A 57,512-nucleotide genomic window follows, 5' to 3' on the forward strand; every position below is an offset into this window, starting at 1 on the left:
AGGGGCGTGAGCATCGCAGCGAGGAACGAGCGAGGAGCGGAGCGCCCCGCGGGAGCGAACCAGGGGGCGGCGTGAACGGGCTCGCCGAGCACCGCGACGAGGGGGCGCTGGCCACGCTGCGCCGGGGGCTGCGGATGATGCCCGAGTTCCGCCGCGGCCTGCCGGTCACCTTCACCCTCGCGCTGCTGGCGACCGCCGGCCGGGTGGTCGTGCCGATCGCCGTCCAGCAGGTGATCGACCGTGGCCTGTCCGGCCCCGGCGGCCCGGACCTCGGCCTGGTCCGCGACCTCGTGCTGCTGTGCGCGGTCGTCGTGCTGCTGACCGCCGTCGCGGTGTACGGGATGAACGTCCGGCTGTTCCGGACGACGGAGACCGCGCTGGCCGGGCTGCGGGCGCGGGCGTTCCGCCACGTGCACGACCTGTCGGTGCTGCACCAGCAGGGCCAGCGGCGCGGGTCGCTGGTCTCGCGGGTCACCAGCGACGTCGACCAGCTGTCCACCTTCATGCAGTGGGGCGGCGTCCTGGGCGTGGTGAGCCTGGGGCAGCTGCTCGTGGCCACCGTCGTGATGGCCGTCTACTCCTGGCAGCTGACCCTGCTCGTGCTGGTCTGCTTCGTGCCGCTCGCCCTCGCCCTGCGGTACCTCGCCCGGCGCCTGGCCGTCGTCCACGGCGTGGTCCGCGAGCGGGTGGGCGACGTGCTGGCCGCGGTCTCCGAGTCGGTGGTCGGCGCGCCGACCGTGCGCGCCTACGGCATCCGCGAGCGCACCGCCGCCCGCCTCGACCGCGCCATCGCGCGGCACTACCGCGCCCAGGTGCGGGCCCAGAGGACCACCGCCGCGGTGTTCGTCAGCGGGGAGATCGTCGCCGCGGTGGCCAACGCCGCCGTCGTGGTCGTCGGCGTCCTGCTCGGGCTGGACGGCGACCTGACCGCCGGCACCCTGGTCGCCTTCCTGTTCCTCGTCACCCTGTTCGTGGCGCCGGTGCAGACCGCCAGCGAGGTGCTCAACGAGGCGCAGAACGCCGTCGCGGGGTTCCGCCGCGTGCTCGACGTGCTCGCCACCGAGCCCGACGTCCGCGATCCCGCGGTGGACGACGCCGGGTCGGCCGCCGAGCTGCCGCCGGGCCCCCTCGGCGTGCGCTTCGAGCACGTCAGCTTCCGGTACTCCCCGGACGCCCGCCCGGCCCTCGACCGGGTCGACCTCACCATCGCGCCGCGGCGGCGGGTGGCGGTCGTCGGGGAGACGGGGTCGGGCAAGACGACGTTCGCCAAGCTGGTCACCCGGCTCATGGACCCCGGCACGGGTCGGGTGCTGCTCGGCGACGACGCCACCACGTGGGTGCCGCTGGACCGGGTGGCGTTCGGCTCGCTGCGCCGGCGGGTGGTCATGGTGCCGCAGGACGGCTTCCTCTTCGACGCCACCGTCGCCGACAACGTCCGCTACGGCCGGCCGGGGCTGACCGACGGCGAGGTGCTCGCCGCGTTCGACGACCTCGGCCTGACCGCCTGGGTGGCCGGGCTGACCGACGGCGTGGCCACCCGGGTGGGCCAGCGCGGCGAGTCGCTGTCGGCGGGGGAGCGGCAGCTGGTCGCCGTCGCCCGCGCCCACGTCGCCGACCCCGACCTGCTGGTGCTCGACGAGGCGACCAGCGCGGTCGACCCCGCCACCGAGCAGCGGCTGACCCGCGCGCTGGACACCCTCACCGACGGCCGGACGACGCTGACCATCGCGCACCGGCTGTCGACGGCGGAGCGGTCCGACGAGGTGCTGGTCGTCGACGCGGGCCGGGTGGTGCAGCGGGGCACGCACGCGGAGCTGGTCGGCGCCGAGGGCCCGTACGCGCGGCTGCACGCCTCCTGGCGGCGCTCGTCGCGCGGGGAGCCCCAGCCCGCCTGACCTCCCACGGCGGGCTGCCGCGCCCTAGCCTGCCGACGTGTCCACCTCCGCAGGCCGGGCCCGTCGCCGGGCCGAGACCGTCCCGCCGTCCGACCCGCGGATGCCCGGCGCCGCGCTGGCCGCGGGCATCGTGGGCATCGTCGGGGCGATGCCGGCCGCGTTCGTCGCCGTGCTCGCCGTGACGCTCGGCGGGCTGGACGCCGACACCGGACCCGATCCCTGGACCTACCTGCTCGTGGTGGCGCCGGTCCTGCAGCTGTTCGGGGCGCTGTGGCTGCTGGCCCGCCGCGGCTGGCTGCCGCTGGTCCTCGCCGTGCTCCCCGTGGCGGTGCTCACCGGGGCGGTCATCTGGGCCGCGGCCGACCAGGACACCGGTGGGGCGGGCTGGCCGCTGCTGCTCCTGGCCGGGCCGCTCGTCGCGGCCGGCCTGGCGCTCGCGCCGTCCGTGCGGCGGTGGATCGCCGGCCGCCCGGGCCGCACCCGGTGACCGCGCGCGTCCCCCCGCCGGGCTGAGGCCGGTCCCAGCCAGTCGCCCTACCCTGCGGCCATGCCGTCGTCCTCCTCGCGCAGCCGGGCGGTGGCGCGGCGCTCGCCCCGCGCCGCGCCGCGCCCGGCGCAGGCCCGGTACGCACCGGCTCCGCCGAGGCGCCCGCAGCTGGTCCCGTTCGCCGTCGCCTTCGGCGTCCTCACCGCCGCCGAGGACATCTACCTGGCCTACCTCCTCTGGGAGCCCGACCGCGGCTGGTACTGGTACGTCCTCCTGCCGCTGCTGCTGGCCGGCTGGGCGGTCGTCGGCGCCGGCATGGTATGGCAGGGCCGCCCGCGCGGCTGGCTGGTGCTGGCCGGCGCGAGCCTGCTGCCACTGCTGGCGCTGGTCGGGCTGGTCACCCTCTTCGGCGTCCTCGGCGGCGGTCAGGCGATGTCGTGGGCGCTGCTGCTGCTGGTCGGGCCGGTGGGCAGCCTGGTGCTGAGCGTGCGCCGCCCGATCCGGGAGTGGACGCGACCCGGCCGGGCGACGCCGGCGGCCGGGTCCGGTGGGCGGGGAGCCCGCGCCCGCTAGCGTGCGCTCCGTGACCGACACTGACGTCGTCGTGGTGGGTGCGGGGCTGGCCGGGCTGGTGGCCACCGCGGAGCTGGCCGACGCCGGCAAGCGGGTGGTCCTGGTCGAGCAGGAGCCCGAGGCGTCGTTCGGCGGCCAGGCCTGGTGGTCCTTCGGCGGGCTGTTCCTCGTCGACTCCCCGGAGCAGCGGCGGCTGCGCGTGCACGACTCGCTCGAGCTGGCCCGGCAGGACTGGTTCGGCACCGCCGGCTTCGACCGCGAGGAGGACCACTGGCCGCGCCGGTGGGCCGAGGCCTACCTGCAGTTCGCCGCGGGGGAGAAGCGGGCCTGGCTGCGCGAGCAGGGCGTCGGGTTCTTCCCCATCGTCGGCTGGGCCGAGCGCGGCGGGTACACCGCCACCGGCCACGGCAACTCCGTGCCGCGGTTCCACATCGTCTGGGGCACCGGACCGGGGCTGGTCGAGCCGTTCGCCCGCCGGGTGCGCGCCGCGGTGGACCGCGGGCTCGTGGAGCTGCGCTTCCGGCACCGCGTGGACGAGCTGGTGGTCGACGACGGCGTGGTGACCGGGGTGCGCGGCGGCGTCCTCGAACCCAGCGACGTGGCCCGCGGGGAGGCCAGCTCGCGCACGCAGGTCGCGGACTTCGAGATCGCCGCGCAGGCCGTCGTCGTCACCTCCGGCGGCATCGGCGGCAACCACGACCTGGTCCGGCAGAACTGGCCGGCCCGGCTGGGCCCGGCGCCGCAGCGGCTGCTGTCCGGCGTCCCGGCGCACGTCGACGGGCGGATGCTGCAGGCCACGGCGGCGGCCGGCGGGAACGTGATCAACGGGGACCGCATGTGGCACTACACCGAGGGGATCGCCAACCACTCCCCGGTGTGGGACCGGCACGGCATCCGCATCCTGCCCGGCCCGTCGTCCCTGTGGCTCGACGCGACCGGCAAGCGGCTGCCGGTGCCCCTGTTCCCCGGCTTCGACACCCTCGGCACGCTGGCCCACATCGGGCAGACCGGTCACGAGCACACCTGGTTCGTCGCGACGCACAAGATCGTGGAGAAGGAGTTCGCACTGTCGGGCTCCGAGCAGAACCCCGACCTCACCGGCAAGGACGTCAGGCTGCTGCTCAACCGGGTCAAGGCCGGCGTGGCCGGGCCGGTGCAGGCGTTCCTGGACCGCGGCGAGGACTTCGTCGTCGCCCGCACGCTCCCCGAGCTGGTGGCCGGCATGAACCGGATCACCGGCGGCGAGCCCGAGCTGGACCTGGCCACCGTCGAGGCCGAGGTGGTCTGCCGCGACCGCGCCATCGCCAACGAGTTCGGCAAGGACTCGCAGATCACCGCCATCCGCGGCGCCCGCCACTACCTCGGCGACAAGCTCATCCGGGTCGCCCCGCCGCACCGGCTCCTGGACCCGGCGGCCGGGCCGCTGATCGCCGTCCGGCTGAACCTGCTCACCCGCAAGACCCTCGGCGGGCTGGAGACCGACCTCTCCGGCCGGGTGCTGCAGCCCGGCGGCGCGGTGTTCCCGGGCCTCTACGCGGCCGGCGAGGTGGCCGGGTTCGGCGGTGGTGGCATGCACGGCTACCGCTCCCTGGAGGGCACCTTCCTGGGCGGCTGCCTGTTCTCCGGCCGGGTCGCGGGCCGGGCCCTGGCGGCGAGCCTGTGAGCCGGCCCGACCCCTGGTCGGACCCGGCCACCGAGACCGAGCACGGCGCGCCCTACGCCGGGCCGCCCGCCACGGGGCCGGTGCCCCCGTGGAGCGCGCCGTACGGCGCCCCGGCTCCCGGCTGGCCGGCGCCGTACGGCGCGTTCCCCTACGGCGGGGCCCCCTACGGCGCCCCCTGGCCGCGGCCGGCCGGACCGCGGCGGCCCGGCCAGGTGATCGCCGCGGCGGTGCTCGCCTTCGTGCAGGCCGCCGTCGTGGCACTGGCGTCGGCCTACGTCGTCCTGCTGGCGTCGCTGTTCACCCTCAGCGGGGGCGAGGCGGGCTTCCCGGCGGACGGCGGCGCGCTGGCCACCGAGGCGACCGTCGTGGCCTTCGTGCAGGTGGCGTCGGTGGTCGCCCTCGTCGTCGGCGGGATCATGGCGCTGAACCGCCGCAGCCGCGCCGCGCGCCAGACGCTGCTGGCCGCGCTCGCCCTGCAGATCGCGCTCGCCGTCTACTGGGCGGTGCGGCTGGTCGCCCTCGTCGAGGGCGCCGTCGGGCCCGATCCGTCGGCGGTGATGCTCTTCGGGGTGTTCTGCTTCGCCGCGGCCCCCGCGGTCGGGCTCGGGCTGCTGTGCAGCCGGGCCGCCCGCGCGTGGTTCGCCCCCGCCGCGGAGGCGGCTCCGCCCGGCCGGTGACCGGGGCGGTCGTCCGCGGGTGGGACGATCGGGTCCATGTCCGCCGCCCCCGCCCTGGACCCCGACGTCGCCGCGCTGCTGCGCCACGACCCCGCCGGCCTGGTCGCCGCCGTCGTGCAGCAGCACGACACCGGCGAGGTGCTCATGGTGGCCTGGATGGACGACGAGGCGCTGCGCCGCACCCTGACCACCGGCCGGGCCACCTACTGGTCGCGCAGCCGCGGGGAGTACTGGGTGAAGGGAGAGACCTCCGGCAACCGGCAGTGGGTGCGCGACGTGCGCCTGGACTGCGACGGTGACGCGCTGCTCGTGCTCATCGACCAGGAGGGCCCGGCCTGCCACACCGGCGAGCGCAGCTGCTTCCACCGCGAGCTGGAGGTGTCCCGTGCGGCTCGGTGAGACCTCGCCGTCCCGGGAGGAGTTCGCGGCGCTGGACCGGCCGGTGGTCCCGGTGACCCGCAAGCTGCTCGCCGACGGGGAGACCGCCGTCGGCATCTACCGCAAGCTGGCCGGCAACCGGCCCGGCACGGTGCTGCTCGAGTCGGCCGAGCAGGGCAAGCAGTGGTCGCGGTACAGCTTCGTCGGCGTGCGCAGCGCCGGGGTGCTGACCGAGCGGGACGGCCGGGCGGAGTGGCTCGGGCAGGCGCTGCCCGGGCTCACCGACGGCCTGCCGGCCGACCCGCTGGCCGCCGTCCGGACGCTGGCCCGCCGGCTGCGCTCCCCGCGGGACCCCGCGCTGCCGCCCCTGACCGGCGGGCTGGTCGGCTACCTCGGCTACGACGTCGTGCGGCGGCTGGAGCGGCTCCCGGTGCTGGCCACCGACGACCTCGGCATGCCCGAGCTGGCGTTGATGCTCGTCACCGACCTCGTCGTGCTCGACCACACCGACGGCACGGTGCTGCTGATCGCCAACGCGTTGCGCGGCGCGGGGGAGGCCGGCACCGGCTGGGACGACGCCGTCGCCCGGCTCGACGCGATGGCCGCCGACCTGGCCAAGGCGGCCGCGCCCGGGGTCGCCGTCTTCAGCACCGCCGAGGCGCCGCCGGTGGTCAGCAACATGGCCCCGGGTGTGTTCGAGGACGGCGTGGAGCGGGTGCGCGAGCACATCCGCGCCGGCGACGCCTTCCAGGTGGTGCTCTCCCAGCGGTTCGAGGTGCCGACCGAGGTCGACGCGCTGGACCTCTACCGGGTGCTGCGCGCCACCAACCCCAGCCCGTACATGTACCTGCTGCGCTTCGCCGGCCGGGAGACGCCCTTCGACGTCGTCGGCTCCTCGCCGGAGGCGCTGGTCACCGTGACCGGCAGCTCCGCCGTGGTCCACCCGCCGGCCGGCACCCGGCCCCGGGGGGCGACCCCCGACGACGACGTCCGGCTGGCCGAGGGGCTGCTGGCCGACCCCAAGGAGCGGGCCGAGCACGTGATGCTCGTCGACCTCGCCCGCAACGACCTCGGGCGGGTCTGCGTGCCGGGCACGGTCGAGGTGCCCGACTTCATGCGGATCGAGCACTACAGCCACGTGATGCACCTGGTCTCCACCGTGGCCGGCCAGGTCGCGCCGGAGTGGGACGCCCTCGACGTCTTCGATGCGACGTTCCCGGCCGGCACGGTCTCGGGCGCCCCCAAGCCGCGGGCCATGGAGATCATCGAGACGCTGGAGCCGACCCGCCGCGCCCTGTACGCCGGCACGGTCGGGTACGTCGACGCCAGCGGCGACCTCGACATGGCCATCGCCATCCGGACGGCGGTCCTCCACCAGGGGCGGGCTTACGTGCAGGCCGGCGCGGGCATCGTCGCCGACAGCGACGCGGCCACCGAGGAGGCCGAGACCCGGCACAAGGCCCGGGCCGTGCTGTCGGCCATCGCGACGGCGGAGGGGATGCGGGAACTCCCGTGAGCCGCTCTGCCGTCCTACCGGCTCCGCCGGGCGGAGGCGAACCGTGGGCACCGTGAGGCGTGACCGGCGTGAGCTGGCGGCCGCGGTCGCCGGGACGGCGCTGGCCGGGGGGCTGGCCCTGTCGGCGGGCGGCCAGACCTGGGTGACCGCCACCGTGCAGCGCCCCGAGCCGCTGCCGCCGACGACCGCGGAGCTGGCCGGCAGCTCGCTGGTGCCGCTGGTGTCCGCCGCGGGGCTGCTCCTGCTGGCCGCCGCGGTGGCGCTGCTCGCCGTCCGCGGGGCGGGCCGCTACGCCCTCGGGCTGCTGGTCGCCCTCGCCGGCGGGGTGCTCGCGTGGTCGGGCCTGCGCCCCCTGGTCACCGACGTCGGTGCGGCGGCCGCCGCCGTCATCGGCCCCGGCACCCGCGCGGACGCGCTGACCGCCGACGTGTCGGCCGGCTGGCCGGTGCTGGCGGTCGTCGCCGGGGCGGTCGCCGTGCTCTCGGGCCTGCTCACGGTGCTCCGCGGGCGGGCCTGGCCCGGCATGGGACGCCGCTACGAGCGCCGGCCCGCAGGCAGCACGGACACCCCCCGGCGGCAGCGGACCGACGAGGACCGCGCCCTGGACGCCTGGCGCGCGCTCGACCGCGGGGAGGACCCCACGGAGTCCGCGGCCGAACAACGCTGAGTACCCGGGGGTGGTGCGGGCCAACCGCCCGGGCGGGCGGACCCCCTGCCCCGCGGACGGTCGGCGGCCGCCCCGCCTCTAGAGTGGGTCCACGGATCGGGTCCCGGCCGGGGCCACGCCCCGCAGGGGCGGACCGTCGAACAGCAGCGGGGAGGCCGCGTGTCCGTGCTCGACGAGATCGTCGCCGGTGTTCGCGAGGACCTGGCGGCGCGCGAGGCGGTCACCCCGCTGGCCGAGGTCAAGGCAGCCGCGGAGGACGCCCGCCCGGCCCTCGACGCGCTGGCCGCGCTGCGCGCTCCCGGGGTCGGCGTCATCGCCGAGGTGAAGCGGCAGAGCCCGTCGAAGGGCGCCCTCGCCGACATCCCCGACCCCGCCGTCCTGGCCCGGCAGTACGCCGACGGGGGCGCGCGGGTGATCAGCGTGCTCACCGAGCGGCGCCGGTTCGGCGGGTCCCAGGCCGACCTCGCCGCCGTCCGCGCCGCGGTCGACGTGCCGATCCTGTGCAAGGACTTCGTGGTCAGCAGCTACCAGGTGCACGAGGCCCGCGCCCACGGTGCCGACGTCGTCCTGCTGATCGTCGCCGCGCTGGAGCAGAACGTGCTCGTGGGCCTGCTGGAGCGGGTCGAGTCCCTCGGGATGACCGCGCTGGTCGAGGTGCACACCGAGGCCGAGGCCGACCGCGCGCTGGCCGCCGGGGCGGCGGTGATCGGCGTCAACGCGCGCGACCTCACCACCCTCGAGGTCGACCGCTCCACGTTCGAGCGGATCGCCCCCGGCCTGCCCTCGGAGGTGGTCAAGGTCGCCGAGTCCGGCGTCCGCGGGCCGCACGACCTGATCGGCTACGCCGCCGCCGGGGCCGACGCCGTCCTGGTCGGCGAGGGCCTGGTCACCGCCGGCGACGCCCGCCAGGCGGTCGCGGACCTGGTGACGGCCGGATCGCACCCCGCGACCCCCCGCACCACCCGCTGATCCCGGCCTCCGTGCAGGGGCCCGCCGCGAGCCTGCGAGCGGTGGGGGGCAGGGAGGTCCTTAGTCTGGGCGCATGACGACGACCAGCCCACCGCAGCGGGGAGACCAGCTCCACCAGGCTCGCCCGGGCTGGCCCGACGCCACCGGTCACTTCGGCGTCTTCGGCGGGCGCTTCGTGCCCGAGGCCCTGATCGCCGCCCTCGACGAGCTGACCGAGGCCTACGAGGCCATGCGCGTCGACCCGGCGTTCCAGGCCGAGTTCGCCCGGCTGCAGCGGGACTACACCGGCCGGCCCAGCCCGATCACCGAGGTGCCCAAGTTCGCCGCCCACGCCGGTGGCGCCCGCGTGCTGCTCAAGCGGGAGGACCTCAACCACACCGGCTCCCACAAGATCAACAACGTGCTGGGCCAGGCGCTGCTCACCCAGCGGATCGGCAAGACCCGGGTGATCGCCGAGACCGGCGCCGGGCAGCACGGCGTGGCCACCGCGACCGCGGCGGCGCTCATGGGCCTGTCCTGCACCGTGTACATGGGCGAGGAGGACACCCGGCGGCAGGCGCTCAACGTGGCCCGGATGCGGCTGCTGGGCGCCGAGGTCATCCCGGTCACCACCGGCTCGCGCACGCTGAAGGACGCCATCAACGAGGCGTTCCGCGACTGGGTCACCAACGTCGAGACGACCAACTACGTGTTCGGCACGGTGGCCGGCCCGCACCCGTTCCCCGAGATGGTCCGCGACTTCCAGCGGGTCATCGGCGACGAGGCGCGCGCCCAGGTGCTCGAACGCGAGGGCCGGCTGCCCGACGCCGTCCTCGCCTGCGTGGGCGGCGGGTCCAACGCGATCGGCATCTTCACCGCCTTCGTCCCTGACGAGGGTGTGCGGCTGGTCGGCCTGGAGGCCGGCGGCGAGGGCCTGGAGACCGGCCGGCACGCGGCCACGATCACCGGCGGCTCGCCGGGCGTGCTGCACGGCGCCCGCTCGTACCTCCTGCAGGACGACAACGGGCAGACCATCGAGTCGCACTCGATCAGCGCCGGCCTCGACTACCCGGGCGTCGGCCCCGAGCACTCCTTCCTGCACAGCATCGGCCGGGCCGAGTACCGGCCGGTGACCGATGCCGAGGCCATGGAGGCCTTCGCCCTCCTGTGCCGCACCGAGGGGATCATCCCGGCCATCGAGTCGGCGCACGCCCTCGCCGGGGCGATGACCCTCGGCGAGGAGCTGGGACCGGACGCGCTGCTGCTGGTCAACCTCTCCGGCCGCGGCGACAAGGACGTCGAGACCGCCTCGCGCTGGTTCGGCCTCGGCGACCGCGACGAGGTCGACCCCGGCCCGGGCCTCGACACCGACCAGCAGCCGACCGAGGGTGCCGTGACGTCCGGCGACGCCGTGCCCGGCCAGGACGCGGGGGAGACGGCGTGAGCTCGCTGGCGACGAGGATCGGTGCGGCCCGCGCCGAGGGGCGGGCCGCGCTGATCGCCTACGTCCCGGTCGGGTACCCGAGCGTGGACGAGTCGATCGCGGCGATGGTCGCCGCGGTCGAGGGCGGTGCCGACGTCCTCGAGATCGGCGTCCCGTACAGCGACCCGGGCATGGACGGGCCGGTGATCCAGCAGGCCGTGGACGTCGCCGTCCGCGCCGGCGTGGGGATGCGCGACGTGCTGCGCGCCGTCGAGGCGGTCGCCGCCGCGGGCGCGGTGCCGGCGGTCATGAGCTACTGGAACCCGATCGAGCGCTACGGCGTCGAGCGGTTCGCCACCGACCTGGCCGCGGCCGGGGGGGCGGGCGCGATCACCCCCGACCTCATCCCCGACGAGGCCGCCGAGTGGCTGGCTGCGGCGGAGCGGGCCGACCTCGACCGGGTCTTCCTCGTGGCTCCGTCGTCCACCGACGCCCGGCTGGTCTCCACCACCGCGGCCTGCCGCGGGTTCGTCTACGCCGCCTCCACGATGGGCGTCACCGGCACCCGCGCCACGGTCAGCGACGCTGCCGAGAAGCTGGTGGCCCGCACGCGCGCCGCCGCCCCCGACCTCGCCGTCTGCGTGGGCCTGGGCGTCTCCAGCGCCGACCAGGCCGCCGAGGTCGCCGCCTTCGCCGACGGGGTCATCGTCGGTACGGCGTTCGTCCGCCCCCTGCTGGACGGCGCCGGCGCCGGGGGGGTGCGGGCGCTGGCCACCGAGCTCGCCGAGGGCGTGCGCCGCCGGGCCGGGGCGCACGCGTGACCGCGCTGGCGGCCATCCCGAGCCCCACCCAGGGCGTCTGGGAGCTCGGGCCCCTGCCGATCCGGGCCTACGCGCTGTGCATCATCGCCGGCATCGTCGCCGCGATCTGGCTGACCGACCGGCGCTGGCGGGCGCGGGGCGGAGCGGAGGGCGACGTCCTGGACATCGCGGTCTGGGCGGTGCCCTTCGGCATCGTCGGCGGCCGGATCTACCACGTGATCACCAGCCCCCGGCCCTACTTCGGCGAGGGCGGCGACCCGCTGCGCGCCTTCGCCATCTGGGAGGGCGGGCTCGGCATCTGGGGTGCGATCGCACTGGGCGGGGTCGGCGCGTGGATCGCCTGCCGGCGCCTCGGCATCCCGCTGCCGGCCTTCGCCGACGCGATCGCCCCCGGGCTGCTGGTGGCGCAGGCCATCGGCCGGCTCGGCAACTGGTTCAACAACGAGCTCTACGGCGGCCCCACCGACCTGCCGTGGGCGCTGACGATCTACGAGTGGACCGGCACCGGCGCCGTCGTCGGCCCCGGCGGGCAGCCGGTGGTGCTGGGCACCTTCCACCCCACCTTCCTCTACGAGCTGCTGTGGAACCTGGCCGCGGCCGCCCTGGTCATCTGGGCCGACCGCCGCTTCCAGCTCAGCCACGGCCGCGCGTTCGCCCTCTACGTGGCCAGCTACTGCGCGGGTCGGCTGTGGATCGAGCTGCTGCGCACCGACCCGGCGGAGACCTTCTTCGGCGTCCGCCTCAACGTGTTCACCTCCGTCGTCGTGGGCCTGCTGGCGGTGGCCTACCTGGTCTGGCAGCGCGGCCGCCCGCGCGAGGTGATCACCCGCGGGCGTGACCAGCGCGACAGCGCCGGGACCGGTGCCGGGACGGCCGACGCCGCTCCGACGGTGCCCGCCCGGGGCTCCGACGGGGCCGACGCCGAAACCCCTGGTGAGGCCGATCCGCGACGACAGGAGGAGGCCTGACGCGACGCGCCGGATGTGACGTTTGCCCGAGTGAGGCCTGTGTTACGGCTGTGTACCCTTCCCTCCAGACCTCCCAGTGATCCTGGCGGGTCGCACGCGTCGAAACCGGGCCAGTGCCGCCCCGCGGACGACAGCCCCGGGGGCACCACCCCCGAGGCTCGCGAGCCAGAGCTGACCCGGTGGTCGCACTGACCACCCAGCTCGCCGGCTCTCCCGCAGTGCCGCCCCACCGCCCTCTGACCCCCGGCCGGGCCCTCCGCCCTCCACCTGCCCCGTCGACCGACGGCCGCGGGTGGTGCGCCGACGACGGGAGTGACATGTCGCAGTTCCCCGCCCCCGCCGGCACCGCCGTCCCCTCCTCCGCAGCGCCCGGTGTGCCGTTCTCGGCGGTCCCCGCCGCGTCCGGCCTCTACGACCCGGCGAACGACAAGGACGCCTGTGGCGTGGCCTTCGTCGCCGACGTCCAGGGGCGCCGCTCGCGGAAGATCGTGGCCGCCGGGCTCACCGCGCTGCACAACCTCGACCACCGCGGTGCCGCCGGCTCCGAGCCGAACTCCGGCGACGGCGCGGGCATCCTCACCCAGGTGCCCGACGCGCTGCTGCGCGCGGAGGTCGACTTCGACCTGCCCCCGCTCGGGGAGTACGCGGTCGGCATCGCCTTCCTGCCGGTCGACGAGGCCGAGCGGGCCGCGCGGCTCGCCGACGTCGCCCGGCTCGCCGCCGAGGAGGGCCTCACCGTCCTCGGCTGGCGCGAGCTGCCCGTCGACCCCGACGGCGCCGACGTCGGTCCGACCGCGCGCGCCGTCATGCCGCACTTCGCCCAGCTCTTCGTCGCCGAGACGATCGGCGCCCGCGCCGACGTCCGCGCCTTCGGCGGCAACGCGGCCGTGAACGGGGTGACCCGGCTGGAGCGGCGCGCCTTCGTGCTCCGCAAGCGGGCCGAGCGGTCCGCCACCGAGGCCGGCAGCTCCCTGTACATCGTGTCGCTGTCGTCGCGGACCATCACCTACAAGGGCATGCTGACCACCGACCAGTTGCCCGCGTTCTTCCCCGACCTTCGCGACGAGCGCTACGAGTCGGCGATCGCGCTGGTGCACAGCCGGTTCTCGACCAACACCTTCCCCAGCTGGCCGCTGGCCCACCCGTTCCGGGTGATCGCGCACAACGGCGAGATCAACACCATCAAGGGCAACCGGAACCGGATGCGCGCCCGCGAGGCGAAGCTGGAGACGACGCTCTTCGACGGGCCCGCCGGCCCGGCCTCCGAGCTCGGTCTCGAGCGGATCTACCCGGTCACCGCCAGCGACTTCAGCGACTCGGCGACGTTCGACGAGGTGCTCGAGCTGCTGCACCTGTCCGGGCGGTCGCTGCCGCACGCGGTGCTCATGATGATCCCGGAGGCGTGGGAGAACCACGACGAGATGGACCCGGCCCGCCGGGCCTTCTACCGGTTCCACGCCTCGATCATGGAGCCCTGGGACGGGCCGGCCGCGGTCGCCTTCACCGACGGCACGCTGATCGGCGCCGTGCTCGACCGCAACGGGCTGCGCCCGGGCCGCTGGTGGCACACCAAGGACGACCTGGTCGTGCTGGCCAGCGAGGTCGGCGTCCTGGAGGTCCCCGACGCCGACGTCGTGGCCAAGGGCCGGCTGCAGCCCGGCCGCATGTTCCTGGTCGACACCGCCGCCGGGAAGATCGTCTCCGACGAGGAGGTCAAGGGCGCGCTGGCCGCGGAGCACCCCTACGAGGACTGGCTGCACGCCGGCCTGGTGCACCTGCCGCAGCTGCCCGAGCGCCGCCGCGCCCGGCCCAGCCACGAGTCCGTCGTCCGCCGGCAGCTGCTGTTCGGCTACACCGAGGAGGACCTGCGCGTCCTGCTCACCCCGATGGCCTCGACCGCGGCCGAGCCGATCGGCTCGATGGGCACCGACACCCCCGTGGCGGCGCTCTCGGACCGCTCGCGGCTGCTGTACGACTACTTCGGGCAGCTGTTCGCCCAGGTGACCAACCCGCCGCTGGACGCCATCCGCGAGGAGCTGGTGACCAGCCTCGGGCGCACCTTCGGCCCGGAGCAGAACCTGATGAACGCCACGCCGGCGTCCTGCCGCCAGGTGTTCCTGCCATACCCGGTCATCGACAACGACGAGCTGGCCAAGATCCTGCACATCGACGACGACGGCGACCTGCCCGGTTACGCCGCCGTCCGGATCACCGGCCACTTCGACGTCAAGGGCGGCGGGACGGCGCTGGCCCAGGCGGTCGAGCAGCTGCGGACGAAGGTCAGCAAGGCGATCGCCGCCGGCGCCCGCGTCATCGTGCTCTCCGACCGGGACTGCGACGAGAAGCGCGCCCCCATCCCGTCGCTGCTCATGACCGCCGCCGTCCACCACCACCTCGTGCGGCAGAAGACCCGCATGGAGGTCGGGCTGGTCGTCGAGTCCGGCGACTGCCGCGAGGTGCACCACGTCGCGCTGCTGCTCGGCTACGGCGCCGCCGCGGTCAACCCCTACCTGGCCTTCGAGTCCCTCGAGGACCTCATCCGGGCCGGCGACCTGACCGGCATCGAGCCGGCCCAGGCCGCGCGCAACCTGGTGAAGGCGCTCGGCAAGGGCGTCCTCAAGGTCATGAGCAAGATGGGCATCAGCACCGTCGGCTCGTACACGATGGCGCAGATCTTCGAGGCCGTCGGCCTGTCGCAGGAGATCGTCGACGAGTACTTCACCGGCACCTCCTGCCCGCTCGGCGGCGTCGGCATCGACGTCCTCGCCGAGGAGGTGGCCATGCGCCACCGCCGGGCCTACCCGGAGAACCCGACCGAGCGGGCGCACCGTCGTCTGGAGACCGGCGGGGAGTACCAGTGGCGCCGCGAGGGCGAGGTGCACCTGTTCAACCCCGAGACGGTGTTCCTGCTCCAGCACGCCACCCGGGCGCGGCAGTACGACGTCTTCGAGAAGTACACCCGGACCGTCGACCAGCTCTCCGAGGACGCCGCGACGCTGCGCGGGCTGTTCACGATCCGGACCGGGGTGCGCCCGCCGGTGCCGCTGGAGGAGGTCGAGCCGGTCAGCGAGATCGTCAAGCGGTTCTCCACCGGCGCGATGAGCTACGGCTCCATCTCGCAGGAGGCGCACGAGACCCTCGCGATCGCGATGAACCGGCTGGGCGGGAAGTCCAACACCGGTGAGGGCGGCGAGGACCCCGACCGCTTCGTGGCCGACCCCAACGGCGACCTGCGCCGCTCGGCGATCAAGCAGGTGGCCAGCGGGCGGTTCGGCGTCACCAGCGAGTACCTGGTCAACGCCGACGACATCCAGATCAAGATGGCGCAGGGGGCCAAGCCCGGCGAGGGCGGCCAGCTGCCCGGCGCCAAGGTCTACCCGTGGGTCGCCCGCACCCGGCACTCCACGCCGGGCGTCGGCCTGATCAGCCCGCCGCCGCACCACGACATCTACTCGATCGAGGACCTCAAGCAGCTGATCCACGACCTGAAGAACGCCAACAACGAGGCGCGGGTCCACGTCAAGCTGGTCTCCGAGGTCGGGGTCGGGACGGTCGCGGCCGGGGTGAGCAAGGCGCACGCCGACGTCGTCCTCATCTCCGGGCACGACGGCGGCACGGGTGCCGCGCCGCTCACCTCGCTGAAGCACGCCGGCTCGCCGTGGGAGCTCGGCCTGGCCGAGACCCAGCAGACGCTGCTGGCCAACGGGCTGCGCGACCGCATCGTCGTGCAGTGCGACGGGCAGATGAAGACCGGCCGCGACGTGCTCATCGCCGCGCTGCTGGGTGCGGAGGAGTACGGCTTCGCCACCGCTCCGCTGGTCGTCTCCGGCTGCGTGATGATGCGCGTCTGCCACCTCGACACCTGCCCGGTCGGCGTCGCCACCCAGAACCCGGAGCTGCGCAAGCGGTTCACCGGGCGGCCGGAGTTCGTCGTCACCTTCTTCGAGTTCCTCGCCGAGCAGGTCCGCCAGTACCTCGCCGAGCTGGGCTTCCGCTCGCTCCAGGAGGCCGTCGGCCACGCCGAGCTGCTGGACACCCGCAAGGCCGTCGACCACTGGAAGGCCGCCGGCCTGGACCTCACCCCGGTGCTGGCCGTGCCGGAGCTTCCCGAGGGCGCCCCCCGGCACCGCGTCCGCACCCAGGACCACGGCCTGGACGTCGCGCTGGACCAGACCCTCATCCAGCTGTGCGAGGGCGCGCTGCTCGACGCGCGGCCGGTCAGCCTCGAGCTGCCGGTGCGCAACGTCAACCGGACCGTCGGCACGATGCTCGGCTCGATGGTCACCCGCCGCTTCGGCGGCGAGGGGCTGCCCGACGGCACGATCGACCTGACCTTCACCGGGTCGGCCGGCCAGTCCTTCGGCGCGTTCGTGCCGCGCGGCATCACGATGCGGCTGCTCGGCGACGCCAACGACTACGTCGGCAAGGGCCTCTCGGGTGGGCGGATCGTCGTCCGCCCGGGCCGCGAGGCCGGCTTCGCCGCCGAGGACAACGTCATCGCCGGCAACGTCATCGGCTACGGCGCGACGGCGGGGGAGATCTTCCTGCGCGGCCGGGTCGGCGAGCGGTTCTGCGTGCGCAACTCCGGCGCGCTGGCCGTCGTCGAGGGCGTCGGCGACCACGCGCTGGAGTACATGACCGGCGGCCGCGCGGTGATCCTCGGCACGACCGGCCGCAACATCGCGGCCGGCATGTCCGGGGGCATCGGCTACGTCCTCGACCTGGCCCGGCACCGGGTCAACGGCGAGATGGTGGACGTCGAGCCGCTGGACGGCGAGTCCGCGCAGTGGCTGCGCGACGTCCTGGTGCGGTATGCGTCCGACACCGGGTCGCCGGTGGCCGCCGCGCTGCTGGCCGACTGGGGCCGCTGGTCGGAGCGGTTCACCGTGATCATGCCGCGTGACTACCGTCGCGCGCTCGAGGCCCGGCGTGCCGCCGAGGCCGCCGGAACGGATGTGGACAGGGCAGTGATGGAGGCCGCACGTGGCTGACTCGACCGGTTTCCTCAAGCACGACCGCGCGCTGCCGCCGCGGCGTCCGGTGGACGTCCGCATCCTGGACTGGAAGGACGTCTACCTCACCCGGGACACCGGTGAGGACCACGTCTTCCCGGTGACGGCGGTGCGTCAGCAGGCCGCCCGCTGCATGGACTGCGGCATCCCGTTCTGCCACCACGGCTGCCCGCTGGGCAACCTCATCCCGGAGTGGAACGACCTCGCCCGCCGCGACGACTGGACCGAGGCCATCGAGCGGCTGCACGCGACCAACAACTTCCCGGAGTTCACCGGGAAGCTGTGTCCCGCGCCGTGCGAGGGCTCCTGCGTGCTGAACCTGGAGGACTCGCCGGTCACGATCAAGCAGATCGAGTGGGAGATCATCGACCAGGCGTTCCAGCGCGACCTGGTCAAGCCGGTGCCCGCCCAGGAGCACACCGGCAAGAAGGTCGCCGTCGTCGGCTCCGGGCCGGCCGGGCTGGCCGCCGCGCAGCAGCTCACTCGCGCCGGGCACGACGTGACCGTCCTCGAGCGGGCCGACCGCGTCGGCGGGCTGCTCCGGTACGGCATCCCGGAGTTCAAGATGGAGAAGGCCGTGCTCGACCGGCGGCTGGACCAGATGCGGGCCGAGGGCACCCGGTTCGTCACCGGCGTGGAGGTCGGCGGCAGCGGTGCCGACGACCTGTCGACCGAGCAGCTGCGCGCCGAGTACGACGCGATCGTGCTGGCCGGTGGCGCCACCGTGGGCCGCGACCTGCCGGCTCCCGGCCGGGAGCTCACCGGCATCCACCTGGCGATGGAGTACCTGCCGCACGGCAACCGGCAGGCCCTCGGCGAGCTCGACGACCCGCCGATCAACGCCCGCGGCAAGCACGTGGTGATCATCGGCGGTGGCGACACCGGCGCCGACTGCCTGGGCACCGCGCACCGCCAGGGCGCGGCCTCGGTGACCCAGCTGGAGATCATGCCGGCCCCGCCGGACCGTCGTGACCCGTCGTCCAACCCGTGGCCGACCTACCCGATGATCATGCGGGTCTCCAGCGCCCACGAGGAGGGCGGCGAGCGGCTCTACAGCGTCAACACCGAGCGCTTCATCGGCACCGACGGCGGGGCCGTGCGCGCGCTGCTCCTCCACGAGGTCGAGCGGGTCGACGGCCGCTTCCAGAAGATCGAGGGCACCGAGCGGGAGCTCCCGGCGGACCTGGTCTTCCTCGCCATGGGCTTCACCGGGGCGCAGCGCGAGGGGCTCGTCGACGCCCTCGGCGTCGAGGTCGACGGGCGCGGCAACGTGGCCCGCGACGGCGAGTTCATGTCCACCGTCCCGGGCGTCTTCGTCGCCGGCGACATCGGCCGCGGCCAGTCGCTGATCGTCTGGGCCATCGCCGAGGGCCGCGCCGCCGCCGGCGCCGTCGACACCTGGCTGACCGGGGCGTCGATGCTGCCGCGGCCGGTCACGCCCACGATGGTCGCGCTGCGGTAACGGGGTTCCTCGTCACGGCCGGGGCCGGGTCCGCATCGCGCGGGCCCGGCCTCGCCTTCGTCTCCGGACGAGGGTCACAGGGTCCCCTCCCGACGCGGCCGGAGCCGTCCCACTAGCGTCTGGAGCATGTCGCGTCGCGCCAAGATCGTCTGCACGCTCGGGCCGGCGACCAGCTCCCTGGAGCAGGTCACCGCCCTCGTCGAGTCCGGGATGGACGTGGCCCGGCTGAACTTCAGCCACGGCGCGCACGCCGACCACGAGAAGGCCTACCACCTGGTCCGCGAGGCCTCGGACCGCACCGGCCACGCCGTCGCGATCCTGGCCGACCTGCAGGGCCCCAAGATCCGGCTGGGCACCTTCGCCGCCGGCCCGGTGACCTGGCAGACCGGCAGCCGGGTCTGCATCACCGTCGACGACGTCGAGGGCACCGTCGACCGGGTCTCCACCACCTACAAGGGGCTGGCCTCCGACGCCCGGGTCGGGGACCGGCTGCTGGTCGACGACGGGAAGCTCGCGCTCTCGGTGGTCGGCATCGACGGGCCGGACGTGTGGTGCCTGGTGGTCGAGGGCGGCGAGGTCTCGAACAACAAGGGGCTCTCGCTGCCCGGCGTCGCGGTCAGCGTGCCGGCGCTTTCGGACAAGGACGAGGAGGACCTGCGCTTCGCCCTCCACCTCTCGGTCGACTTCATCGCCCTGTCCTTCGTCCGCTCCCCGAACGACGTCGAGCTTGTGCGCGACATCATGCGGCAGGAGGACATCTCGGTCCCCGTCATCGCCAAGCTGGAGAAGCCCGAGGCGGTGGAGAACCTCGAGGCGATCGTGGAGGCCTTCGACGGCGTCATGGTCGCCCGCGGCGACCTCGGCGTGGAGCTGCCGCTGGAGCAGGTGCCGCTGGTGCAGAAGCGCGCCGTGCAGGCCGCCCGGGAGCGCAACAAGCCGGTGATCGTGGCCACGCAGATGCTCGAGTCGATGATCAGCTCCTCACGACCGACCCGCGCCGAGGCCTCGGACGTCGCCAACGCGGTCCTCGACGGCGCCGACGCGGTGATGCTGTCGGGGGAGACCTCGGTGGGGCGGTACCCGATCGCCGCCGTCCGCACGATGGAGCGGATCATCGACGCCGTCGAGAGCGCGCATGCCGGCGTGCCGCCCCTGCAGCGGGTGTCCCGCTCCCGGTCGGGTGCGATCGTGCGCGCGGCCAAGGACGTCGGCGAGACCATGGACGTCAAGGCGCTGGCGACCTTCACCCAGACCGGCGACACCGCCCGCCGGCTCGCCGCGCTGCACCCGCGCCAGCCGCTGCTGGCCTTCACCGTCGACGCGCGGGTGCGCAGCCAGCTGGCACTCTCCTGGGGCGTGGAGACCTTCCTCGTGCCCTCGGTGCAGCACACCGACGACATGGTGCGGCAGGTGGACTTCTCGCTGCTGTCCATCGGGCGGCTCAAGGAGGGCGACCGCGTGGTCGTGGTGGCCGGCAGCCCGCCCAACACCGTCGGGTCGACCAACCTGATCCGCGTCCACGAGGTCGGGACCGACTCGTGACCGCGGCGGGCGACGGCGCCGGCGAGGCCGCCGCTCTGCTGCACGTCCTCGACCTCGAGGAGCGGGAGCGGGACGTCTTCGTCGGGCAGACGCCCACCACGCGGCTGCAACGGATCTTCGGCGGGCAGGTCGCCGGCCAGGCGCTGATGGCCGCCGGGCGGACGGTGCCGGGGGAGCGGGGTGTGCACTCGCTGCACGCCTACTTCCTGCGCCCGGGCGACCCGCACGAGGAGATCCGCTACGCCGTCGACCGGATCCGTGACGGGCGGTCGTTCACCACCCGGCGGGTCATCGGGTGCCAGCGGCGCCGGGGCGAGGACGTGGCCATCTTCGCGCTGACCGCCGACTTCCACGCGGGGGAGACGGCCGTCGTCGAGCACTCGCTGCCGATGCCCGACGTCCCGGTGCCGGCGGCCCTCCCCTCGCTGGCCGACGTCGCCGCCCGGCACGGCCAGGAGGCGTCGGCCGCGCTGGAGATCAGCCGGGCCGTCGAGCAGCGGCTGCTCGACGACCCGTTCGAGGGCCGGGCCAAGCAGCCGCCGGACACCTCGACCCGCGTGTGGATGCGGGTCCCCGGCCGGCTCCCCGAGGACGCCGCCGTGCACGCGGCGGCGCTGACCTTCGCCAGCGACCTGACGCTGCTCGGCGCGGGGCTGGCCCGCGTCGGCGGCTGGCAGGACCGCTACGCCGGCGCCAGCCTGGACCACGCGGTGTGGTTCCACGCGCCGGTCCGCGCCGACGACTGGTTCCTCTACGAGACCGACAGCCCGGCGGCCGCGGGCGGCCGGGCGCTGTGCTTCGGCCGGGTGTGGTCCGCCGACGGCACGCACGTGGCCACCGTCGCCCAGGAGGGGCTGCTGCGCGCCGTCGTGCGCTGAGCTGCGGCTAGGACCCCGGCTGCCGGACGGCGTCGGTCTCGTCGAGGGCGGCCGCTGTCTCGGCGACGGCCGGCAGGTCGGGGGCGGCGTCCGCGGTGAGGTGCTCCTGGGCGTGCGCCTGGGTTGCGGACTCGTCCTGGGCGGCCGGGGTCTCCACCGGCGGGGCCTCCTCCGACGGCGTCTCCACCCGCGGGGCCTCCTCCGACGGCGTCTCCACCGGCGGCGTCTCCGCCGCGGCCCGGGCGTCCTCGACGGCCCGCCGCTCGTCTGCGGCCCGCCGCTCCTGCTCGGCCCGCGCCTCCTCGGCGGCCCGGCGCTCCGCCGCGGCGCGGGCCCGCTCGGCGGCGGACTCGGCGAAGTCGGCGGCCAGCCAGTCGTGGCCCTCGCACAGCAGCGCCCAGGCCCGCTCCACGTGCGCCCGCGTCGTCGCCGGCGCGCCCACGGCCAGCCGCAGCACCACCTGGCCGCGCACGGTGGTGTGGGTGAGGAAGACCTCGCCGCCGTCGTTGAGCCGCTCCAGCAGCGTCATGGTCGCGACGTCGGCGTCCACGTCGGCGGCCCAGCGCGGGCGCAGGCACACCAGCGACAGGGGGTGCGGGGTGGCGACGTCGAACCGGTCGTCGGCGTCGGCCCACGCGCCCAGCTCCTGGGCGAGCGCGACCCCCGAGCGCACGTGCGCCCGCAGTCCCTCCGCGCCGTACCAGCGCAGCACGAACCACAGCTTGAGCGCGCGGAACCGGCGGCCGAGCTCGATCTGCCAGTCGCGGTAGTCGACGACGGCGCCGGCGTCCGTGGCGGCGTTGCGCAAGTACTCGGGGAGGATCGCCAGGGCACCGGTGAGCGCCGCGCGGTCGGCGACCCAGAAGAGGGTGGCGTCGAAGCCGGTCAGCAGCCACTTGTGCGCGTCGGTCGTGTAGCTGTCGGCCCACTCGACGCCGGCCTGCAGCGTCCGCAGCTCCGGGGCCACGGCGCTGACGCCCGCGTAGGCGGCGTCCACGTGCAGCCAGACCCCGTGCTCGCGGCAGATCGGGCCGAGCTCGGCGAGCGGGTCGACGGCGGTGGTGGACGTCGTCCCGACGGTCGCGCAGACCAGCACCGGGCGGAACCCGCGCGCGGTGTCGCGCTCGAGGCGGGCCCGCAGCGCCTGCGGGCGCATGCCGAGGTCGCCGTCCACCTCGACGATGCGGACGGCGTCGCTGCCGAGGCCGGCCACGCGCACCGCCTTCTCCATCGACGAGTGCGTCTCCGAGGAGACGTAGACCGTGTACTCCTCCGGGCGCACGCCCTGCCGGACGGTGGCGCCGCCGCTGACCCGGTGCAGGGCGGCGAGCAGCGCGACCAGGTTGGCGCCGGAGCTGGAGTCCTGCACGACGCCGCCCCCGGCGCCCGAGGAGCGGTAGGACGCCGGCAGGCCGAGCAGCTCGGCGAACCAGTCCATGACGTGCTGCTCGAGCTCGGTGGCCGCCGGGCTGGTCACCCACGACATGCCCTGGACGCCGAGGCCGGAGGACACGAGGTCGCCGAGGACCGACGGGCCGGAGGTGTTGGCCGGGAAGTAGCCGAAGAAGCCCGGGTGCTGCCAGTGCGTGATGCCGGGGAGGACGACCCGGTCGAGGTCGGCCAGGACCGCGGAGAACGGCTCGCCGTGCTCCGGCGGCGCGGCGGGCAGCGACTCGCGGACGTCGCCGGGCGCGGCCGGGGAGCGGACGGGGAAGCTGCCGATGCGCGACCAGTAGTCGGCGATCCAGTCGACGACCTCGTACCCGTGCCGGCGGAACTCCTCGGGGGTCATGTGCGGGGGTGTCGGCTGGCTCACGGTGCCCACCGTATGGCTCCCTGCCGCGCTCGTCCGACGGTGCCCCCGGTGCGACTCGAACGCACACTGCGCGGGTTTTGAATCCGCTCCCTCTGCCGATTGGGGTACGGGGGCGTGCCTGCACCGGCTGTCGGAGCAGCCTAGCCGGGCGTCGCCGACCCACCGGCATCGCTAGGCTCCCGCGCGTGAGCAGCGAGACGATCCGGGTCCTCATCGCGGAGGACGAGGCGCTCATCCGCCTCGACCTCAAGGAGATGCTCGAGGAGGAGGGGTACACCGTCGTCGCCGAGGTCGGCGACGGGCAGCAGGCCGTCGACCGGGCCACCGAGCTGCGGCCGGACCTCGTCATCCTCGACATCCAGATGCCGGTCCTCGACGGCCTGTCGGCCGCCGAGCAGATCGCCTCGACGCGCATCGCGCCGGTCATCGTGCTGACCGCGTTCAGCCAGCGCGAGCTGGTCGAGCGGGCGCGGGACGCCGGTGCGATGGCCTACCTGGTGAAACCGTTCTCCAAGAACGACCTGGTCCCGGCGATCGAGGTCGCCCGGGCGCGGTTCGCCGAGCTGACCGCCCTCGACGGGGAGGTGCGGTCGCTGGAGGAGCGGCTGGAGGCCCGGAAGGTCGTCGAGAAGGCCAAGGGCCGGCTGATGGCCGAGCAGGGCATGACCGAGGCCGAGGCGTTCCGGTGGATCCAGCGGACGGCCATGAACGAGCGGACGTCGATGAAGGCGCTCGCCCAGCGGGTGCTCGAGCCGCAGCCCGCGAGCGACACCACCCCGGACTGAGCCCCCCGGTCCACCCCGCGATGCGGCGTGTCGGGCCGGGATCCGGGAGGTCACAACCCCATCACTATCCGGTCGACCCCGCTTCCGGCCCGGTGAGCAGCAGTTACCTTCCCCCCACTGATCAGGTCAACCCGACTGGGCTGACCGAGTGCACCGACACCACAGTGGGAGTTGTTTGATGCGCACAGGCATCCTCGCCCGGAGCGCCGCCGTGTCCGCCGCGGCCCTTCTCGTCCTGACCGCCTGCGGCGGCGGAGACGACGAGGGCGGCAGCGCCAGCGGCGGTGGCGACGGCGGCGGCGAGAAGCAGGTCAACGTCTACGGTTCCGACGGCAACATGGGCAACGCCCTCGGCGAGCGCATCAGCGAGCCGGGCGCCCTGGTCCGGATGAAGGGCACGCTGCCCCTCACCGAGCTGTCCGGCGACTTCCAGGACCGGCTCATGCAGATCAACCCGCAGCTGGTCGACTTCAACTACGCCGGCGAGACGTACGACGCCATCGTGGTGACGGCGCTCGCCGCGCAGATGGCCGGCACCACCGACGCCAACGTGTTCAAGGCCTACGTCAACGGCGTCACCGTGGGCGGCGAGGCGTGCTCCGACTTCACCGCGTGCCTCGAGATCGTCAACAACGGCGGGAACCCCGACTACGAGGGGCAGTCCGGCCCGCTGAGCTTCACCGACGCCGGCGAGCCCGCCCAGGCCAGCATCGGGATCCAGCAGTTCGGTGAGGACAACCGCATCGACGAGAGCCTCACCCGCTACGTCATCCCGGGTGACGAGGCGAACGCCACCACCGACGAGGGCCCGGCCCCGGCCCCGGCCGGCACCACGTCGCCGACGCCGCTGATCATCGGCACGCTGCTGCCGGAGACCGGCAACCTGGCCTTCCTCGGCCCGCCCGAGATCGCCGGTGCCCAGCTGGCGGTCAACGACATCAACGCCGCGGGGGGTGTCCTGGGCCAGCAGGTGCAGCTGATCCAGCGCGACTCCGGTGACACCACCACCGACATCGCGACCCAGTCGGTCGACGCCCTGCTCCAGGCGGGCGCCAACGCGATCATCGGTGCGGCGTCCTCCGGCGTGAGCCTGACGGTCATCGACACCATCACCGGCGCCGGCGTCCTGCAGTTCTCGCCGGCCAACACGTCCGACCAGTTCACGACGTACAACGACAACGGGCTGTACTTCCGTACCGCACCGCCGGACGTGCTGCAGGCCGAGGCGCTGGCCGACCTCATCATCGAGGACGGCAACAACACCGTCGGGATCCTCGCGCTCAACGACCCCTACGGCACCGGTCTCGCGGAGAACGTCGCCAACAACCTGCAGGCCGCCGGCCTCGCCGAGGGCGACATCCAGTCGATCATCTACGACCCGCAGGCTGCCAACTTCGACTCCGAGGTGCAGCAGATGGTCGACTTCAACCCCGACGCGATCGTGGTCATCGGGTTCGACGAGTCCTCGCGGATCATCGAGGGCCTGAACGCGAACGGCATCGGCTCGGCCGAGTGACCCACCTCCCGGGGCGTTCCTGACGTCCCGGGAGCGCGCCACCCGCAGTGGCCCGGCACCGATCGACGGTGCCGGGCCACTGCGCTGTCCAGGCGGTTCTCCGCCGATCCCGACGGCACCGGCTGGTCCGTGTACGAGCCACCGGCCGCCCCGGCTCAGCGACCGCGCGGGTTCAGCGCTGCAGCTGCTGGCCCGGCGGCTGCCAGTCGGCCGGCCGGCCGGTGTGGTTGGAGAACTCCACCGACCACCGCCACCAGCTGTGGTCCTCGGCGTGCTCCCAGGAGGTCAGGACGCCGACCTCCCCGCCGGGCAGCAGGACGGGCACGCCGTGCAGCTCGGGCCCGGGCCACACCTCGGAGCGCCGCACCGTGCCGCCGGAGAGCTCGAGCAGGGTCAGCGGGGAGTAGTTCCCGTCCCGGTCGGCGTCGGACCGCAGGACGACGCGGTCGTCCTCGGCGACCACCTCGACGTGCAGCGATGCCGGCGCGGCGTGCACCAGCACGCGGGAGAAGCCCCCGGCCGTGGTGGCGCGGGCGAACTCCAGGCCGTTCATCCCGCCGTCGCGGGAGCGGAGGTTCCAGGTCCAGTTCATGACCGGGCGGTACCCGGGCCGGGCCGCGCCCCCACCGACGACGGCGCCGGTCCCGTCGCGGGAGCCGGCGCCGTCTCGGCCCGTCCGGGGTCCTCTCAGCGGGTCTTGGCCAGCGTGCCCAGGTAGAGCTCGATCACCTTGGGGTCGGTCATCAGGTTGCTCCCGGTGTCGGTGTAGGCGTTGCGGCCCTGGTCGAGCACGTATCCGCGGTCGCAGATCTGCAGGCACCGCCGCGCGTTCTGCTCGACCATGATGATCGAGACGCCGGTGGCGTTGATCCGCCGGCAGCGGATGAAGACCTCGTCCTGGTAGGCGGGGGAGAGGCCGGCCGAGGGCTCGTCGAGCAGGAGCACCGACGGGTCCATCATCAGCGCCCGGCCCATCGCGACCATCTGCCGTTCGCCGCCGGAGAGCGCCCCGGCCTTGCCCTTGCGCCGCTCACCGAGCAGCGGGAACAGGTCGATGACGTAGTCGAAGCGCTCCTTGAACGTCTTCGGCCGCAGGTAGACGCCCATCTGCATGTTCTCCTCGATGGTGAGCGAGGGGAACACGTTGTTGTTCTGCGGGACGTACCCGACGCCGAGGGACACCAGCCGGTGCGCTGGGGCGGAGGTGATGTCCTCCCCGCGCAGCGTCACCGCGCCCGAGCGCACCGGGATCAGCCCGAACAGCGTCTTGAGCAGGGTCGACTTGCCGGCGCCGTTCGGCCCGATGATGCCGACGAGCTCACCCTCCTGCAGGTAGAAGTCGCAGCCGCGGAGGATGTTCACCCCCGGCACGTAGCCGGCCACCAGGTCGTCGGCGCGCACCAGGGCGCCCTCGGCGAGGCGGACGTGCTCCTCGCGGGTGGCCGCCTTCTCCGCGGGGGAGAGGGTGGCGGCCGGCGAGGCGGCCTGGTCGGCCCGGGTGAGGTCCTCGCCGGACTCGTCCACCTGGAACAGCGGGTCGCTCATCGGTCGGTCTCCCCTCGGGGCGTGCCGTCCGATTGCAGCACCTCACCCTCCGTGCGTTCTTCCTGCGCGATCGCGTGCTCCGCCTCGGCGAGGACCCGGTCCTCCTCCTCGACGGTGAGCGGTGCGTCGTGGTGGGCGCCCAGGTAGGCGTCGACCACGGCCTGGTTCTGGCTGATCGCCTCCGGTGGCCCCTCCGCGATCACCCGGCCGGCCGCCATGACGACGACCCAGTCGCTGATGTCGCGGACGACGTCCATGTCGTGCTCGACGAAGATCACCGTCATGCCCTGCTCGCGCAGGTCCTTGACGTGGCCGAGCAGGCTCTGGGTCAGTGCCGGGTTCACCCCGGCCATCGGCTCGTCGAGCATGACGACGGTCGGATCGCTCATCAGCGCCCGTGCCATCTCCAGCAGCTTGCGCTGACCGCCGGAGAGCGTGCCGGCGAAGTCGTCCCTCTTGGCGTCGAGCTTGAACCGCTGGAGCAGGTCCATCGCCTTCTCGGTGTTGGCCTTCTCCTGGGAGCGCCACCCCGGCAGCAGCGCGCCGAGGAAGCTCTCGCCCTTCTGGCCCTGGGCGCCGAGCAGCATGTTCTGCAGCACGGTCAGCCGCGACAGCGCCTTGGTCAGCTGGAAGGTCCGCACGACGCCGAGCCGGGCGACCTTGTGCGGCGGCAGGTTGGACAGCGACCGGCCGTCGAAGGTCCAGCTGCCGCTGTTGGGCTGGTCGAAGCCGGTCAGCAGGTTGAACAGCGTCGTCTTGCCGGCACCGTTGGGCCCGATCAGGCCGGTGATGCCGCCGCGCTGCACCTCGAGGTGGTCGACGGACACCGCGGTGAGGCCGCCGAAGGTCCGGGTCACCCCGTCGACGACGACGATCGGGTCCGGCTTGGCGACCCCGACCTCCCACGGGACGTCCCGGAGGGCGGCCTGGGCCAGCCGCCGCGGCGCACCGCCGGTGCCGCCCGCGCCGCCGGACGCGGCGTGCGCCCCGCTCGCGGCCGGCTCGGTGGGCGTGGGGTCAGCGGGCATCGAGCATCACCTCTCGTCGGTCACCGAAGATGCCTTGTGGCCGGAAGACCAACAACAGCATGAGCCCGAGGCCGACCAGGACGAAGCGGATCTGCGCCACGTCGGTGGAGGTCAGCAGGCCCTCGGGGATGAGCCCGTTCTCGATGAGGGCGCGCAGGCCGGTGTCGGCGAACTGGAGGAGGAACAGCAGGATCATCCCGCCGACCACCGCGCCGAACACCCGGGCTGCGCCGCCGAGGATCAGGGCGGCGTAGGCGAGGAACGTGTTGGCGTTCTGGTACTGGTCGGGGATGGCCGAGCCGGTGCCGACGGCGTAGATCATCCCGCCGAGCGCACCGAGGATGCCGCCGAGCACCAGCGCCTGCATCTTGTAGGTGTAGACGTTCTTGCCCAGGGCGCGGACGGCGTCCTCGTCCTCGCGGATGGAGCGGACGACGCGGCCCCACGGGCTGCGCATGAGCGCCCAGATGAGCAGGCAGGACAGGGCCACCAGCGACCAGCCCACGAGCGCCACCCAGAGCTCCCCACCGGACCAGCTGGTGCCCAGGATGCGGTAGCGCGCGTTGGTGGTCCACGGCGCGAGCGCCAGGAAGTCGCTGTTGAAGGCGGAGATGCCGCGGGTCCCGTTGGTCAGCGGGGTGGCCGAGACCGACCGGAACACCAGGCGTAGCCCCTCGGCGGCGGCGATGGTCACGATCGCCAGGTAGTCCGCGCGCAGCCGCAGGGTCGGCAGGCCGAGCAGCAGGGCGAGCACGATCGCGGCAGCCAGGCCGACGAGGACCCCGACCCAGAAGTTCAGTCCCCACTTGCTGACCGAGATGGCGATGCCGAACCCGCCGAGCATGGCGAAGGCGATCTGCCCGAAGTTCAGCAGGCCGGTGTAGCCGAACTGCACGTTGATGCCGAGGGCCAGCAGGACGAAGAAGATGGCCTGGAACCCCAGAGCGGCCTTGCCGGCGACCGCGACGGCGTTGATGAGTTCGCTCATGGGGTCAGCCCACCCGGACGCGGCTGCCCAGGATCCCCTGGGGCCGGATGACGAGGATGACGATCAGCAGCAGCAGCCCGCCGACGTACTTGACGTCGTTCGGGACGACGAGGGTCGACATCTGGACGAAGACGCCGACGACCAGGCTGCCGATGAGCGCGCCGTAGGCGGTCCCGAGCCCCCCGAGCGTGACACCGGCGAACATGAGCAGCAGCAGGCGGAAGCCCATGTCCCACTGCACCTGGTCGGACAGGCCGAGCAGGACGCCGCCGAGCGCGGCCAGCGTCCCACCCATCATCCAGACGACCAGGATGACCCGGTTGACGTCGATGCCGGAGGAGGCGGCGAGGTCACGGTTGTCCGAGACCGCCCGCATGGCCTTGCCGATCTTGGTGCGCTGCAGCATGAGCGCGACCAGCACGAGGACGACGATCGAGATGACCACGGAGGCGAGGTCGGCGCCCGTCATGCGGAAGAGGCCGTAGTCGACGGCCCGGCCGCCCCCGACGCCCTCGTAGGCGTTGGACCGGCCGCCGTAGACCAGCTGGATCAGGTAGCGCAGCAGCAACGAGAGGCCGATCGACACGACCAGCGCCGCGATCAGCCCGGTGCCGCGGCGCCGCAGCGGCCGCCAGAGCCCCAGCTCGTTGAGCGCGCCGACGGCGGCGCCCACGAGCATCGCGATCAGCGCCGACAGGACGAACGGAACGCCGCCCTCGACGTTGATGAACCAGGCCGCGACCGCGCCGATGGTGACCAGCTCGCCGTGGGCGAAGTTGGTCAGGCCCGTCGTCCCGAAGATCAACGACAGGCCGACGGCGCACATCGCGATGAGCAGGCCGAACCGGATGCCGTCGACGAGCAGCTGGACGGCGCGCACCGTGCCACCGCCGCTCTCCCGGCTGCCGTCGTTGAGCCCGATGATGGCCGCCTGCCGGCGCCCCTCCTCGACGGTGACCGTGCGGCTGTCCTCACCCGCCAGGACCACGCCCTCCGGCAGGTCGTCGGCGTCGATGCTGACCACGTAGTCACCCGGGCCGGGGAGGTCGACCTCCCAGCGGCCCTGCTCGTCGGTCTCGACCGTGTCGACCTCTTCGCCGTCGACGGTCGTGACCGTCACCTCGACACCCTCGATCGGGCCGCTCCGGCTGGTCTGCAGGGTGCCGGCGAGCTGCTCGGTGGCCGCTCCCTCGTCGGTGGCCTGGGCGAACCCCGGGACGACGGCGGCGAGCCCGAGCCCGAAGGCGGCGACGAGCAGGACGCGGACCAGGTACCTGAGGCGTGCGTCGGAGCGGTCCCGTCCGGTCGAGGCGCGTGGGGCTCTCTCTGGGCGGCGACCGTGTCGTCGGGCACGGCCTGGCGCGTGCGTCACGCGACCTCCCTGGCGTGTGAGTGGAGGGGGGACCGTAACCCAGGTGTGTTTCGGGTCGCCGTCCTCGCTGCGAGCTGTGACCTTTCCGCGACACGCCGCCCCGATCCACCCCCTCCGCGGCGGCGCGCCGTCGTGATCAACCCTCCTCCTGGGTGCACGCTCTGGCCACAGTCCAGGGGAGGACTCCTGTGTCAGGTTCCGGTTCGCGGTCCCGCGTCACGACGCGCACGGCGCGTCCCGACGACCTGCCCGCCGTCCTCGCCCTGGTGCGCCAGCACCGGGCCGAGGCCCACGCCGAGGGCGTGCTCACCGGACAGACACCCGGGGCCGCCGCGGCCGCCGGGTTCCGCCGGCTGCTCGCCGACGACGGTCACCGGGTGGCGCTGGCGGTCCGGCCGGACCCGGACGTCGGCGGTGCCGGCGAGGTGGTGGTGGGGCTGGCGATCCTCGGCGTCGACCCGCTGTCGGTGGTCCTCGGCGTCCGCCAGGTGACCGTCGACAACCTCGTCGTCCACCGGGAGCACCGCCGCTGCGGAGCGGGGGCCGCCCTGCTCGGCGCCGCGGTCGCCTTCGCGGCCGAGACCGGCGCCGACCACGTGGTCGCCGCGGTCGGCGGGCACGAGGCCGAGCGGCTGCGGTTCCTCGCCCGGATGGGCTTCGCGCCGCTCACCACCCGCCGGATCGTCCCCCGGGAGAGCCTCGCGCGGGCGCTGGCCGCCTGGCGGCGCGGTGGCGTGCCCATCCCCGTGCCGCGCCGTCCACCGGTCCGCCGACGGCCGGTCGACCGGGGAGTTCCGCTCGTGGACGCCGCCGAGGGCTGAGTGAGGACCCCTCTCAGGCGCCGCCGAGCATGCAGGTCAGCCGGGCCGTGGCCGTCGGCCGGCCCTGCTCGTCGCTGACCTCGACCCGGAAGGTGGCCAGGGTGCGGCCGCGGCGGACCGGCGTGGCCACCGCCGTCACGAACCCGCTGGTCGCCGGCCGCAGGTAGCTGACGTTGAGCTCCACGCCCACGCACCGGCGTCCGGGGCCGGCGCCGAGGGCGGCCGCCCAGGACCCCACCGTCTCCACCAGCGCGCAGGTCGCCCCGCCGTGCAGCAGCCCCGCCGGCTGCTGGTTCCCCTCGACCGGCATGGTCGCGACCAGGTGGTCGGGGTCGTAGTCGGTGATCTCGATGCCGAGCTTCTCGTCGAGCGGGCTGACGTGGCCGGTGGGCAGCCAGTCGGGAGGGGCGAGGGTCACCGGGGCACGGTAGCCAGCAGGCGGACGGCGCCTCGCCGGGGCCCGCCGCCGGACCGGCGGTGTCGGTGACCGCACCTAGGATCGGCGGTGATGTCCGCTCCGGTCTCCGCCCTCGCGTCCCCTGCCGTCCCGACCACCGGTGGGCCGCGCCCCCGGCTGCTCCTGCTCGACGGGCACTCCCTGGCCTACCGCGCCTTCTTCGCGCTGCCGGTGGAGAACTTCTCGACCACCACCGGCCAGCCGACGAACGCGGTCTACGGCTTCACGTCGATGCTGATCAACATCCTGCGCGACGAGCAGCCCACCCACCTCGCGGTCGCCTTCGACGTCGGCCGCAAGACCTTCCGCAGCGAGATCTTCGCGGAGTACAAGGCCAACCGCGCCGAGAGCCCGACCGACTTCCGCGGCCAGGTCAGCCTCATCCAGGAGGTGCTGGGCGCGCTGCGCGTGCCGGTCATCACCGCCGAGGGCTACGAGGCCGACGACGTCATCGCGACGCTGACCGTCGCGGCGGTCGAGCAGGGCATGGACGTGCTGATCGCCACCGGCGACCGCGACGCGCTGCAGCTGGTCAACGAGCACGTCACCGTGCTGTACCCGCGCAAGGGCGTGTCCGACCTGACCCGGTTCACGCCGCAGGAGGTGGAGACCAAGTACGGGCTCTCCCCTGCGCAGTACCCCGACTTCGCGGCGCTGCGCGGCGACCCCAGCGACAACCTGCCGAGCATCCCGAGCGTCGGCGAGAAGACGGCCGCGAAGTGGGTCCGCGAGTACGGCTCCCTCGACGCGCTCGTCGACCAGGTGGACACCGTCAAGGGCAAGGTCGGCGAGAAGCTGCGCGAGCACCTCTCCTCGGTGATGCAGAACCGGCGGCTGACCGAGCTCGACCGCGCCGTTCCGCTGGAGCTGGGCCCGGCCGACCTCGCCGTCCGCGCGTGGGACCGCAACGAGGTGCACACCCTCTTCGACAACCTGCAGTTCCGGGTGCTCCGGGACCGCCTGTTCGCGACCCTCACCAGCGCCGAGCCCGAGGTCGAGGGCGGCTTCGACGTCGCCGTCGACGAGGTGCCGGCCGGCGGGCTGGGCGCGTGGCTGGAGCGGAACGCGCGGACCGGCCGGACCGGCGTCATCTTCCGCGGCACGTGGGGGAGGGGCGGCGGGGAGCTGACCGGCATCGCGCTGGCCGCCGCCAACGACTCCGCCACGTTCGTCGACCTCGGACCCGGCCTGGACGTCGCCGACGAGCAGGCGCTGGCCGCCTGGCTCGCCGACCCGGCCACCCAGAAGGTCGTGCACGAGGTCAAGGGCCCGCTGCTGGCGGTGTGGGCGCGGGGCTGGGAGCTCGACGGCGTGGTCAGCGACACCGCGCTGGCCGCCTACCTGGCGCTGCCGGGGCAGCGGTCCTTCGACCTCGGCGACCTCGCCGTCCGCTACCTGCGCCGTGAGCTCAAGGACACCGCGACCGAGGAGACGCAGCTCACCCTCGACGGGCTGGGCCCGTCGGAGGACGACCTCGCCCGCGAGGCCGCGACCGCCGACGTGCTCAAGGCGGTGGCGGTCAACGACCTGTCCGACGCGCTGGAGACGGTGCTCGGCCAGCGCGGCGGGGACGCCCTGCTCGGCGCGATCGAGCTGCCGCTGACCCGGGTGCTCGCGGCCATGGAGTACCGGGGCATCGCGGCGGACCTCCCCTTCCTCCAGGGGCTGCAGCGCGAGTTCGCCGAGGGCGTCGCCGACGCGGCCGCCGAGTGCTACGCCGTCATCGGCCGCGAGGTGAACCTCGGTTCGCCGAAGCAGCTGCAGGCGGTGCTCTTCGACGAGCTGGGACTGCCGAAGACGAAGAAGATCAAGTCCGGCTACACGACCGACGCCGAGGCGCTGACCTCGCTGCTCGCGTCGACCGGGCACCCGTTCCTCGAGCACCTGCTGCGGCACCGCGACGTCACCCGGCTGCGCACCGTCATCGACGGGCTGATCCCGATGGTCGACGACGCCGGGCGCATCCACACGACCTTCCAGCAGACGATCGCCGCGACCGGCCGGCTGTCCTCGACCGACCCGAACCTGCAGAACATCCCCATCCGCACCGCCGAGGGCCGGCGGATCCGGCAGGCGTTCGTGGTCGGCGCGGGCTACGAGTCGCTGATGACCGCCGACTACAGCCAGATCGAGATGCGGATCATGGCGCACCTCTCCGGCGACGAGGGGCTGATCGAGGCGTTCACCTCGGGGGAGGACCTGCACTCCTTCGTCGCCTCCCGGGCGTTCGGCATCCCCATCGAGGACGTCGACCCCGAGATGCGCCGGCGGATCAAGGCCATGAGCTACGGCCTGGCCTACGGTCTGTCGGCCTACGGGCTGTCCCAGCAGCTGCGCATCTCCACCGAGGAGGCGCGCGAGCAGATGAACGCCTACTTCGAGCGCTTCGGCGGCATCCGCGACTACCTCGACAGCGTGGTGGAGGAGGCGCGGCTGTCCGGCTACACCGAGACGACGCTCGGCCGGCGCCGCTACCTGCCCGACCTGACCAGCGACAACCGGCAGCGCCGCGAGATGGCCGAGCGGATGGCGCTCAACGCCCCCATCCAGGGCTCGGCGGCCGACGTCATCAAGGTCGCCATGCTCAACGTGGAGAAGGCCATCGCCGCCGACGGGCTGCGGTCGCGGATGCTGCTCCAGGTGCACGACGAGCTCGTGCTCGAGGTGGCCCCAGGGGAGCGTGAGGCGCTGGAGTCGCTGGTCCGCCGGGAGATGGCCGGCGCCGCAGAGCTGTCGGTGCCCCTGGAGGTCTCGGTGGGCTTCGGCGCCAGCTGGGACGCCGCCGCCCACTGAAGGAGGACCCCGGTGCCCCCCGCGCCGGGGCCAGGTGCCGTGCACGGGTGATCGCCGACCTCGCGGTGTGGTCGCCGAACCCGCGTCGTAGCGCGAGGTCGCCGACCACACCGCGGGTCCGGCGCATGGGCCGCCACCTTCCGGCCGGCGGAGCACCGACTTGTCCGGGGTGCCGGCAGCGGGGACGGTCAGGTGGTGACCGACGACACGGTGCTGGTGGTCGGCGCCGGACCGGTGGGGATCCTCAACGCCCTCGGCCTGGCGCGGGCGGGGATCCCCGTCACCGTGCTCGACCGGGCGCCCGGCGTCGTGCGGTCGCCGCGGGCCGCCATCTACCACTGGGCGGCTCTCGACGGGCTGGAGCGGCTCGGCGTCTACGAGCAGGCGGCCACCCGCGGCTTCCTCAAGCAGGACTACGAGTACCGGGCGTACAAGACCGGTGAACGGGTCCGGTTCGGGCTGGACCCGCTGGAGGGCCTGGTCGAGCGCCCGTACAACCTGCACCTCGGCCAGGGGGCGCTGGTCGAGATCGCCCTCGCGGAGCTGGCCGCCCACGACTCGGCCACCGTGCTGTGGCAGCACACCGTCGTCGCCGTCGACCAGGACGACGACCGGGTGACCGTCACCGTGGAGACGCCCGACGGCGTCCGCACCTCCACGGCGGGCTGGCTGATCGGGGCCGACGGCGCGTCGAGCGCGGTCCGCAAGGCGGTGGGCCTGCCGTTCGAGGGCTTCACCTGGCCCGAGCGCTTCGTCGCGACCAACGTCCGCTACCCGTTCGCCGAGCACGGGTTCGCGCAGAGCACCTTCATCGTCGACGACGTGTACGGCGCGGTGATCGCCAAGCTCGACGACTCGGCCGGCGGCGGGTTGTGGCGCTACACCTACTGCGAGTCCCAGGACCTGCCCGAGGACGGCGTCCTGGACCGGATGCCCGACGTCCACCGCGCGGTGCTGCCCACGCCCGCCGAGGTCGAGATGGCGGAGTGGGCCCCGTACCGGATGCACCAGCGGGTGGCGCCGCGGTTCCGGGAGGGGCGGGTGCTGCTGGCCGGCGACGCCGCCCACGTCACCAACCCCTCCGGCGGCCTCGGGCTCACCGGGGGCCTGTTCGACACCTTCGTGCTGCAGGAGGCGCTCGCCGCCGTGGTCCACGGCACCGCCGACCAGTCGGTGCTCGACGCGTACAGCCGCGAGCGGCGCCGGGTCTTCGTCGAGCTGGTCGACCCCGCCGCCACGGCGATCAAGAAGATGATCTTCCACAACTCCGATCCGGAGCAGCTGGAGCGGGACATGGCCGGCCTGCGCCGGCTGGCCACCGACCGCGATGCGCTGATCGAGCGGCTGATGCTCACCAAGCGGATGGAGACGCCGTCCCTCATCGGCGCCTGGTGAGCCGACGGTCGATTCGACCTCCACCTCGACCTCGACCGGAGGTCGAGGTCAGGGACGGTGGCAGACCAGCACGAGCGTGCCCGGGACCAGCGCCCCGCGCTCCGGCGACCACTGACCCCACTCCTGGGTGCGGCCCGGCGTCCACTCGGGCTCGATCAGGTCCGCCAGCACGAACCCGGCGCCGACCACCGCGCGCACCCAGTCGCCGACGGTGCGGTGGTGCTCGACGTAGACGGTCTCCCCGTCCTCGCCGGTCTCGACGTAGGGCCGGCGGTCGAAGTAGGAGGAGACGATCCGCAGGTCCTCGGGGTCGGGGGAGTCCGGGAGGGGCCAGCGCATCGGGTGGTTGACGGACGCGACGAACCGCCCGCCGGGCCGCAGTACCCGTGCCACCTCGGCCAGCGCACCCTCGACGTCGGCCACGAACGGCAGCCCGCCGTAGGCCGAGCAGGCCAGGTCGACGCTCGCGGCGGCCAGCGGCAGCGCCCCGACGTCGGCCTGCACCAGCGGGACGTCGATCCCCGTGGCGCGGTTGAGGTCGGCGGCGCGGGCCAGCATCCCCCCGGAGACGTCCAGCGCGACGACGTCGGCCCCCTGCCGGCGCAGCCACCGGGCACACGGAGCCGAGCCGCAGCCGACCTCCAGCACCCGCCGCCCCGCGACGTCCCCGAGCAGGTGCGCCTCGCCCTCCCGCAGCCCCTCCGGACACCAGAGGAAGTCGACGTCGCCGAGGTCGGCCCCGTGCTCGGCGAGGTACGCCGGCGCGGCGGCGTCCCACCACCGCCGGTTGGCGCGCACCGACTCCGCCGCGTCCGCCTCCCGGCGCTCGACGCCGCTCGGCGCCGGGTAGCCGTCGTCGGCCAGGGGGAGGCCGGATGCCGGGGGCAGGGGAGCGATCATGACACGCCGATCGTGACACGCCCGGGGGCTCCGGAGGCGGCGCGACCCAGGTGGACCCGGTGCTGCTGCGCTCCGTACCATGGGGGATGCGCCAGAGGTCTGTCAGTGCTGTGCCCACCGGGGTCCAGCCCGCGCCGGCTCTCCCCGCTCCCCGCGGCAACCCGGCCGCGGGTCCCCTGTCCCTACGCATCCCCCGTCCGGAGCACTCGACCACATGACCTCCACCCAGGTCCGTCCTAACAGCACCCCCCAGGTCGCGATCAACGACATCGGCACCGCCGAGGACTTCCTCGCCGCGATCGACCAGACGATCAAGTACTTCAACGACGGCGACATCGTCGAAGGCGTCATCGTCAAGGTCGACCGGGACGAGGTGCTGCTGGACATCGGCTACAAGACCGAGGGCGTCATCCCCTCGCGAGAGCTGTCCATCAAGCACGACGTCGACCCCAACGAGGTCGTCAGCGTCGGCGACGAGGTGGAAGCCCTCGTCCTCCAGAAGGAGGACAAGGAAGGCCGTCTGATCCTGTCCAAGAAGCGCGCACAGTACGAGCGCGCCTGGGGCACGATCGAGGCGAAGAAGGAAGCCGACGAGGTCGTCACCGGCACCGTCATCGAGGTCGTCAAGGGCGGCCTCATCCTGGACATCGGCCTGCGCGGGTTCCTCCCCGCGTCGCTGGTCGAGATGCGCCGCGTCCGCGACCTGCAGCCCTACGTGGGCCGGGAGCTCGAGGCGAAGATCATCGAGCTGGACAAGAACCGCAACAACGTCGTCCTGTCCCGTCGGCAGTGGCTGGAGCAGACGCAGTCCGAGGTCCGCAGCGAGTTCCTCAACAAGCTCGCCAAGGGTCAGGTCAGGACCGGCGTCGTCTCCTCGATCGTCAACTTCGGCGCGTTCGTGGACCTCGGCGGCGTCGACGGTCTCGTGCACGTCTCCGAGCTGTCCTGGAAGCACATCGACCACCCCTCCGAGGTCGTCGAGGTGGGCCAGGAGGTCACCGTCGAGGTGCTCGACGTCGACCTCGACCGCGAGCGGGTCTCGCTGTCGCTCAAGGCGACGCAGGAGGACCCGTGGCGGCAGTTCGCCCGGACCCACCAGATCGGCCAGGTCGTGCCCGGCAAGGTCACCAAGCTGGTGCCCTTCGGTGCGTTCGTGCGTGTCGACGAGGGCATCGAGGGCCTGGTGCACATCTCCGAGCTGGCCGAGCGCCACGTGGAGATCCCCGAGCAGGTCGTGCAGGTCGGCGACGAGATCCTGGTCAAGGTCATCGACATCGACCTGGACCGGCGCCGGATCTCGCTGTCGCTCAAGCAGGCCAACGAGGGTGTCATCGGCGACGAGGAGCAGTTCGACCCCGCCGCCTACGGCATGGCCGCGTCCTACGACGACCAGGGCAACTACATCTACCCCGAGGGCTTCGACCCCGAGACCGGCGAGTGGCTCGAGGGCTACGACGAGGCCCGGGAGACGTGGGAGCGGCAGTACGCCGAGGCCCAGGCCCGCTTCGAGGCGCACCGCAAGCAGATCGCCGACGCCCGCGCGGCCGACGCGGAGGCTGCGGCCGGTGGCAACTACTCCACCGGTGAGGCCGAGGTCAGCGACACCTCCGGCGGGACCCTCGCCAGCGACGAGGCGCTCGCGGCCCTGCGGGCCAAGCTGGCCGGCGGCGAGTGACCGCACTCGGCTGAGCTGATCGGCTGAAGGGCTGAGGCCCGGGACCCCGTGGGGTCCCGGGCCTCAGTCGTCCCTCCCATCCCCTGGAGGGACGAGGAGAGGACCCGCGCGTGTCCGCGGGGCCTCCCTGTCGGGGGCGGCCCTCCTGCAGGGACCCGCCGCGAGCGTGCGAGGCGACGGGGGGCAGGAGGGCCCGCTCTCAGAGGCTGAGGATGATCGCGAACGCCGTGCGCGGGCGGCCGCCGGAGTCGGCCAGGAACGACCAGGTGTGCCGGCCGGCGGGGGCGGTCGCGGACAGCCAGCGCAGGAAGGCGTTGCGCGGGCGCACGGCCGGGGCGTTGCGCTCGAGTCGCTCCCGCACGGCCGGCAGGTCCGTGACCCGGACGCCGGTGGGGCGGTCGAGCCGGTGCCGGCCAGGACCGCGACGCGTGGCAGCAGGGGACGACGAGGGGGCCGCGTGGGCGGGACGGGACATGGTCGGTTCTGCCTCTCTCGGCGGGGATGAACGCCGAGGCGGACGTTATCCACGGGACGCGTGTGACTGGAGCGACGCGCCGGGCTGGATGGACGGGTGTTACCTGTCCGTGATGGGCCCCCGGGTGCTGGCTACTGTCCGCCCATGCTGCGGATCGGGCTGACCGGCGGGATCGGATCGGGGAAGAGCACGGTGGCCGGCCTGCTCGCCGCCCGCGGGGCCCGGATCGTCGACGCCGACCGCATCGCCCGCGAGGTCGTCGAGCCCGGCACCCCCGGGCTGGCCGCCGTCGCCGACGCCTTCGGCCCGGAGGTGCTGACGTCGGAGGGAGCGCTGGACCGCCCGGCCCTGGCCGCCGTCGTGTTCGCCGACCCCGCGGCACGGGCCCGGCTCGACGGGATCGTCCACCCGCTGGTCCGCGCGCGGGCCGCGGAGCTGGTCTCGGCGGCGCCTCCGGACGCCGTCGTGGTCCAGGACGTGCCGCTGCTGGTGGAGACCGGCCAGGCGGCGGGCTACGACCTCGTGCTGGTGGTGGAGGCCGACCTGGAGACGCGGGTCCGCCGGCTGGCGCAGCGCGGCCTGGCCGAGGCCGACGCGCGCGCCCGGATCGCCGCGCAGGCGACCGACGAGCAGCGCCGGGCGGTGGCCGACGTCGTCCTGGACAACAGCGGCTCTCCCGAGGACCTGGCCGCCCAGGTCGACCGCTTCTGGGCCGAGCGCGTCGGGCCGGCCCTCGGCGCGTGAGACGCGCCCCACCGGCCGGGAACGCGAAGGGCCCCAGGTCGATCGACCTGGGGCCCTGCTGCTGTGGGCGATACTGGGTTCGAACCAGTGACCTCTACCGTGTCAAGGTAGCGCTCTACCACTGAGCCAATCGCCCGTTCCGGTCTGCCGGCCGGCCCGTTCCACCGCTCCCGGGGGAGCCGAGGTGGAGACGGGATTTGAACCCGTGTAGACGGCTTTGCAGGCCGTTGCCTCGCCTCTCGGCCACTCCACCGCACACGGGCGCCGGTCTCGCGACCAGCGCCCGAGGTTCCGAGCGGACGACGGGATTCGAACCCGCGACCCTCACCTTGGCAAGGTGATGCTCTACCAGCTGAGCCACGTCCGCGTTGCTGTCCTACGGGAGAGAACCATACCCGACCGCGAGTGCGGCTCCGAAGGGGGGTCCCTCCTCCGCCTGCGTCAGCGAGCGCCGGGGTCGGCGCCGCCGTTGGACAGCAGGGCGGTCAGTTCGTCGTCCACCGCGAGGACGGAGGCCTCCTCGCCCATGGGGACGATGGTCTCGGTGAGCTGCAGGAACCCGGCCACCGCGCCGCGGGAGAGCTCGAACAGCGCCTCGCCCGAGGGGGCGCGCAGGTGGAGGTAGAGGACGTCGCCGGCCGTGCGGGACGGCCACAGGCGCACGTCACCCTCGCCGGCCGGGCGGTCGAGACTGGACTGCAGCAGCTCGCGCGCGAGCAGCCAGGAGATGCCCTCGCCGCCGTCGGTGCCGCTGTCGCCGAAGGTGATCCGGACGGCGAAGGGGTCGCTGACCTGATAGCTGAGCAGCGCCGGCACCTCGGTCCACGACTGTGGTCCGATCAGGTGGAGGGTGGTGGGGCACGTGTACCCGGGCGTCGAGCGGCTGATCATGACCCGAACAACGACCTTCCCTGAGACGGGTCACGCCGCGGCGTCTGCCGGGCGTGTCCATCCTGTAGTGCCCCCTCCGGGGCCGGCTGAACCGTGGAGCCTCCCCGCGAACGCGGTGGCGTGTGACCATGGACACGTGAGCCGTCCGGCACGGCGGGCCGGGCACGGGCCCGGCGACGCCGACCTCCTGCTGCGGGTGCGCGCAGGGGACGGGGCCGCCCTGGAGGAGCTCTACCTGCGCTACAGCCGCCCGGCGTTCGCCCTCGCCCGGCGCATCCTGGCGGACGACGCGCTGGCCGAGGACGTGCTCCAGGAGGTGTTCCTGGGGGTGTGGCGCGACCCGGCCGCCTACGACCACGACCGCGGCAGCCTCTCGTCCTGGCTCATGGGGCTGGTGCACCACGAGGCCGTCGACGCCGTCCGCCGGGAGGAGGCCCACCGGCGGCGGCTGGGCCGCGCTGACGACCCCGCCGGGGAGCCGGCGTCCGGCGGCGACGTCGAGGAGGACGTGTGGGGGCGGATCGTCGCCGCCCGCGTGCGGGCCGCGCTGGGCGCGCTCCCGGACGCCCAGCGGGAGGCGCTGACGCTGGCCTACTACGGCGGCTACACGCAGCGGGAGGTGGCGGCACTGACCCGGGCACCGCTCGGCACGGTCAAGACACGCATGCTGGCCGGCATGCGACGGCTCCGGGAGGACCTCGGCACGGTCGCCGGCCGCTCGATGGGTGGTGCCCTCCACGACGTCACCCACGTCGACGGGCCGGGCCGGTGAGCGAGCTCCCCGGGGCGCCGCGGCGACCGGACGGGCACGGGACGTTCGACGAGCTGGCCGTCGGCTGGGCGCTGCACGCGCTCGAGCCCGAGGAGGAGACCCTCGTCGCCGCCCACCTGCCCGGCTGCGCCCGCTGCCGGGGCACCGTCGCCGAGACCACCGAGGTCATGGGCGCGCTGGCCGCCGACCTGCCGCCGGCCCGGCCCTCCGACCGCCTGGGCGAGCGGCTGCGCGCGGCCGTCGGGGAGACCGCGCAGCGCGTTCCGGCCGAGCGGCCGCCGGGTCCCCGGCCCGCACCGGAGGGGGACGCCGTCGCCTGGCCGGCCGACCTGCCCGCCGTCGGGTTGCCCGGCTACCCCGTGCCCGACCCCGTCGAGCCGCCGCTGCCACCGACGCCCTGGCGCCGCGTGCTGCCCAGCGCCCTCCTCGCGGGGGCGGTGGCGGCGATGCTGGCCCTGGGCACCTGGAACGTGGTGCTCAGCACCGCGCGGGACGAGGCGCGGGCGGCGGCGGCCGTGCAGGCCGACGTCGTCAACGCGCTGCTCACCCCCGGCCGGGCGACGATCGCGCCGCTGTCCGGGGACGACGGCGCGCCGCTGGCGACGGTGGTCGCCAGGGCCGGCCGGGTGCAGGTGGTCACCCACGGCCTGCCGGTCAACGAGGCCGCGGCGCAGACCTACGTGATCTGGGGCATCACCGGTGACACGCCGGTGGCCCTGGGCACCTTCGACGTGCTCCGACCACAGATGGACCTGCGGACCGTAGGCTCCGCCTCGATCGGTCTCGACGACTACTCGGCCTACGCGGTCAGCCTCGAGCCCGGTCGCCAGGCTCCGTCGGACCCGACGGACGTCGTCGCGCGCGGGGAGGTGACCAGCTGACCGGTCCGGAGACGGTGACCCCTGTCGAGCGGCGAGGGCACCAGACGAGAGAGCAACTGCAGGAGCACTACGGCCACGACAGCCACCGCAGCCTGCGGGAGCGGGTGGCCGGCACCCGCTGGCGCCGTCGGCTGGCCGCGCGCCGCACCGTCGACTCCACCTACCGGCTGGGCGTGGGCATCGTCGGCGGCCTGATCGTCGCCGTCGGGCTGGTCACCATCCCGCTGCCCGGGCCCGGGTGGCTCACCGTCATCGCCGGGCTCTTCGTGCTCGCCACGGAGTTCTTCTGGGCCGAGCGGCTGCTGGAGTTCACGAAGAAGCACGTCAAGGCCTGGACCGACTGGCTCGGCCGGCAGGCGCTGTGGGTGCGGCTGGCGGTCGCGCTCGTGACGGCGGCCTTCGTCTACGGCGTCCTGGTGGTCACCCTGCACATGATGGGCGTGCCCGGCTGGGTCCCGGGGTGGGTGCCGCTCTGGCGGTGAGGGTCTGGCACAATGAACTCGCGCACGGGCGATTGGCTCAGTGGTAGAGCGCTTCGTTCACACCGAAGAGGTCACTGGTTCGAACCCAGTATCGCCCACCCCCGGCAGAGGCCCGGTCCGCGACGGCGGACCGGGCCTCTCCGCGTCTGCGGCGCCGGCCGCGAGCGGGGACCATGGGGTCGATGCCTCCGCGCCGGTCCCCAGCCGCCCCCGCCGGCCCGCACCCGCGGCAGCCCGGTCGCGCCGCCCGGCTGGCGGCCGTGGTGGAGCGCGACGGCGGTACCTGCATCTGGTGCGGCCGCGGCTTCGGGCCCCTCGTGGCGGCGACCACCGAGCACGTCGTCCCGCGGGTCAAGGGCGGCCCGTCCTGGCTGGAGAACGAGGTGGCCGCCTGCCGCCGGTGCAACGCCGACCGGGGGCACCGCCCGCCGGTCGACTGGCTCGAGGAGTGCGAGCGGCGCGGCTGGGCGCCGGACGCACCGCGGCTGGCGCGGGCCCTGGCCGCGCTGGGGGAGGCCATCGGGCGGGTGGGCGGCCAGCGGCGGGCGCGGCCCTACCTCGACGCCCAGCTCAGGCGGGTGCGCCGCCGGTTCCCCGAGGCCGCCCCCGACCGGCGACGTACGGTCGCCCCGTGACCGACGTCGTGGGCAGCATCGCGCAGGTGACGGTCTACCCGGTCAAGAGCCTCGGTGGCCGGACCGTCGCCGAGGCGGAGGTCTCGCCGGCCGGCCTGGCCGGCGACCGGGCGTGGCGCGTCGTCGACGCGACGACGGGGGAGCCGGTGACGGTCAAGACCACCCCCGCGATGGCCGGCGTCGTCGCCACGGGGGACGACGAGGCCGACACGATCACCCTCACCGAGGTGCTGGGCCGGCCCGTCCGGCTGGAGCGGGCCGCCGGGCCACAGGTCGACGCCGCCGCCGTCCACCTGGTGAGCCGGGCGGCCGTCGCCCACGCCGCCGCCGGGGAGGTGCCCGAGGGCTGCTCGGCCGACGACCCCCGCGCCAACCTCCTGCTCGACCTCCCGCCCGGTGCCGACGAGCGCGGCTGGGTGGGGCGCACCGTCCGCATCGGCGCCGTCGAGCTGCAGGTCACCCGCACGCCCAAGCACTGCCTGGGTGTCTACGCCGACGTCCGGCGGCCGGGGACGGTGCGCGTCGGAGACCGGGTCGAGGTGGCTCCGCACTAGCGTCGTCGGCGTGCCCAGCTCCAGCCGCCGGCCGGTCGCCGCCGGGGTCCTCGCGCTGCTGCTGGCCGCCTGCGGCGCCGCTCCGGAGCCGGAACCGGAGGCCGCACCGTCCGCGACGTCCGCCTCCGCCCCGCCGGCCCCGGAGTCGGTCACCGTCGTCGCCACCGGCGACGTGCTGGTGCACCAGGACGGCGCCCTGGTCGCGGGGGCCGCCACCGGGGACGGCGGGTACGACTTCACCGGGGTGTTCGCGCCGGTCGCGCCGGTCATCGGGGACGCCGACCTGGCCATCTGCCACCTGGAGACGCCGGTCGCCCCGGCGGGCGGGCCCTACCGCGGGTACCCGAGCTTCGCCGTCCAGCCGGAGGTCGTCGACGCGCTGGCCGGCGCCGGCTACGACCTGTGCACCACGGCCTCCAACCACTCGCTGGACGCCGGCGTCGGCGGGGTGGCCCGCACCCTCGACGTCCTGGACGCGGCCGGGATCGCCCACACCGGCACCTACCGCTCGCAGGCCGAGAGCGCGACCCCGGTCGTGCTCGACGTCGCCGGTGTGCGCGTGGCCTCGGTGTCCGCGACGTTCGGCCTCAACGGCGTGCCGCTGCCGCCCGGGCGGCCGTGGGCGGTGGACGTCGCCGACGTGCCCGACGTCGGGGGCGTGCTGGCCGCCGCGGCCCGGGCGCGCGCCGCCGGGGCGCAGATCGTGGTGGCCAGCCTGCACTGCTGCGCCGAGTACGACCACGAGCCGACCGCCGCCCAGGAGCAGGCGGTGCGGGCGCTGCTCGCCTCGCCGGACGTCGACCTGGTGCTGGGCCACCACGCCCACGTCGTGCAGCCGTTCGAGCGGATCGACGGCGAGTGGGTGGCCTACGGACTCGGCAACCACCTGGCCGAGCACTCGACCCGCGGCTACGCCACCGAGGACTCGGTGGCCGCCCGCTTCACCTTCACCCGCGGCGGCGACGGCCGGTTCACCGTCACCCGGGCCGAGGCCGTGCCGCTGCTCATCGACCGCCGTCCCGACGAGGTGCAGGTCGTGCCCGCGGACCCGGCCACGTTCGAGCGGGTGGCCGCGGTGCTCGACCGGCGGGGGGCGCGCGCCGCGGGGCTGGAGATCGTCGCCGGCTAGGTCGGGTGCTCCGGTTCCGGGTGCTCCGGTGGCTACCCTTCCCCTGTCCGGCCGACCCGGCCGGGCCGCACCGATCGACCTCCAGGAGCCCTCGTGTCAGCCGCGCCCACCCCTGCCGCCGCCGCGCCGATCCGGGTGCCGGCCGGGACCACGGCCCTGGACGCGCTCAAGGAGGCGGGGGTGCCGCTCAAGGGTCCCGACGGCGCGGTGGTCGTCCGCGACCTGGCCGGCGGGGACCTCCGGGACCTCGCCTGGGTGCCCGACGCCGACGCCGAGGTGGAGCCGGTGCCCGCGGCCAGCCCCGAGGGCCGCGCGGTGATCCGGCACTCGACGGCGCACGTGCTGGCGCAGGCCGTGCAGGAACTGTTCCCCGGCACGCGGCTGGGCATCGGCCCGCCCATCGAGAACGGCTTCTACTACGACTTCGACCCCGAGCGGCCGTTCACGCCCGACGACCTCAAGGCCCTCGAGAAGAAGATGACCGAGATCGTCCGTGCCGGGCAGAACTTCGCCCGCCGCGAGATCAGCGACGCCGACGCGCAGGCCGAGCTCGCGCACGAGCCGTACAAGCTGGAGCTGATCGGGCTCAAGGGTGGTGCCGGCGAGGCGGCCGAGGGTGCCGACGTCGAGGTCGGCGGCGCCCAGCTGACCATGTACGACAACCTCGACCCCCGGACCGGTGAGCGGGTCTGGACCGACCTGTGCCGCGGCCCGCACCTGCCGCGCACCAACACGATCCCGGCGTTCAGCCTCACCCGGTCCGCCGCCGCCTACTGGCGGGGCAGCGAGAAGAACCCGCAGCTGCAGCGCATCTACGGCACCGCGTGGGAGAGCAAGGACGCGCACAAGGCCCACCTCGAGCACCTCGCGGAGGCAGAGCGCCGCGACCACCGCCGCCTCGGCGCGGAGCTGGACCTGTTCAGCTTCCCCGACGAGATCGGGTCGGGCCTGGCCGTCTTCCACCCCAAGGGCGGGGTGGTGAAGCGGGAGATGGAGGACTACGTCCGCGCCCGCCACATCGAGGAGGGCTTCGACTACGTCGGGACGCCGCACATCACCAAGGCGCACGTCTTCGAGCTGTCCGGCCACCTGCCGTACTACGCGGACACCATGTTCCCGCCGATGGAGCTGGAGAACGCGCAGTACTACCTCAAGGCCATGAACTGCCCCATGCACAACCTGATCTTCCGGTCGCGCGGGCGGTCCTACCGCGAGCTGCCGCTGCGGTTCTTCGAGTTCGGCTCGGTGTACCGGTACGAGAAGTCCGGCGTCGTGCACGGCCTCACCCGCGTGCGCGGGCTGACCCAGGACGACTCGCACAGCTACGTCACCCCCGAGCAGGCCCCCGGCGAGATCCGGCACCTGCTGGCCTTCGTGCTCGGCCTGCTGCGGGACTTCGGCCTCGACGACTACTACCTGGAGCTGTCCACCCGCGGCGACGACCCGGACAAGCAGGACAAGTTCATCGGGTCCGACGAGGACTGGGAAGTGGCCACGAAGGTCCTCGAGCAGGCGGCGCGGGAGACCGGCCTCGAGCTCGTGCCCGACCCGGGCGGCGCGGCCTTCTACGGCCCCAAGATCTCCGTCCAGACCCGGGACGCCATCGGGCGCACGTGGCAGATGTCGACCATCCAGTACGACTTCAACCAGCCGGCCGGCTTCGGCCTGGAGTTCACGGCGGCCGACGGTTCGCACCAGCGGCCGGTGATGATCCACTCGGCCAAGTTCGGGTCGATCGAGCGGTTCTTCGCGGTGCTCACCGAGCACTACGCCGGAGCCTTCCCGGCCTGGCTGGCCCCCGTCCAGGTGGTCGGCATCCCGGTCACCGACGAGCAGGTGTCCTACCTGACCGACGTCGCGCTGAAGCTGAAGGCCCGCGGGATCCGGGTCGAGGTCGACGACTCCGACGACCGCATGCAGAAGAAGATCCGCACCGCCAGCAAGCAGAAGGTGCCGTTCGTGCTCATCGCCGGGGCGACCGACGCCGAGGCGGGGGCGGTCTCCTTCCGGTTCCGCGACGGCAGCCAGCACAACGGCGTCCCCGTCGAGCGGGCCGTCGCGGCGATCGCGCAGTGGGTGGCGAGCCGGGCCAACGCCGACCCCACCGCCGAGGCCCTGGTGGCCGGATGAGCACCGACGCGGAGGAGGGCTTCCAGGTCGCCGTCTCCAGTGACGACGGCGGGCCGGCCACGGTCTTCGAGCACCTGTGGACGCCGTACCGGATGGCCTACATCCGTGGTGAGGGCAAGCCCACGGGCGCGCACGACTGCCCGTTCTGCCTGATCCCGCAGATGGACGACGAGGAGGGGCTGATCGTCGCCCGCGGGGCCCTGGTCTACGCGGTGCTCAACCTGTACCCCTACAACGCCGGCCACCTCATGCTGGTCCCGTACCGGCACGTGCCCGACTACACCGACCTCACCGACGACGAGGTCGCCGAGCTCGGCGCCTTCACCCAGACCGCGATGCGGGTGGTGCGCTCGGTCTCCGGGGCGCACGGGTTCAACATCGGCATGAACCAGGGCTCGGTCGCCGGGGCCGGCATCGCCGACCACCTGCACCAGCACGCGGTGCCGCGCTGGGGCGGGGACACCAACTTCATGCCGGTCATCGGGCTGACCCGCGTGCTGCCGCAGGTGCTGCGCGAGACGCGCGAGCTGCTCTCGCAGCAGTGGCCCGGCGCGCGGGTCCGGGGGGACTGAGTGCTCGGGGTCAACGCGCGGGCGGCCGTCGGCCGCTTCTGGGCACCGGTCGTGGCCTGGCTGCTGCGCGCCGGGGTGACGGCGGACATGGTCACGCTGACCGGCACGGTCGGCGCGGTCGCCGGAGCGGTCGGGCTGATCGCCACCGGGCACCTGTTCTGGGGCGCGTTCACCGTCACCGTCTTCGTGCTGCTGGACATGCTCGACGGCGCGCTGGCCCGCGCCCGCGGCGGCGGATCGGTGTTCGGCGCCGTCCTCGACTCCACGGGCGACCGGGCCGCCGACGCCGCCGTCTTCGGCGCCCTGGTCTGGTGGTTCTCCGGGGCGGGGGACAACCGGCTGCTGGTGCTGCTGGCGCTGCTCTGCCTGGTCCTCGGGGTGCTCACCTCCTACATCAAGGCGCGCGCCGAGGGGATGGGCCTGTCCTGCGACGTCGGCGTCGTCGAGCGCACCGAGCGGCTGATCCTCGTGCTCGCCGGCACCGGGTTCACCGGGCTCGGCATCCCGTACGCCGTGCACGTCGGCCTCTGGGTCCTGCTCGCGGGCAGCGCGGTCACCGTCGGCCAGCGGTTCCTCGCGGTGTACCGGCAGTCCCGCGGCCGGTCGCTGCCCGCCCCGCCGTCGAGCCCCCCTGCCGGGCTGACCCCGTGAGTGACGCGGCGCGGACCGAGCCCGGTCCGGCGGCACCCCCGCTCGCGGTGGTCCCCGGGCGCCCGGGGCTGCGGGCCCGCGCCGGCGCGCGGCTGACCGACCTCGGCTTCGCCGCGGGCTGGGGCGCGGTGACGCGGCTGCCCGAGCCGGTGGCCCGCGGGGCCTTCGACCTCGCCGGCCGCTGGGCCGCGCGGCGGGACGGCCGCGGCGTCCGGCAGCTGCGGGCGAACCTGCGGGTGGCCACCGGCGGGCGGCTGCCGGAGGCCGAGCTGGACGCGCTGACCACCCGGGCGGTGCGCTCCTACGCGCGCTACTGGCAGGAGGCGTTCCGGCTGCCGCGGCTGAGCAGTGACCGGATCGTCGCCGGCACCGAGGTCGTCGGCCTCGAGCACGTGGTGGCGGCGCGGAACGGGGGGCGGCCCCTGGTGATGGTCCTGCCGCACAGCGGGAACTGGGACGCCGCCGGGGTGTGGTTCATCGACCACCTCGACGGCCCGTTCATGACCGTCGCCGAGCGGCTGCGGCCCGAGTCCCTGTACCGCCGGTTCCTGGACTACCGGGAGTCCCTCGGCATGCGGGTGGTGCCGCTCACGGGCGGGCCGCGGCCCAGCACCGAGGTGCTCCGGGAGTGGCTGTCCGCCGGCGGCGTGACCTGCCTGCTGGTCGACCGCAACCTCGGCAGCGGAGGAGTCGAGGTCGAGTTCCTCGGCCGGCGGGCGACGATGCCCGGGGGGCCGGCGCTGCTGGCCTCGCAGACCGGGGCGGCGGTGGTCCCCACCGTCTGCCAGTTCACCGAGCAGGGGTGGCGGCTGGTGTTCTCCCCGGAGGTGCCGGTCGACGGTCCCGGCCGGCTGCGCGACCGGGTGGGGACGGCGATGCAGGGCGTCGCCGACGCCTTCGCCGAGGGCATCGCGCGCCGGCCCGAGGACTGGCACGTCCTCGGCCGCATCTGGGCCGACGTGCCGCCCGACCCGCCGGAGCGGACCCGGCCGGGGCGTGCCGGATGAGGGTCGGGCTGGTCTGCCCCTACCAGTGGGACGTCCCCGGCGGCGTCCAGTACCACGTGCGCGACCTCGCCGAGACGCTGCGCGGGATGGGGCACCACGTGGAGGTGCTCACCCCGGCCGAGCGGGAGGAGTCCCTTCCCGCCGAGCACGTCACCTGGGCGGGGCGCACCGTCCCGGTCCCCTACAACGGCTCGATGGCCAGCGTGCAGTTCGGGCCGGTGTCGGCCGCGCGGGTGCGTCGCTGGCTGCGCGAGGGCCACTTCGACGTCGTCCACGTGCACGACCCGGCGCCGCCGTCGATCGGCCTCCTGGTCTGCATGATCGCCAAGGGCCCGATCGTGGCGACCTTCCACGCGGCCACCATCCGGTCGAAGTGGCTGGCCGCGTGGGGACCGGTGATCCGGCCGTGGCTGGAGAAGATCTCCGGGCGGATCGCCGTCTCCGACTTCGCCCGGCGGGTGCAGGTCGAGCACCTCGGCGGCGACGCGGTGATCATCCCCAACGGCGTGCACGTGGCCGCCTTCGCCGACGGCCCCACCCTGCCCGGCCTCAGCCGGGGTGTCGACGGCCCGACCATCGGCTTCCTCGGCCGCTACGACGAGCCGCGCAAGGGCCTGCCGGTGCTGCTGGAGGCGATGCGCACCGTCGTCCGGCAGCACCCCGGCGCCCAGCTGCTCATCGCCGGGCGCGGTGACCCCGACGAGGTGGGCGACCTGCTCGGCGAGGACCTGCGCCCGCAGGTGGCGCTGCTCGGCGAGCTCTCCGAGGAGGAGAAGGGCGCCTTCCTCCGGTCGGTCGACGTCTACTGCGCGCCCAACCTGCTGGGGGAGTCCTTCGGGATCATCCTGATCGAGGCCCTGGCCGCGGGCGCGCCCATCGTCGCCAGCGACCTGGACGCCTTCGCCCAGGTGCTGGAGGACGGATCGGCCGGCGTGCTGGTCCGGCGCGGCGACGCCCACCAGCTGGCGCTCGCCCTGGGCGCGCTGCTCAGCGACCCGCGGCGGCGGGCGGAGCTGTCGGACGTCGGGCAGCGGGTGGCCGCCGGGTACGACTGGTCGGTGATCGCCCGCCGGATCCTCGCCGTCTACGAGACCGTGGCGCTGCCCGGTGTGGGCGAGGTCACCGCCGAGGACGGCGACGACGAGCTGGACCGGTTGCCCGTCGTCCCGGATGACGAGGAACCGGGCGACGCCCCGATGCGAGCGGCCCTGCGACGGTGGGTGCAGCGCTAGCCTGACCGGCCGTGACCCCCGACGTCTGGCTGCTGCTCGTCCTCGCGGCGGTCCTCGTCCTCCTCGCGGCCTGGTCGGCGTGGACGCTGACCCGACTGCGCCGCTTGCGGGGCCGCGTCGACCGGGCCTGGACGTCCCTGGACACCCAGTTGCAGCGACGGGCGGGGCTCGCCGTCGAACTGGCCCGCGACCACGCCGCGGCCGTGGGGGAGGACCGGGCCGCCCGGCTGGCGGCCGCTGCACGGGAGGCCCGCGGGCCCCGGGGCGGGGACCGGGAGCTCGCCGAGAACGCGCTGGGCCGCGAGCTGCGCGACCTGCCCGGGGACCTGCCGGGGGTGCCGGCCGCGCTGCTGGCGGACCTCGAGGGCACCGCCACGCGGATCGGGCTGGCCCGGCGGTTCTACAACGACGCCGTCCGGGACACCCACGCGCTGCGCACCCGCCGGCTGCCGAGCCTGCTGCGGTTGCACGGCGGCCGGCCGATGCCGCGGTTCTTCGACATCGAGGACGGGCTGCGCGAGGTCACCAGCAGCGCCGCCGGCGGCCGACCGCGCCCGTGACCGTCCGTACGATGGAGCGGTTCCACCCCTCCCGCGCCCCCGACTCCTGAGGCAGCATCCCGTGGCAGAGCACAGCACGACCGACCAGACCCCCGCCGGCACCGGCACCGAGCGGGTGAAGCGCGGCATGGCCGAGCAGCTCAAGGGCGGCGTGATCATGGACGTCGTCACCCCCGAGCAGGCCCGGATCGCCGAGGACGCCGGGGCCGTGGCGGTCATGGCGCTCGAGCGGGTGCCGGCCGACATCCGGGTCCAGGGCGGCATCGCGCGGATGAGCGACCCCGACATGATCGACGGGATCATCCAGGCCGTCTCCATCCCGGTGATGGCCAAGGCCCGCATCGGCCACGTCGTCGAGGCGCAGGTGCTGCAGAGCCTCGGCGTGGACTACATCGACGAGTCCGAGGTGCTCACCCCGGCCGACGAGGCGCACCACATCGCCAAGTCGGCGTTCACCGTGCCGTTCGTCTGCGGCGCCACCGACCTGGGCGAGGCGCTGCGCCGGATCGCCGAGGGCGCGGCGATGATCCGCTCCAAGGGCGAGGCCGGCACCGGCAACGTCGTCGAGGCGGTGCGGCACATGCGCGCCATCCGGGCCGGCATCCGGCGGCTGGGCACCCTGGACGAGACCGAGCTGTTCGTCGCCGCCAAGGAGCTGCGGGCCCCGTACGAGCTGGTCGCCGAGGTGGCCCGGCTGGGCAAGCTGCCCGTGGTGCTGTTCACCGCCGGCGGCATCGCCACCCCCGCGGACGCCGCGTTCATGATGCAGTTGGGCGCCGAGGGCGTGTTCGTCGGCTCGGGCATCTTCAAGTCCGGAGACCCGGCGCAGCGCGCGGCCGCCATCGTGCAGGCCACCACGTTCTTCGACGACCCCGGCGTGATCGCCAAGGTCTCCCGCGGGCTGGGCGAGGCCATGGTCGGCATCAACGTCGCCACGCTGCCCGACGAGGAGCGGTTCGCCACCCGCGGCTGGTGACGCCCGCGCCGCTGCGCAGCCGCCTCCCAGGTCGGGGTCCTACCCTGCCCCGGTGACCGTCGAGCGGGAGCGGGTGGCCGAGCGCGCCGGGCCACCACGCGGGCCGTCCGGTCGGGTCGTCGGCCTGGACGTGGCGCGCGGCCTCGCCGTCCTCGGCATGTTCGGCGCCCACCTGGGGACCACCGGGGACCTCGACTGGTCGCCGTCCACCTGGGCGTCGATCGTGGCCGGGCGGTCCTCGATCCTGTTCGCCACGCTGGCGGGGGTCTCGATCGCGCTGCTGTCCGGCGGTGCCACGCCGGTCACCGGTCCGGCGCTCGGCCGCGCCCGCACCCGCATCCTGGTGCGCGCGGCCTGGGTGTTCGCGATCGGCGGCGTGCTCGAGGTCCTGCACACCTTCGTCGCGATCATCCTCGGCGTCTACGCGGTGCTCTTCGTCCTCGCGCTGCCGTTCCTGCGGTGGTCCCCGCCGCGGCTGCTCCTGCTCGCGGGCGTGATCGCCGTCGTCGGCCCGCCGGTGGTGCTGGAGGTCGGCCAGTGGGCGACGGCGCAGCAGGAGGAGCAGTCGGCGTTCGTCTTCCTCATGGTCACCGGCTACTACCCGGCGCTGATCTGGTGGACGTTCGTGCTGGTGGGCCTGGCGGTCGGCCGGATGGACCTGCGGTCGGCCCGGGTGCGCGCCGGCCTCGTCGCCGGCGGGGTGACCGCGGCGGTGCTGGGCTACGGCGGGGGGTGGCTGAGCGCGCAGCAGGTGGCGGCGGGGCAGCGGGTCGGGGCGGGGCAGCGGTTCGGCGGGATGGAGCTGGGCTTCCCGTTCGAGGACCAGTGGGATCCCGCCTGGTTCGCCGGCGCCGAGCCGCACAGCGGCACCCCGTTCGAGTTGGTCGGGTCGGTCGGCGTGGCGGTGGCGGTCATCGGGGTCTGCCTCGTGCTGGCCGACCTGGTGCCGTGGCCGGTCTTCCCCGTGGCGGCGGTCGGCGCGATGGCGCTGTCGGTCTACACCGCCCAGATCGTGGCCATCTGGCTGCTCGACCTCCCCTACCAGGCCGGGTGGGACGTGTGGGTCCGCTTCACCCTCACCGCGCTGGTGCTGGCCACGGTCTGGCGGCTGCAGTTGGGGCGTGGTCCCCTGGAGCGGCTGCTGACCTGGACGTCGACCCGCGCGGCCGGGCCCTGACCGGCTGATCCGCACCGACGGTGTGCGCGGGGGCGCAGTTCCCCGGCCAGGAGTTGCGCCCCGGCGCACACCGTCTGGGTCCCGCGCCGCCCGCCGTAGCCTGGGACCGATGTCCACCGTCCCCGAGCGCCCCGTCGTCGGGGTCCTGGCCCTGCAGGGCGACGTGCGCGAACACCTCGCGGCCCTGCGGGCGCAGGGCGCCGCGCCGGTGACCGTGCGCCGCCCGGAGGAACTGGCCGCCGTCGACGGCCTGGTCCTGCCGGGCGGCGAGTCGACCACGATCGTCAAGCTGGCGACGCGGTTCGGGCTGCTCGAGCCGCTGCGCGCCGCGGTCCGGGACGGCCTGCCGGTGTACGGCTCGTGCGCCGGGATGATCCTGCTCGCCGACCGGGTCCTCGACGCCCCGCCGGACCAGGAGACGATCGGCGGGCTCGACGTGACGGTGCGGCGCAACGCCTTCGGCCGGCAGGTCGACTCCTTCGAGTCCGAGCTCGACATGGCCGGTCTCGGGGGCGGTCCGGTGCGGGCGGTGTTCATCCGCGCGCCCTGGGTGGAGAAGGCCGGGGCCGGGGTCGAGGTCCTCGCCCGCGTGGTCGGGGGACCGGCCGACGGTAGGATCGTCGCCGTCCGCCAGGGGTGCCTGGTGGCCACCAGCTTCCACCCCGAACTGACCGGGGACCGCCGGGTGCACGCGCTGTTCGTCGAGATCGTCCGCGGTCACCTGGCCGAGCAGGCCGGCGCGGGCGCCGGGGACGAGAGGGGTTAGCCGTGAGCGGCCATTCCAAGTGGGCGACGACGAAGCACAAGAAGGCCGGGATCGACGCCAAGCGCGGCAAGCTCTTCGCCAAGCTGATCAAGAACGTCGAGGTCGCGGCGCGCACCGGTGGCGGTGACCCCTCGGGCAACCCCACCCTCTACGACGCCATCCAGAAGGCGAAGAAGAGCTCGGTCCCCAACGACAACATCGACCGCGCGGTCAAGCGCGGCGCCGGCCTCGAGGCCGGCGGGGTCGACTACCAGGGCATCACCTACGAGGGCTACGCCGCCGGCGGGGTCGCCGTGCTCATCGAGTGCCTGACCGACAACAAGAACCGGTCGGCCATGGAGGTCCGCACGGCCATGACCCGCAACGGCGGGTCGATGGCCGACCCCGGGTCGGTCGCCTACCTCTTCTCCCGCAAGGGCGTCGTCGTGGTGCCGAAGGCCGACGGCGTCGACGAGGACTCCGTGCTCATGGCCGTCCTGGACGCCGGCGCCGAGGAGGTCCGCGACCAGGGCGACTCCTTCGAGGTCGTCTCCGAGCCCACCGACCTGATCGCCGTCCGCACGGCGCTGCAGGACGCCGGCATCGACTACGACTCGGCCGAGGCCGGCTTCGTGCCCAGCGTCACCGTCGAGCTCGACGAGGAGGCGGCGGGCAAGGTCTTCCGGCTCATCGACGCCCTCGAGGACTGCGACGACGTGCAGAACGTGTACGCGAACTACGACGTCTCGGACGAGGTGCTGGAGAAGGTCGGCTGACGCTCCGGCACCTCCGTTCCCGTCCGTCACAGACGCACCGCGGGATGAACCGCCGGGACGGCGGCGGGGCCTAGCGTCCGACGGGTGACGGGGGAGTGGGGACGCCGCACGCGCCGCGCCGGCCTGCTCCTGGCACTGGTCGCCGTCCTGATGGGGATCGGTGAGCCGCGGGTCGCCCGGGCGCCGGCTGCCGCCGCCACGCCGGTCGGGACGGTGGCGTCCGTGGCGGCCCTGACCGCCGTGTCGACGTCCGCCGCCGAGCCGGTGGGGCACCGGCCGGGCGTGGGCGTGCTGCCGCGACCGGTCCCGCCCGCCGCCGCGACCGCGGCGACGACGCCGGTCCCGGTGGCCGGTCCCGTGCCGGGATCGGGGCCGGAGCCGGAGCCGGCCGCCGGCCCGGCGCAGCCCGAGCCCGCAGCCGCGCCGGTGACGCTCCCGCTCGGCGTCGACCCCGGGGGCTCGACCCAGGTGGTCACCGTGGTCGCGCCGTCGTCCGGGTCGACCACCGCCCAGCTCACCGCCTGGGAGCTCGGGCCCGCCGGGTGGACGGCGGTGCTCGGGCCGGTCCGTGCCCGGCTCGGCTCGGCCGGCGTCGGCGCGGCCAGCGAGAGCTCGACCCGCACCCCGGCCGGCACCCATCCGCTCACCGAGGCCTTCGGCCGCGCGGCCGACCCGGGCAGCGGGCTGCCCTACCGCGTCGTCGACGACCAGGACTGGTGGGTCTCCGACGTGGCCAGCCCGCTCTACAACCAGCACACCCGCTGCGCGGCGGGCACCTGCCCCTTCGACGAGTCGGTCTCGGAGAACCTGCTGGCGGCGGGGGCGGTGTACGACTCCGCGGTGGTCATCGACTACAACCGGGGTGGCCGGCCCGGCGCCGGCTCGGCGTTCTTCCTGCACGTGACGAACGGGGCACCGACGGCCGGCTGCGTGGCGATCGACCGGGGCAGCCTGCGCACCCTGCTGCAGTGGCTCGACGCGGGGGCCTCGCCGCTGATCGCCATCGGGGTCGGTTGACCGAGGACCTGGGGGCGGTGCCCCCGACGAGGCCGACGGCGTGTTGCGTTCGGACCCCCCGATCGGGGACCGTTACCGTGGCAGTCGAACACCAGTTCGGCGGCGGGAGGATCTGACCATGCGGGTGCTCGGGATCGACCCGGGCCTCACCCGGTGCGGGTGGGGTGTGGTCGACGGGCGACCGGGGTCGCGGCCGGTCGCCGTCGGCGTCGGCGTCGTCCGCACCGCCGCCGAGCTCGACCTGGAGCTGCGGCTGCTGGAGCTGCACACTGCCGTCACCGCCCTGCTGCGGGAGCACCGGCCCGACGTCGTGGCGATCGAGCGGGTGTTCACGCAGAACAACAAGGGCACGGCCACGGGCACCGCGCAGGCGGCCGGAGTCGCGGCGCTGGCCGCGGCCCAGGCCGACCGCCCGGTCGCGTGGCACACGCCGAGCGAGGTCAAGGCCGCCATCTCCGGCAGCGGCCGTGCCGACAAGGAGCAGGTCACCCTCATGGTCACCCGGGTGCTGGGGCTCGCGTCCCCACCGAAGCCCGCCGACGCCGCCGACGCGCTCGCCCTGGCGATCTGCCACGTCTGGCGCGGCCCGGCCCAGCAGCGACTGCGCGTCGCCGCACTGGCGGGGGGCATCGGCGCGCCGGTGCGCTCCACCACCCTGCCGCGCTGGACGGGGGTGTCCCGGTGATCGCCAGCGTGAGCGGCCGGGTGGCGGCGGTGTCGCCCGACGGTGCGGTGGTCGAGGTCGGCGGCATCGGCCTGTCGGTGCAGTGCACGCCCGGCACGATCGCCCGGCTCCAGGTGGGGGAGGGCGCCCGGCTCTCGACCAGCCTGGTCGTCCGGGAGGACTCGCTCACCCTCTACGGCTTCGCCGACGACGACGAGCGCCAGCTGTTCGAGCTGCTGCAGACGGCCAACGGTGTCGGGCCGCGGCTGGCGCAGGCGGTGCTGGCGATCCACCCGCCGCGGGAGGTGCGTCGCGCGGTGTCGATGGCCGACGTCAAGTCGCTCATGCAGGTGCCCGGCATCGGCAAGAAGGGCGCCGAGCGGCTCATCCTCGAGCTGCGCGACCGGCTGGGCGTGACCACCTCCGACACCCAGCTCGACGGTGCCGCCGCGCCGGCCGGCCTGCCGTCGGTCACCCCGGTGGCGCCGTGGCGCGACCAGCTGTCCGCCGCGCTCGTCGGGCTGGGCTGGACCGGCAAGGAGGCCGACACCGCCGTCGCCGAGCTGTCCCCGGTCGCCGACGAGCAGCTGGCGACGACGGGCGCGGTCCAGGTCGCCGTCCTGCTGCGCCAGGCGCTGCGGATGCTGGGCCGGCCGTGAGCGAACGGGTGATGTCGTGAGCTCCCCGTTCGACCGGTCGCTGCCGGCCACCGAGGCGGGACCGGGCCGGTGGCCGGACGACGCCGTCGACGCGGGGGCCGGTGACGAGGAGCGGGTCGTCGAGTCGGCGCTGCGGCCGCACTCGCTGGCCGACTTCATCGGTCAGCCGAAGGTGGCCCGGCAGCTCGACCTCGTGCTCGAGGGCGCCAAGCGCCGCGGCCGGCCGCCGGACCACGTCCTGCTGTCCGGGCCGCCCGGCCTGGGCAAGACCAGCCTCGCGCTGATCATCGGCTCGGAGCTCGGGACGGCGGTGAAGATCACCAGCGGCCCGGCGATCGAGCGCTCCGGCGACCTGGCCGCGATGCTCTCCAACCTCGGTCCCGGCGACGTGCTGTTCATCGACGAGATCCACCGCATCGCCCGCCCGGCCGAGGAACTCCTCTACATGGCGATGGAGGACTTCCGGGTCGACGTCGTCGTCGGCAAGGGCCCCGGCGCCACCGCCATCCCGCTGGAGCTCAACCCGTTCACCCTCGTCGGCGCGACCACCCGGGCCGGCCTGCTCACCGGCCCGCTGCGCGACCGGTTCGGCTTCGTCGGCCAGATGGAGTTCTACGAGCCGGCCGAGCTGCAGCTGGTGCTGGCCCGCAGCGCCGCCCTCCTGGGCGTCGAGCTCACCGAGGAGGGCTCGGTCGAGATCGCGAGTCGCTCCCGCGGCACCCCGCGGATCGCCAACCGGCTGCTGCGCCGGGTGCGCGACTACGCCGAGGTGCGTGCCGACG

General features: G+C 74.3%; 53 protein-coding genes and 5 tRNA genes (1 of these 58 running past the window's edge). 44 read left to right on the forward strand and 14 right to left on the reverse strand.

Translation table 11 applies throughout. From position 1 onward, the window contains the following. Positions 1–71: 71 nt before the first annotated feature. The 16 genes from MY526_RS19100 to MY526_RS19175 all read left to right on the forward strand — a co-directional run bounded on the left by MY526_RS19100 (position 72) and on the right by MY526_RS19175 (position 20,910). Complete coding sequence (locus MY526_RS19100) at positions 72–1,895, forward strand: ABC transporter ATP-binding protein (RefSeq protein WP_436691546.1); 1,824 nt, start codon at positions 72–74, stop codon at positions 1,893–1,895. A 37-nt stretch (positions 1,896–1,932) separates the two neighbouring features. Next, complete coding sequence (locus MY526_RS19105) at positions 1,933–2,382, forward strand: hypothetical protein (protein ID WP_436691547.1); 450 nt, start codon at positions 1,933–1,935, stop codon at positions 2,380–2,382. 60 nt (positions 2,383–2,442) lie between these two features. Next, positions 2,443–2,955: a hypothetical protein gene (locus tag MY526_RS19110; protein WP_436691548.1), complete on the forward strand. Its 513-nt coding sequence runs from the start codon at positions 2,443–2,445 to the stop codon at positions 2,953–2,955. 10 nt (positions 2,956–2,965) lie between these two features. Beyond that, a complete protein-coding gene (locus tag MY526_RS19115) occupies positions 2,966–4,618 on the forward strand; it encodes an FAD-binding dehydrogenase (protein WP_436704832.1) in 1,653 nt (550 codons plus the stop codon). Continuing rightward, positions 4,615–5,295: a hypothetical protein gene (locus tag MY526_RS19120; RefSeq protein WP_436704833.1), complete on the forward strand. Its 681-nt coding sequence runs from the start codon at positions 4,615–4,617 to the stop codon at positions 5,293–5,295. The genes MY526_RS19115 and MY526_RS19120 overlap by 4 nt, the downstream gene beginning before the upstream one ends. 36 nt (positions 5,296–5,331) lie before the next feature. Next, complete coding sequence (gene hisI, locus MY526_RS19125) at positions 5,332–5,694, forward strand: phosphoribosyl-AMP cyclohydrolase (RefSeq protein ID WP_436704834.1); 363 nt, start codon at positions 5,332–5,334, stop codon at positions 5,692–5,694. After that, positions 5,681–7,189 carry an anthranilate synthase component I gene (locus tag MY526_RS19130; RefSeq protein ID WP_436691552.1) on the forward strand — a complete coding sequence of 503 codons (1,509 nt, stop codon included), beginning with the start codon at positions 5,681–5,683 and terminating at the stop codon, positions 7,187–7,189. Before hisI ends, MY526_RS19130 begins: the two co-directional genes overlap by 14 nt. Before the next feature lie 43 nt (positions 7,190–7,232). Then, positions 7,233–7,856, forward strand: coding sequence for a Trp biosynthesis-associated membrane protein (locus MY526_RS19135; protein ID WP_436704835.1), 624 nt, complete (start codon positions 7,233–7,235; stop codon positions 7,854–7,856). A gap of 159 nt (positions 7,857–8,015) precedes the next feature. Beyond that, positions 8,016–8,825 carry an indole-3-glycerol phosphate synthase TrpC gene (trpC, locus tag MY526_RS19140; protein ID WP_436691554.1) on the forward strand — a complete coding sequence of 270 codons (810 nt, stop codon included), beginning with the start codon at positions 8,016–8,018 and terminating at the stop codon, positions 8,823–8,825. Positions 8,826–8,898: 73 nt separating this feature from the next. Further along, positions 8,899–10,248, forward strand: coding sequence for a tryptophan synthase subunit beta (trpB, locus tag MY526_RS19145; RefSeq protein ID WP_436691555.1), 1,350 nt, complete (start codon positions 8,899–8,901; stop codon positions 10,246–10,248). Continuing rightward, positions 10,245–11,048 carry a tryptophan synthase subunit alpha gene (gene trpA, locus MY526_RS19150; RefSeq protein WP_436691556.1) on the forward strand — a complete coding sequence of 268 codons (804 nt, stop codon included), beginning with the start codon at positions 10,245–10,247 and terminating at the stop codon, positions 11,046–11,048. Before trpB ends, trpA begins: the two co-directional genes overlap by 4 nt. Beyond that, positions 11,045–12,016 carry a prolipoprotein diacylglyceryl transferase gene (lgt, locus tag MY526_RS19155; protein ID WP_436704836.1) on the forward strand — a complete coding sequence of 324 codons (972 nt, stop codon included), beginning with the start codon at positions 11,045–11,047 and terminating at the stop codon, positions 12,014–12,016. Before trpA ends, lgt begins: the two co-directional genes overlap by 4 nt. 317 nt (positions 12,017–12,333) lie before the next feature. Further along, complete coding sequence (gene gltB, locus MY526_RS19160; protein ID WP_436704837.1) at positions 12,334–17,007, forward strand: glutamate synthase large subunit; 4,674 nt, start codon at positions 12,334–12,336, stop codon at positions 17,005–17,007. Beyond that, positions 17,000–18,490: a glutamate synthase subunit beta gene (locus MY526_RS19165; RefSeq protein WP_436704838.1), complete on the forward strand. Its 1,491-nt coding sequence runs from the start codon at positions 17,000–17,002 to the stop codon at positions 18,488–18,490. The genes gltB and MY526_RS19165 overlap by 8 nt, the downstream gene beginning before the upstream one ends. Positions 18,491–18,616: 126 nt before the next feature. After that, positions 18,617–20,032, forward strand: a complete 1,416-nt coding sequence (gene pyk, locus MY526_RS19170; RefSeq protein ID WP_436691560.1) for a pyruvate kinase — start codon at positions 18,617–18,619, stop codon at positions 20,030–20,032. Beyond that, the gene (locus tag MY526_RS19175; RefSeq protein WP_436691561.1) at positions 20,029–20,910 is read left to right on the forward strand and encodes an acyl-CoA thioesterase; all 882 of its coding nucleotides are present in this window, start codon (positions 20,029–20,031) and stop codon (positions 20,908–20,910) included. The genes pyk and MY526_RS19175 overlap by 4 nt, the downstream gene beginning before the upstream one ends. Positions 20,911–20,917: 7 nt before the next feature. Here MY526_RS19175 and MY526_RS19180 read toward each other — a convergent pair whose 3' ends face one another. Together MY526_RS19180 and MY526_RS19185 are read right to left on the reverse strand one after the other, a co-directional pair. After that, on the reverse strand, positions 20,918–22,726 hold the full coding sequence (locus tag MY526_RS19180) for a pyridoxal phosphate-dependent decarboxylase family protein (RefSeq protein WP_436691562.1): 1,809 nt from the start codon (positions 22,724–22,726) through the stop codon (positions 20,918–20,920). A gap of 40 nt (positions 22,727–22,766) precedes the next feature. After that, positions 22,767–22,840: transfer RNA gene (locus tag MY526_RS19185), tRNA-Leu, on the reverse strand. Positions 22,841–22,911: 71 nt separating this feature from the next. On the opposite strand from MY526_RS19185, the gene MY526_RS19190 reads away from it, so the two are divergent. Further along, positions 22,912–23,511 carry an ANTAR domain-containing response regulator gene (locus MY526_RS19190; RefSeq protein WP_436691563.1) on the forward strand — a complete coding sequence of 200 codons (600 nt, stop codon included), beginning with the start codon at positions 22,912–22,914 and terminating at the stop codon, positions 23,509–23,511. A gap of 178 nt (positions 23,512–23,689) precedes the next feature. After that, entirely contained in the window at positions 23,690–25,027 is a 1,338-nt protein-coding gene (locus tag MY526_RS19195) for an ABC transporter substrate-binding protein (RefSeq protein ID WP_436704839.1), read from the forward strand. A gap of 172 nt (positions 25,028–25,199) precedes the next feature. Here the strand turns inward: MY526_RS19195 and MY526_RS19200 are convergent, their stop codons facing one another. The 5 genes from MY526_RS19200 to MY526_RS19220 form a co-directional block, all read right to left on the reverse strand. Continuing rightward, positions 25,200–25,619, reverse strand: coding sequence for a DUF7712 family protein (locus MY526_RS19200; protein WP_436704840.1), 420 nt, complete (start codon positions 25,617–25,619; stop codon positions 25,200–25,202). Between the two features lie 95 nt (positions 25,620–25,714). Further along, positions 25,715–26,572 carry an ABC transporter ATP-binding protein gene (locus MY526_RS19205; RefSeq protein WP_436704841.1) on the reverse strand — a complete coding sequence of 286 codons (858 nt, stop codon included), beginning with the start codon at positions 26,570–26,572 and terminating at the stop codon, positions 25,715–25,717. After that, complete coding sequence (locus MY526_RS19210; RefSeq protein ID WP_436704842.1) at positions 26,569–27,600, reverse strand: ABC transporter ATP-binding protein; 1,032 nt, start codon at positions 27,598–27,600, stop codon at positions 26,569–26,571. Before MY526_RS19210 ends, MY526_RS19205 begins: the two co-directional genes overlap by 4 nt. After that, entirely contained in the window at positions 27,590–28,588 is a 999-nt protein-coding gene (locus MY526_RS19215; RefSeq protein ID WP_436691568.1) for a branched-chain amino acid ABC transporter permease, read from the reverse strand. The genes MY526_RS19210 and MY526_RS19215 overlap by 11 nt, the downstream gene beginning before the upstream one ends. 4 nt (positions 28,589–28,592) lie before the next feature. Further along, entirely contained in the window at positions 28,593–29,960 is a 1,368-nt protein-coding gene (locus MY526_RS19220; protein WP_436704843.1) for an ABC transporter permease subunit, read from the reverse strand. A 188-nt stretch (positions 29,961–30,148) separates the two neighbouring features. Here MY526_RS19220 and MY526_RS19225 point away from each other — a divergent pair, with 188 nt between their 5' ends. Then, the gene (locus MY526_RS19225; protein WP_436691570.1) at positions 30,149–30,781 is read left to right on the forward strand and encodes a GNAT family N-acetyltransferase; all 633 of its coding nucleotides are present in this window, start codon (positions 30,149–30,151) and stop codon (positions 30,779–30,781) included. A gap of 13 nt (positions 30,782–30,794) precedes the next feature. Here MY526_RS19225 and MY526_RS19230 read toward each other — a convergent pair whose 3' ends face one another. Further along, positions 30,795–31,199, reverse strand: coding sequence for a PaaI family thioesterase (locus MY526_RS19230; protein WP_436691571.1), 405 nt, complete (start codon positions 31,197–31,199; stop codon positions 30,795–30,797). A gap of 90 nt (positions 31,200–31,289) precedes the next feature. Between MY526_RS19230 and polA the strand changes: the two genes are divergently transcribed. Together polA and MY526_RS19240 are read left to right on the forward strand one after the other, a co-directional pair. Further along, positions 31,290–34,031 carry a DNA polymerase I gene (gene polA / locus MY526_RS19235; RefSeq protein WP_436704844.1) on the forward strand — a complete coding sequence of 914 codons (2,742 nt, stop codon included), beginning with the start codon at positions 31,290–31,292 and terminating at the stop codon, positions 34,029–34,031. A gap of 195 nt (positions 34,032–34,226) precedes the next feature. Then, positions 34,227–35,426 carry an FAD-dependent oxidoreductase gene (locus MY526_RS19240; RefSeq protein ID WP_436704845.1) on the forward strand — a complete coding sequence of 400 codons (1,200 nt, stop codon included), beginning with the start codon at positions 34,227–34,229 and terminating at the stop codon, positions 35,424–35,426. Between the two features lie 48 nt (positions 35,427–35,474). Here the strand turns inward: MY526_RS19240 and MY526_RS19245 are convergent, their stop codons facing one another. Further along, positions 35,475–36,326: a class I SAM-dependent methyltransferase gene (locus MY526_RS19245; protein WP_436691574.1), complete on the reverse strand. Its 852-nt coding sequence runs from the start codon at positions 36,324–36,326 to the stop codon at positions 35,475–35,477. 214 nt (positions 36,327–36,540) lie between these two features. Between MY526_RS19245 and rpsA the strand changes: the two genes are divergently transcribed. After that, a complete protein-coding gene (gene rpsA, locus MY526_RS19250) occupies positions 36,541–38,001 on the forward strand; it encodes a 30S ribosomal protein S1 (RefSeq protein ID WP_436691575.1) in 1,461 nt (486 codons plus the stop codon). Between the two features lie 199 nt (positions 38,002–38,200). Here the strand turns inward: rpsA and MY526_RS19255 are convergent, their stop codons facing one another. Continuing rightward, on the reverse strand, positions 38,201–38,362 hold the full coding sequence (locus tag MY526_RS19255) for a hypothetical protein (RefSeq protein ID WP_436691576.1): 162 nt from the start codon (positions 38,360–38,362) through the stop codon (positions 38,201–38,203). 258 nt (positions 38,363–38,620) lie between these two features. Between MY526_RS19255 and coaE the strand changes: the two genes are divergently transcribed. Beyond that, complete coding sequence (gene coaE / locus MY526_RS19260) at positions 38,621–39,220, forward strand: dephospho-CoA kinase (protein ID WP_436691577.1); 600 nt, start codon at positions 38,621–38,623, stop codon at positions 39,218–39,220. Positions 39,221–39,284: 64 nt separating this feature from the next. On the opposite strand, the gene MY526_RS19265 is transcribed toward coaE, so the two are convergent. The 4 genes from MY526_RS19265 to MY526_RS19280 form a co-directional block, all read right to left on the reverse strand. Continuing rightward, positions 39,285–39,356: transfer RNA gene (locus MY526_RS19265), tRNA-Val, on the reverse strand. 46 nt (positions 39,357–39,402) lie between these two features. After that, positions 39,403–39,473 (reverse strand) — tRNA-Cys (locus MY526_RS19270). Between the two features lie 41 nt (positions 39,474–39,514). After that, positions 39,515–39,587 (reverse strand) — tRNA-Gly (locus MY526_RS19275). Between the two features lie 74 nt (positions 39,588–39,661). Beyond that, a complete protein-coding gene (locus MY526_RS19280) occupies positions 39,662–40,111 on the reverse strand; it encodes an SsgA family sporulation/cell division regulator (RefSeq protein ID WP_436691578.1) in 450 nt (149 codons plus the stop codon). A gap of 136 nt (positions 40,112–40,247) precedes the next feature. On the opposite strand from MY526_RS19280, the gene MY526_RS19285 reads away from it, so the two are divergent. From MY526_RS19285 to ruvB, 21 genes are all read left to right on the forward strand, one after another. Next, complete coding sequence (locus tag MY526_RS19285; protein WP_436691579.1) at positions 40,248–40,883, forward strand: sigma-70 family RNA polymerase sigma factor; 636 nt, start codon at positions 40,248–40,250, stop codon at positions 40,881–40,883. Then, complete coding sequence (locus MY526_RS19290; protein ID WP_436704846.1) at positions 40,880–41,764, forward strand: anti-sigma factor domain-containing protein; 885 nt, start codon at positions 40,880–40,882, stop codon at positions 41,762–41,764. Before MY526_RS19285 ends, MY526_RS19290 begins: the two co-directional genes overlap by 4 nt. 14 nt (positions 41,765–41,778) lie before the next feature. Beyond that, the gene (locus MY526_RS19295; RefSeq protein ID WP_436691581.1) at positions 41,779–42,246 is read left to right on the forward strand and encodes a TIGR02611 family protein; all 468 of its coding nucleotides are present in this window, start codon (positions 41,779–41,781) and stop codon (positions 42,244–42,246) included. Between the two features lie 26 nt (positions 42,247–42,272). Further along, positions 42,273–42,344 (forward strand) — tRNA-Val (locus MY526_RS19300). An 84-nt stretch (positions 42,345–42,428) separates the two neighbouring features. Then, the gene (locus MY526_RS19305) at positions 42,429–42,881 is read left to right on the forward strand and encodes an HNH endonuclease (RefSeq protein WP_436704847.1); all 453 of its coding nucleotides are present in this window, start codon (positions 42,429–42,431) and stop codon (positions 42,879–42,881) included. Beyond that, the gene (locus MY526_RS19310) at positions 42,878–43,435 is read left to right on the forward strand and encodes an MOSC N-terminal beta barrel domain-containing protein (protein WP_436704848.1); all 558 of its coding nucleotides are present in this window, start codon (positions 42,878–42,880) and stop codon (positions 43,433–43,435) included. The genes MY526_RS19305 and MY526_RS19310 overlap by 4 nt, the downstream gene beginning before the upstream one ends. Before the next feature lie 10 nt (positions 43,436–43,445). Next, positions 43,446–44,564, forward strand: coding sequence for a CapA family protein (locus MY526_RS19315; RefSeq protein ID WP_436704849.1), 1,119 nt, complete (start codon positions 43,446–43,448; stop codon positions 44,562–44,564). A 93-nt stretch (positions 44,565–44,657) separates the two neighbouring features. Next, the gene (thrS, locus tag MY526_RS19320) at positions 44,658–46,694 is read left to right on the forward strand and encodes a threonine--tRNA ligase (protein WP_436704850.1); all 2,037 of its coding nucleotides are present in this window, start codon (positions 44,658–44,660) and stop codon (positions 46,692–46,694) included. Next, positions 46,691–47,266, forward strand: coding sequence for an HIT family protein (locus MY526_RS19325; protein ID WP_436704851.1), 576 nt, complete (start codon positions 46,691–46,693; stop codon positions 47,264–47,266). The genes thrS and MY526_RS19325 overlap by 4 nt, the downstream gene beginning before the upstream one ends. Beyond that, positions 47,267–47,917 carry a phosphatidylinositol phosphate synthase gene (pgsA, locus tag MY526_RS19330; protein WP_436704852.1) on the forward strand — a complete coding sequence of 217 codons (651 nt, stop codon included), beginning with the start codon at positions 47,267–47,269 and terminating at the stop codon, positions 47,915–47,917. After that, positions 47,914–48,924: a phosphatidylinositol mannoside acyltransferase gene (locus MY526_RS19335; RefSeq protein WP_436691588.1), complete on the forward strand. Its 1,011-nt coding sequence runs from the start codon at positions 47,914–47,916 to the stop codon at positions 48,922–48,924. Before pgsA ends, MY526_RS19335 begins: the two co-directional genes overlap by 4 nt. Next, positions 48,921–50,156 (forward strand): glycosyltransferase family 4 protein, encoded by a 1,236-nt coding sequence (locus MY526_RS19340; protein ID WP_436704853.1) that lies wholly within the window; start codon positions 48,921–48,923, stop codon positions 50,154–50,156. The genes MY526_RS19335 and MY526_RS19340 overlap by 4 nt, the downstream gene beginning before the upstream one ends. Before the next feature lie 11 nt (positions 50,157–50,167). Then, positions 50,168–50,716: a hypothetical protein gene (locus MY526_RS19345; protein WP_436691590.1), complete on the forward strand. Its 549-nt coding sequence runs from the start codon at positions 50,168–50,170 to the stop codon at positions 50,714–50,716. A gap of 61 nt (positions 50,717–50,777) precedes the next feature. Continuing rightward, complete coding sequence (gene pdxS / locus MY526_RS19350) at positions 50,778–51,692, forward strand: pyridoxal 5'-phosphate synthase lyase subunit PdxS (protein WP_436691591.1); 915 nt, start codon at positions 50,778–50,780, stop codon at positions 51,690–51,692. A 52-nt stretch (positions 51,693–51,744) separates the two neighbouring features. Beyond that, positions 51,745–52,869, forward strand: coding sequence for a heparan-alpha-glucosaminide N-acetyltransferase domain-containing protein (locus tag MY526_RS19355; protein WP_436691592.1), 1,125 nt, complete (start codon positions 51,745–51,747; stop codon positions 52,867–52,869). 109 nt (positions 52,870–52,978) lie between these two features. Further along, on the forward strand, positions 52,979–53,635 hold the full coding sequence (gene pdxT / locus MY526_RS19360) for a pyridoxal 5'-phosphate synthase glutaminase subunit PdxT (RefSeq protein WP_436704854.1): 657 nt from the start codon (positions 52,979–52,981) through the stop codon (positions 53,633–53,635). Between the two features lie 2 nt (positions 53,636–53,637). Next, positions 53,638–54,390, forward strand: coding sequence for a YebC/PmpR family DNA-binding transcriptional regulator (locus MY526_RS19365; protein WP_436704855.1), 753 nt, complete (start codon positions 53,638–53,640; stop codon positions 54,388–54,390). Positions 54,391–54,474: 84 nt separating this feature from the next. Then, on the forward strand, positions 54,475–55,407 hold the full coding sequence (locus MY526_RS19370) for a L,D-transpeptidase family protein (RefSeq protein ID WP_436704856.1): 933 nt from the start codon (positions 54,475–54,477) through the stop codon (positions 55,405–55,407). A 118-nt stretch (positions 55,408–55,525) separates the two neighbouring features. Beyond that, complete coding sequence (gene ruvC / locus MY526_RS19375; RefSeq protein WP_436691596.1) at positions 55,526–56,092, forward strand: crossover junction endodeoxyribonuclease RuvC; 567 nt, start codon at positions 55,526–55,528, stop codon at positions 56,090–56,092. After that, complete coding sequence (gene ruvA, locus MY526_RS19380) at positions 56,089–56,730, forward strand: Holliday junction branch migration protein RuvA (RefSeq protein WP_436691597.1); 642 nt, start codon at positions 56,089–56,091, stop codon at positions 56,728–56,730. The genes ruvC and ruvA overlap by 4 nt, the downstream gene beginning before the upstream one ends. A 16-nt stretch (positions 56,731–56,746) precedes the next feature. Continuing rightward, on the forward strand, positions 56,747–57,512 hold the 5' portion of the coding sequence (ruvB, locus tag MY526_RS19385; protein WP_436691598.1) for a Holliday junction branch migration DNA helicase RuvB. 362 nt of this gene lie beyond the right edge of the window; only the first 766 of its 1,128 coding nucleotides appear in the window; its start codon is at positions 56,747–56,749; its stop codon lies off the right edge, out of view.

Source organism: Geodermatophilus sp. CPCC 205761 (assembly GCF_051383655.1).
In the GTDB taxonomy this organism is placed as follows: Bacteria; Actinomycetota; Actinomycetes; order Mycobacteriales; family Geodermatophilaceae; genus Geodermatophilus.

What these genes read in the sequence shown, in the direction of transcription:
- MY526_RS19340 (WP_436704853.1), top strand. Translation starts at nt 48,921, where the DNA reads ATGAGGGTCGGGCTGGTCTGCCCCTACCAGTGGGACGTCCCCGGCGGC.
- pyk (WP_436691560.1), top strand. Translation starts at nt 18,617, where the DNA reads ATGTCGCGTCGCGCCAAGATCGTCTGCACGCTCGGGCCGGCGACCAGC.
- rpsA (WP_436691575.1), top strand. Translation starts at nt 36,541, where the DNA reads ATGACCTCCACCCAGGTCCGTCCTAACAGCACCCCCCAGGTCGCGATC.
- trpB (WP_436691555.1), top strand. Translation starts at nt 8,899, where the DNA reads ATGACGACGACCAGCCCACCGCAGCGGGGAGACCAGCTCCACCAGGCT.
- MY526_RS19280 (WP_436691578.1), bottom strand. Translation starts at nt 40,111, where the DNA reads ATGATCAGCCGCTCGACGCCCGGGTACACGTGCCCCACCACCCTCCAC.
- ruvC (WP_436691596.1), top strand. Translation starts at nt 55,526, where the DNA reads ATGCGGGTGCTCGGGATCGACCCGGGCCTCACCCGGTGCGGGTGGGGT.
- MY526_RS19215 (WP_436691568.1), bottom strand. Translation starts at nt 28,588, where the DNA reads ATGAGCGAACTCATCAACGCCGTCGCGGTCGCCGGCAAGGCCGCTCTG.
- MY526_RS19210 (WP_436704842.1), bottom strand. Translation starts at nt 27,600, where the DNA reads ATGCCCGCTGACCCCACGCCCACCGAGCCGGCCGCGAGCGGGGCGCAC.
- pdxT (WP_436704854.1), top strand. Translation starts at nt 52,979, where the DNA reads ATGTCCACCGTCCCCGAGCGCCCCGTCGTCGGGGTCCTGGCCCTGCAG.
- MY526_RS19305 (WP_436704847.1), top strand. Translation starts at nt 42,429, where the DNA reads ATGCCTCCGCGCCGGTCCCCAGCCGCCCCCGCCGGCCCGCACCCGCGG.
- MY526_RS19195 (WP_436704839.1), top strand. Translation starts at nt 23,690, where the DNA reads ATGCGCACAGGCATCCTCGCCCGGAGCGCCGCCGTGTCCGCCGCGGCC.
- gltB (WP_436704837.1), top strand. Translation starts at nt 12,334, where the DNA reads ATGTCGCAGTTCCCCGCCCCCGCCGGCACCGCCGTCCCCTCCTCCGCA.
- MY526_RS19110 (WP_436691548.1), top strand. Translation starts at nt 2,443, where the DNA reads ATGCCGTCGTCCTCCTCGCGCAGCCGGGCGGTGGCGCGGCGCTCGCCC.
- MY526_RS19205 (WP_436704841.1), bottom strand. Translation starts at nt 26,572, where the DNA reads ATGAGCGACCCGCTGTTCCAGGTGGACGAGTCCGGCGAGGACCTCACC.
- MY526_RS19245 (WP_436691574.1), bottom strand. Translation starts at nt 36,326, where the DNA reads ATGATCGCTCCCCTGCCCCCGGCATCCGGCCTCCCCCTGGCCGACGAC.
- hisI (WP_436704834.1), top strand. Translation starts at nt 5,332, where the DNA reads ATGTCCGCCGCCCCCGCCCTGGACCCCGACGTCGCCGCGCTGCTGCGC.
- coaE (WP_436691577.1), top strand. Translation starts at nt 38,621, where the DNA reads ATGCTGCGGATCGGGCTGACCGGCGGGATCGGATCGGGGAAGAGCACG.
- MY526_RS19325 (WP_436704851.1), top strand. Translation starts at nt 46,691, where the DNA reads ATGAGCACCGACGCGGAGGAGGGCTTCCAGGTCGCCGTCTCCAGTGAC.
- MY526_RS19200 (WP_436704840.1), bottom strand. Translation starts at nt 25,619, where the DNA reads ATGAACTGGACCTGGAACCTCCGCTCCCGCGACGGCGGGATGAACGGC.
- polA (WP_436704844.1), top strand. Translation starts at nt 31,290, where the DNA reads ATGTCCGCTCCGGTCTCCGCCCTCGCGTCCCCTGCCGTCCCGACCACC.